Source organism: Thalassospira sp. MCCC 1A02491, assembly GCF_001613785.1.
In the GTDB taxonomy this organism is placed as follows: Bacteria; Pseudomonadota; Alphaproteobacteria; order Rhodospirillales; family Thalassospiraceae; genus Thalassospira; species Thalassospira povalilytica.
Genome location: NZ_LPVX01000003.1, coordinates 1 through 57671, shown reverse-complemented (window position 1 = coordinate 57671; position 57671 = coordinate 1). Strand labels below are relative to the sequence as shown.

The 57671-nt window shown below is 55.2% G+C and carries 51 protein-coding genes and 1 pseudogene; 22 read left to right on the top strand and 30 right to left on the bottom strand.

Annotation, left to right across the window (positions count from 1 at the left end; all coding sequences use genetic code 11):
- Positions 1–41: 41 nt before the first annotated feature.
- The 6 genes from AUQ42_RS01730 to AUQ42_RS01705 all read right to left on the bottom strand — a co-directional run bounded on the left by AUQ42_RS01730 (position 42) and on the right by AUQ42_RS01705 (position 9429).
- Positions 42–1061 (bottom strand): low specificity L-threonine aldolase, encoded by a 1020-nt coding sequence (locus AUQ42_RS01730; protein WP_068517304.1) that lies wholly within the window; start codon positions 1059–1061, stop codon positions 42–44.
- Positions 1062–1193: 132 nt separating this feature from the next.
- On the bottom strand, positions 1194–3476 hold the full coding sequence (locus AUQ42_RS01725; protein WP_068517232.1) for a CHASE2 domain-containing protein: 2283 nt from the start codon (positions 3474–3476) through the stop codon (positions 1194–1196).
- 27 nt (positions 3477–3503) lie between these two features.
- Complete coding sequence (locus tag AUQ42_RS01720) at positions 3504–4988, bottom strand: FecR domain-containing protein (protein WP_068517231.1); 1485 nt, start codon at positions 4986–4988, stop codon at positions 3504–3506.
- Between the two features lie 2 nt (positions 4989–4990).
- Positions 4991–6460 carry a tetratricopeptide repeat protein gene (locus AUQ42_RS01715; RefSeq protein ID WP_068517303.1) on the bottom strand — a complete coding sequence of 490 codons (1470 nt, stop codon included), beginning with the start codon at positions 6458–6460 and terminating at the stop codon, positions 4991–4993.
- A 251-nt stretch (positions 6461–6711) separates the two neighbouring features.
- Positions 6712–8145, bottom strand: a complete 1434-nt coding sequence (tldD, locus tag AUQ42_RS01710) for a metalloprotease TldD (RefSeq protein ID WP_068517230.1) — start codon at positions 8143–8145, stop codon at positions 6712–6714.
- Between the two features lie 228 nt (positions 8146–8373).
- On the bottom strand, positions 8374–9429 hold the full coding sequence (locus AUQ42_RS01705; RefSeq protein ID WP_068517229.1) for a COX15/CtaA family protein: 1056 nt from the start codon (positions 9427–9429) through the stop codon (positions 8374–8376).
- 255 nt (positions 9430–9684) lie between these two features.
- Here AUQ42_RS01705 and AUQ42_RS01700 point away from each other — a divergent pair, with 255 nt between their 5' ends.
- Both AUQ42_RS01700 and AUQ42_RS01695 read left to right on the top strand, forming a co-directional pair.
- Positions 9685–10245: a bifunctional precorrin-2 dehydrogenase/sirohydrochlorin ferrochelatase gene (locus AUQ42_RS01700; protein WP_068517228.1), complete on the top strand. Its 561-nt coding sequence runs from the start codon at positions 9685–9687 to the stop codon at positions 10243–10245.
- Entirely contained in the window at positions 10242–10985 is a 744-nt protein-coding gene (locus AUQ42_RS01695) for a phosphoadenylyl-sulfate reductase (protein ID WP_082817676.1), read from the top strand. Before AUQ42_RS01700 ends, AUQ42_RS01695 begins: the two co-directional genes overlap by 4 nt.
- 52 nt (positions 10986–11037) lie before the next feature.
- Here the strand turns inward: AUQ42_RS01695 and AUQ42_RS01690 are convergent, their stop codons facing one another.
- Together AUQ42_RS01690 and AUQ42_RS01685 are read right to left on the bottom strand one after the other, a co-directional pair.
- Positions 11038–12492, bottom strand: coding sequence for a deoxyguanosinetriphosphate triphosphohydrolase (locus tag AUQ42_RS01690; RefSeq protein WP_231856650.1), 1455 nt, complete (start codon positions 12490–12492; stop codon positions 11038–11040).
- Between the two features lie 133 nt (positions 12493–12625).
- Positions 12626–13045, bottom strand: coding sequence for a hypothetical protein (locus tag AUQ42_RS01685; protein ID WP_068517226.1), 420 nt, complete (start codon positions 13043–13045; stop codon positions 12626–12628).
- A gap of 226 nt (positions 13046–13271) precedes the next feature.
- Here AUQ42_RS01685 and gor point away from each other — a divergent pair, with 226 nt between their 5' ends.
- Positions 13272–14633, top strand: coding sequence for a glutathione-disulfide reductase (gor, locus tag AUQ42_RS01680; protein ID WP_068517225.1), 1362 nt, complete (start codon positions 13272–13274; stop codon positions 14631–14633).
- A 64-nt stretch (positions 14634–14697) separates the two neighbouring features.
- Here the strand turns inward: gor and AUQ42_RS01675 are convergent, their stop codons facing one another.
- From AUQ42_RS01675 to AUQ42_RS01655, 5 genes are all read right to left on the bottom strand, one after another.
- On the bottom strand, positions 14698–15900 hold the full coding sequence (locus AUQ42_RS01675) for a mandelate racemase/muconate lactonizing enzyme family protein (protein WP_068517224.1): 1203 nt from the start codon (positions 15898–15900) through the stop codon (positions 14698–14700).
- A gap of 75 nt (positions 15901–15975) precedes the next feature.
- Positions 15976–17283, bottom strand: a complete 1308-nt coding sequence (locus AUQ42_RS01670) for a TRAP transporter large permease subunit (RefSeq protein ID WP_068517223.1) — start codon at positions 17281–17283, stop codon at positions 15976–15978.
- A gap of 85 nt (positions 17284–17368) precedes the next feature.
- Positions 17369–17962, bottom strand: a complete 594-nt coding sequence (locus AUQ42_RS01665; RefSeq protein WP_082817669.1) for a TRAP transporter small permease subunit — start codon at positions 17960–17962, stop codon at positions 17369–17371.
- A gap of 194 nt (positions 17963–18156) precedes the next feature.
- Positions 18157–19185 carry a TRAP transporter substrate-binding protein gene (locus AUQ42_RS01660; RefSeq protein WP_068517222.1) on the bottom strand — a complete coding sequence of 343 codons (1029 nt, stop codon included), beginning with the start codon at positions 19183–19185 and terminating at the stop codon, positions 18157–18159.
- Between the two features lie 45 nt (positions 19186–19230).
- Positions 19231–19794, bottom strand: a complete 564-nt coding sequence (locus AUQ42_RS01655; protein ID WP_068517221.1) for a gluconokinase — start codon at positions 19792–19794, stop codon at positions 19231–19233.
- A 171-nt stretch (positions 19795–19965) separates the two neighbouring features.
- Here AUQ42_RS01655 and AUQ42_RS01650 point away from each other — a divergent pair, with 171 nt between their 5' ends.
- Complete coding sequence (locus AUQ42_RS01650; protein WP_068517220.1) at positions 19966–20991, top strand: LacI family DNA-binding transcriptional regulator; 1026 nt, start codon at positions 19966–19968, stop codon at positions 20989–20991.
- 23 nt (positions 20992–21014) lie between these two features.
- On the opposite strand, the gene AUQ42_RS01645 is transcribed toward AUQ42_RS01650, so the two are convergent.
- From AUQ42_RS01645 to AUQ42_RS01635, 3 genes are all read right to left on the bottom strand, one after another.
- Entirely contained in the window at positions 21015–21587 is a 573-nt protein-coding gene (locus AUQ42_RS01645) for a YigZ family protein (protein ID WP_068517219.1), read from the bottom strand.
- Between the two features lie 52 nt (positions 21588–21639).
- Positions 21640–22284: a hypothetical protein gene (locus AUQ42_RS01640; RefSeq protein WP_068517218.1), complete on the bottom strand. Its 645-nt coding sequence runs from the start codon at positions 22282–22284 to the stop codon at positions 21640–21642.
- A 126-nt stretch (positions 22285–22410) separates the two neighbouring features.
- Positions 22411–23154: a sulfite exporter TauE/SafE family protein gene (locus AUQ42_RS01635; protein ID WP_068517217.1), complete on the bottom strand. Its 744-nt coding sequence runs from the start codon at positions 23152–23154 to the stop codon at positions 22411–22413.
- A gap of 421 nt (positions 23155–23575) precedes the next feature.
- On the opposite strand from AUQ42_RS01635, the gene AUQ42_RS01630 reads away from it, so the two are divergent.
- Both AUQ42_RS01630 and AUQ42_RS01620 read left to right on the top strand, forming a co-directional pair.
- The gene (locus AUQ42_RS01630; RefSeq protein ID WP_068517216.1) at positions 23576–24961 is read left to right on the top strand and encodes a class II 3-deoxy-7-phosphoheptulonate synthase; all 1386 of its coding nucleotides are present in this window, start codon (positions 23576–23578) and stop codon (positions 24959–24961) included.
- Between the two features lie 392 nt (positions 24962–25353).
- Entirely contained in the window at positions 25354–25839 is a 486-nt protein-coding gene (locus tag AUQ42_RS01620; RefSeq protein WP_068517214.1) for a hypothetical protein, read from the top strand.
- Between the two features lie 129 nt (positions 25840–25968).
- Here AUQ42_RS01620 and AUQ42_RS01615 read toward each other — a convergent pair whose 3' ends face one another.
- From AUQ42_RS01615 to AUQ42_RS01605, 3 genes are read right to left on the bottom strand one after another with little or no spacing between them, the layout of a single operon-like run.
- Positions 25969–26544, bottom strand: coding sequence for a hypothetical protein (locus AUQ42_RS01615; RefSeq protein ID WP_068517213.1), 576 nt, complete (start codon positions 26542–26544; stop codon positions 25969–25971).
- A 31-nt stretch (positions 26545–26575) separates the two neighbouring features.
- Positions 26576–27907 (bottom strand): M48 family metallopeptidase, encoded by a 1332-nt coding sequence (locus tag AUQ42_RS01610; protein ID WP_068517212.1) that lies wholly within the window; start codon positions 27905–27907, stop codon positions 26576–26578.
- Between the two features lie 18 nt (positions 27908–27925).
- On the bottom strand, positions 27926–28270 hold the full coding sequence (locus tag AUQ42_RS01605) for a YbjQ family protein (protein ID WP_082817668.1): 345 nt from the start codon (positions 28268–28270) through the stop codon (positions 27926–27928).
- A 260-nt stretch (positions 28271–28530) separates the two neighbouring features.
- Between AUQ42_RS01605 and AUQ42_RS01600 the strand changes: the two genes are divergently transcribed.
- The 5 genes from AUQ42_RS01600 (at position 28531) to AUQ42_RS01580 (ending at position 34898) form a co-directional block, all read left to right on the top strand.
- The gene (locus tag AUQ42_RS01600; protein WP_068517211.1) at positions 28531–30207 is read left to right on the top strand and encodes an NAD+ synthase; all 1677 of its coding nucleotides are present in this window, start codon (positions 28531–28533) and stop codon (positions 30205–30207) included.
- A 24-nt stretch (positions 30208–30231) separates the two neighbouring features.
- Positions 30232–31584, top strand: coding sequence for a glutamate--tRNA ligase (gltX, locus tag AUQ42_RS01595; protein ID WP_068517210.1), 1353 nt, complete (start codon positions 30232–30234; stop codon positions 31582–31584).
- A 67-nt stretch (positions 31585–31651) separates the two neighbouring features.
- Complete coding sequence (gene cysS, locus AUQ42_RS01590; RefSeq protein WP_068517299.1) at positions 31652–33028, top strand: cysteine--tRNA ligase; 1377 nt, start codon at positions 31652–31654, stop codon at positions 33026–33028.
- A 178-nt stretch (positions 33029–33206) separates the two neighbouring features.
- Positions 33207–34148, top strand: a complete 942-nt coding sequence (locus AUQ42_RS01585; protein ID WP_068517209.1) for an aldo/keto reductase — start codon at positions 33207–33209, stop codon at positions 34146–34148.
- Between the two features lie 24 nt (positions 34149–34172).
- A complete protein-coding gene (locus AUQ42_RS01580; protein ID WP_068517208.1) occupies positions 34173–34898 on the top strand; it encodes a DUF6064 family protein in 726 nt (241 codons plus the stop codon).
- Here the strand turns inward: AUQ42_RS01580 and AUQ42_RS01575 are convergent.
- The 3 genes from AUQ42_RS01575 to AUQ42_RS01565 all read right to left on the bottom strand — a co-directional run bounded on the left by AUQ42_RS01575 (position 34888) and on the right by AUQ42_RS01565 (position 36855).
- Complete coding sequence (locus AUQ42_RS01575; RefSeq protein WP_068517207.1) at positions 34888–35559, bottom strand: LysE family translocator; 672 nt, start codon at positions 35557–35559, stop codon at positions 34888–34890. The two genes, AUQ42_RS01580 and AUQ42_RS01575, sit on opposite strands and share 11 nt — an antisense overlap.
- A gap of 130 nt (positions 35560–35689) precedes the next feature.
- The gene (locus AUQ42_RS01570) at positions 35690–36385 is read right to left on the bottom strand and encodes a DsbA family oxidoreductase (RefSeq protein WP_068517206.1); all 696 of its coding nucleotides are present in this window, start codon (positions 36383–36385) and stop codon (positions 35690–35692) included.
- A 209-nt stretch (positions 36386–36594) separates the two neighbouring features.
- On the bottom strand, positions 36595–36855 hold the full coding sequence (locus tag AUQ42_RS01565; RefSeq protein ID WP_068517205.1) for a hypothetical protein: 261 nt from the start codon (positions 36853–36855) through the stop codon (positions 36595–36597).
- Positions 36856–37162: 307 nt separating this feature from the next.
- Between AUQ42_RS01565 and cimA the strand changes: the two genes are divergently transcribed.
- The 3 genes from cimA to rpsD all read left to right on the top strand — a co-directional run bounded on the left by cimA (position 37163) and on the right by rpsD (position 40734).
- The gene (gene cimA / locus AUQ42_RS01560; RefSeq protein WP_068517204.1) at positions 37163–38776 is read left to right on the top strand and encodes a citramalate synthase; all 1614 of its coding nucleotides are present in this window, start codon (positions 37163–37165) and stop codon (positions 38774–38776) included.
- Positions 38777–39039: 263 nt separating this feature from the next.
- Positions 39040–39822, top strand: coding sequence for an RNA methyltransferase (locus tag AUQ42_RS01555; RefSeq protein WP_068517203.1), 783 nt, complete (start codon positions 39040–39042; stop codon positions 39820–39822).
- A gap of 294 nt (positions 39823–40116) precedes the next feature.
- A complete protein-coding gene (gene rpsD / locus AUQ42_RS01550) occupies positions 40117–40734 on the top strand; it encodes a 30S ribosomal protein S4 (RefSeq protein WP_068517202.1) in 618 nt (205 codons plus the stop codon).
- Between the two features lie 196 nt (positions 40735–40930).
- Here the strand turns inward: rpsD and AUQ42_RS01545 are convergent, their stop codons facing one another.
- From AUQ42_RS01545 to AUQ42_RS01530, 4 genes are all read right to left on the bottom strand, one after another.
- On the bottom strand, positions 40931–43054 hold the full coding sequence (locus AUQ42_RS01545; RefSeq protein ID WP_231856649.1) for a mechanosensitive ion channel family protein: 2124 nt from the start codon (positions 43052–43054) through the stop codon (positions 40931–40933).
- 303 nt (positions 43055–43357) lie between these two features.
- Positions 43358–43693, bottom strand: a complete 336-nt coding sequence (gene grxD / locus AUQ42_RS01540; protein WP_068517200.1) for a Grx4 family monothiol glutaredoxin — start codon at positions 43691–43693, stop codon at positions 43358–43360.
- A gap of 93 nt (positions 43694–43786) precedes the next feature.
- Positions 43787–44695 carry an EamA family transporter RarD gene (gene rarD / locus AUQ42_RS01535; RefSeq protein ID WP_068517199.1) on the bottom strand — a complete coding sequence of 303 codons (909 nt, stop codon included), beginning with the start codon at positions 44693–44695 and terminating at the stop codon, positions 43787–43789.
- 169 nt (positions 44696–44864) lie between these two features.
- Positions 44865–45098 carry a BolA family protein gene (locus AUQ42_RS01530; protein WP_068517198.1) on the bottom strand — a complete coding sequence of 78 codons (234 nt, stop codon included), beginning with the start codon at positions 45096–45098 and terminating at the stop codon, positions 44865–44867.
- 308 nt (positions 45099–45406) lie between these two features.
- Between AUQ42_RS01530 and AUQ42_RS01525 the strand changes: the two genes are divergently transcribed.
- Together AUQ42_RS01525 and AUQ42_RS01520 are read left to right on the top strand one after the other, a co-directional pair.
- Positions 45407–45901, top strand: a complete 495-nt coding sequence (locus AUQ42_RS01525; protein ID WP_068517197.1) for a glyoxalase superfamily protein — start codon at positions 45407–45409, stop codon at positions 45899–45901.
- Complete coding sequence (locus tag AUQ42_RS01520; protein WP_231856648.1) at positions 45898–46320, top strand: DUF123 domain-containing protein; 423 nt, start codon at positions 45898–45900, stop codon at positions 46318–46320. Before AUQ42_RS01525 ends, AUQ42_RS01520 begins: the two co-directional genes overlap by 4 nt.
- On the opposite strand, the gene AUQ42_RS01515 is transcribed toward AUQ42_RS01520, so the two are convergent.
- The 4 genes from AUQ42_RS01515 to AUQ42_RS01500 form a co-directional block, all read right to left on the bottom strand.
- Positions 46297–47406 (bottom strand): toll/interleukin-1 receptor domain-containing protein, encoded by a 1110-nt coding sequence (locus tag AUQ42_RS01515; protein ID WP_068517196.1) that lies wholly within the window; start codon positions 47404–47406, stop codon positions 46297–46299. The two genes, AUQ42_RS01520 and AUQ42_RS01515, sit on opposite strands and share 24 nt — an antisense overlap.
- Positions 47407–47498: 92 nt before the next feature.
- A complete protein-coding gene (moaA, locus tag AUQ42_RS01510) occupies positions 47499–48497 on the bottom strand; it encodes a GTP 3',8-cyclase MoaA (protein WP_068517195.1) in 999 nt (332 codons plus the stop codon).
- A 233-nt stretch (positions 48498–48730) separates the two neighbouring features.
- Positions 48731–49546 (bottom strand): hypothetical protein, encoded by an 816-nt coding sequence (locus AUQ42_RS01505; protein WP_068517194.1) that lies wholly within the window; start codon positions 49544–49546, stop codon positions 48731–48733.
- 202 nt (positions 49547–49748) lie between these two features.
- Positions 49749–49934 (bottom strand): DUF3553 domain-containing protein, encoded by a 186-nt coding sequence (locus tag AUQ42_RS01500; RefSeq protein WP_068517193.1) that lies wholly within the window; start codon positions 49932–49934, stop codon positions 49749–49751.
- A gap of 557 nt (positions 49935–50491) precedes the next feature.
- Here AUQ42_RS01500 and AUQ42_RS01490 point away from each other — a divergent pair.
- The 6 genes and pseudogenes from AUQ42_RS01490 to AUQ42_RS01465 form a co-directional block, all read left to right on the top strand.
- On the top strand, positions 50492–51097 hold the full coding sequence (locus tag AUQ42_RS01490) for a histidine phosphotransferase family protein (RefSeq protein ID WP_068517191.1): 606 nt from the start codon (positions 50492–50494) through the stop codon (positions 51095–51097).
- Positions 51098–51240: 143 nt separating this feature from the next.
- Positions 51241–53925, top strand: a complete 2685-nt coding sequence (locus tag AUQ42_RS01485; protein ID WP_068517190.1) for a chemotaxis protein CheW — start codon at positions 51241–51243, stop codon at positions 53923–53925.
- Between the two features lie 15 nt (positions 53926–53940).
- Positions 53941–54447 carry a chemotaxis protein CheW gene (locus AUQ42_RS01480; RefSeq protein WP_068517189.1) on the top strand — a complete coding sequence of 169 codons (507 nt, stop codon included), beginning with the start codon at positions 53941–53943 and terminating at the stop codon, positions 54445–54447.
- 86 nt (positions 54448–54533) lie between these two features.
- The gene (locus tag AUQ42_RS01475) at positions 54534–54899 is read left to right on the top strand and encodes a PleD family two-component system response regulator (protein ID WP_068517188.1); all 366 of its coding nucleotides are present in this window, start codon (positions 54534–54536) and stop codon (positions 54897–54899) included.
- Between the two features lie 74 nt (positions 54900–54973).
- On the top strand, positions 54974–56701 hold the full coding sequence (locus AUQ42_RS16080; RefSeq protein WP_068517187.1) for a chemotaxis protein CheB: 1728 nt from the start codon (positions 54974–54976) through the stop codon (positions 56699–56701).
- A 9-nt stretch (positions 56702–56710) separates the two neighbouring features.
- Positions 56711–57520, top strand: a pseudogene (locus AUQ42_RS01465) (protein-glutamate O-methyltransferase CheR); the annotation flags it as partial.
- Positions 57521–57671: the final 151 nt, after the last annotated feature.

Below are 57671 nucleotides of genomic sequence, written 5' to 3'. Positions count from 1 at the left end.
GCTTATCACATGGCGGGCGTTATTTTGGCAAACAGCGCGGATCAGGCAAGTGTGTGTGGCAGATCGCGAATGGCCTCAATCGGGCTGTTCCAGGCGCAGACAAACCGATAGGCATCCGGGCCAATGGATCCCCACGGGCGAAATACCAGGCCATTGTCGCCCAGGCGTTTGGCAAGATCGTCATTCATATGCATGAACAGCTCGTTGCCTTGCGGTGGAAAGGCCGCAGTCGCACCAAGCTGTTCAAGGCTTTTTTGCAGTTCTTTGGCCGCGTCATTGGCGTGGCGGGCGTTGCGCAGCCAAAGATCATCTTCCAGATATGCCAGCAATTGTGCGGCAAGATAGCGGTGCTTTGAAAACAGGTGTCCGCCACGTTTGCGGTTTTTTTCGGTGTGGCGGCGCAAGGCCGGGTCAAACAGCACAATCGCATCAACCGCCAATGCGCCATTCTTTGTCGCCCCGAAGCTCAGAACATCAACACCAGCCTTCCAGGTGATGTCGGCCGGATGACAATCAAGGGCTGCGACCGCGTTGGCAAAACGTGCCCCGTCCATGAAAAGACGGGTCTGGTGTTTCTGGCAGACCTTGCCGATCGCCTGAATTTCCGAAACGTCATAAACGGTTCCGAATTCCGTACTTTGGGTGATGGCAACACATTCCGGATCAACCGAATGCATGCCATTGGAAATATGGGTGCTCAGATACCGGTCAAGGGTTTCGGCCTCGATCTTGGCGGACGGACCGTCAATGCCCAGAAGTTTGGCGCCATTGCCATAAAAGGCCACACCGGTTGATTCCGTCATATTGATATGGGCGTGATGGTGGCAAACAATCCCGCCAAACGGGGAAACAAGCCCGGATAATCCGATAAGATTGGCCGCCGTCCCGGTCGCCACCGGCACCACCGATACATCTGTGCCAAACAATCTGGAAAAGGCAGCATCAAGTTGCCTGCTTTTATCATCTGCGCCGTATGGAAGGGCGGCACTTTCGCTTTCGGCGGCGATCGCGTTCAATATTTCCGGGCAGATTGGCGACACATTATCAGACGAGAAATTCATCAGGGCCTCGTTACGTTGGTGGGGCGCAAGGCAGGTGGCAATCAATCCGCTAGTGGCCTGTATTTTCCTGCCACCATCAAGACTGCCTGTTTTCTTTCACAGTGTTGCGAAACCGGCCTTTTGGCAAGCCAGCTATTTGCTGGTTGCCACAAACACCCCGTTCCAGTCGGCGGGCGGCGGGCTTGTGCGGAATGTGGCAATGCGGTCGGCATACATGTCATACAGACCTGCAAGCGCGCCAATACCGCGTGATGCCTGGCGACATTGCGCAATCAGGTTTTCGGCCTCTTGCCACTGTTGCTGGCGATAGGCCGCAAGCATGGATTTATGAAGTGCCGCACAGTTTCGGAATGCATCAGTCTGGCACAGCTTGCCATCGCCAAGCAGTGCAAAGATGTGGACAGCTTCGCTTTTGCCTTTGACCGCAATCAGATCAAGTTCAAGGGTGGCGAAATCGTTTTCCACCCGTTTGGCGACTTCTTCGCCCAGAACGATATCAACACCGTAATTCTTTGACTGACCTTCAAGGCGCGACGCCAGATTGACCGCATCGCCCAGCACAGAATAATCAAACCGCTGATCGGACCCCATATTGCCGACCAGGCAATCCCCGCAATTGATCCCGATCCCGATATTCAGCGGCAGGAAAGGTGCATTGTCGCGTTTGGCTTCGGCAAGGCGTTCGGTATTGAGAACATCAAGTGCTTGTCGCATGGCAAGGGCGCTGTCACACGCATGATGGGCGTGGTTTTCCACATCAAGCGGCGCATTCCAGAATGCCATGATGCAGTCGCCCATATATTTGTCGATGGTGCCTTCGCGATCGAGAATGCATTTGGTCAAAGGTGTCAATAGCCGGTTGATCAGACGTGTCAGTCCTTGCGGATTTGATTTGAAACCTTCGGAAATGGATGTAAATCCGCGGACATCACAAAACATCAATGTCATGTCGCGGGTTTCACCGCCCAGTTTCAGGCGTTCGGGGTGGCGCGACAATTCATTGACCAGTGCCGGGGACAAATAGTTGCCAAATGCCGTGCGTACCTGGCGACGTTCGCCTTCGGTCCGCATGAAGCCGATTGAACTGGTGGCAAGATATACTGCCAACAAACTGACCAGCGGATAGACCGGATCAATCAGCAGCAGTTTGGCATCATATGCCCACCAGGAAATGCCGGCCGCACCAAATGCAAGGGTGCCGCCAATCACGGCTGGCCAGACCGCACCAAGTCGCGGAACCGCAAACACAAAAAACAGACCGATCAAAAGCAGGACAAGGCTTTCGCTTTCCGCGGCCCAATAGGGGCGGGTCAAAAAATGCCCAAGCAGCATCTGTTCAAGCATTTCGGCATGGACCTCGACACCAGGAAGAACCCGGTCAAGCGGGGTCGAGCGCAAATCAAGCAGCCCGGCTGCGCTGGTGCCGATCAGTACATATGTGTTGCGCAGGCTGTCGGCTGGCAGCTTGTCGGTCATGACATCAACGGCTGAAATATAACGTTCGGGCTTATGACCGGTAAAATGCACCCACATATAACCGGCATAGTCGGTCGGGATGGTGACCGCGCCAACGCGGATGGCTTCGACCCCTTCGGACTGGGTCCAGCGGGCGCTGCCGCTTGCACCCGAAAGACGGACATTCATGGTTCGCGGGGCATCTTGCAGAACGCGCAGCATCTCCATCGACAGGGTCGGATAGATCGGCATGCCAATCGCAGGCAGGTCATAGTCAAGTGCGGCCAGCAACGGAACCCGTCGGACCACCCCATCCTGACCGGGTGAAACATTGACCAGGGCGTTGCCGCTTGCGGCGTCTTCTATGACATCAAGGTTCTTCGCAGCCCCGGGCAATACGGCGATGAAATCGGATAATTGACGTCCGGCTTCGCCGGAAACACTGAAATTGCCAATCTGGCGCGGCGGGGTTTCAAGCTTTTTGGTGCTAAGCTGAATGGCTGTGACAACTTGTCCCGTACCGCGAATGAATTTGGCAAGCAGGCTGTCATGATCAGGAAGGCTTTCGGCCTGTGCCGTGATTTCGCCGATCTCACGACCTTTGGGCCAGTCCTTGACCACGCGCGCAGGCGACGTCCGATCGGGTTCGGCAAACACCACATCAAACCCGACAACCCGTGCACCTGCCGAACGCAACCGATACACCAGCCCGGCAAGCCGGGTGCGCGGCCAGGGCCATTGGCCCAGTTCCTCAAGACTTTTTTCGTCGATATCGATGATACGCACCCCGACATCTTCAAAAGGACGTGGTGCAATACGCTGATAGGTGTCAAAAACACTCATCCGCATCTGATCGACGAATGGAACATCCTGCCACCGCAAAAAGATGCAAGTCAGCAGGATGCCCAATGGAATCAGATAATGAAGAACGCGAAGCAGGCTGTTTTTGCTCAGGCGCATTTCTTTGGCTGCTTCGTCTTTGTTGGATCAAGGTAGAGGGGCTGTTCCAGCAGCACCGCCAGATTCTGCATTGGTTTTCAGTTGGAAATCGATATTTGATGCATCTGTGAAAGTAACGCTGGCGCTACATCCTGCCGCACTTGAATTGGATAGACATCCGCTTTGGTAGTCAAAGTCTCCGCTAGTGAAAGCAGCCGCACCGTTTTCACCGGAATAGTCAAAATTGCTAATTTGTGCGCTTCCAGGTAGTGCCTGCAGTTCGCTGCTACTATCGATAATGGATGAAAATTGAATGTTAATTTTTCGGTTATTGTAGTCCACGGACGTGAAGAACGAATAGGAGAGAGAGCCGCTGCTCGCGGTAACTGTTCCGGTATTAACAAGACCACCAGTAACTTGCCGTAGGCCATCGAACGTAAAGGTGCTATCGCTGCTGCCGCTGCCGCTGCCGCTGCCGCTGTCGCTGCTGCCGCTACTGCTGCTTGTGGAAACAACATTCCCGATGATCGACGTGATCTCGCCCTGACTTGAAGATGCTGATGTTGACCCTACCTGCGCAAGAGCGACATCAAGGCTTACTGCCATGTTCGAGCCGGTTTGTGCATTTGCCTGTTGGGCCTGGCCGGCGGTCAGGCCGGTTTGTTGCGGGGACGCTGCGGCATTTTGGGCGGTTGATGTTGATGTGCCACTGCTGGTGCCGTCACTGTCATCATCGCTGCGCGATGCCGTGCGAACAAGGTTGGTCGAGAAGTCAAAACTCGCAGCACCAAGCGGGAAGCGTGATGGTTCTGTCACCACGTTGCTGCCAACGAACACCCCGAAATTTTCCCCGGTGATGTTTTCACTATTGCCATTCTGATCGGTCACGGCGAAGGCGCCCGGGCGCGATGTTGTGTCGTTGCGTGCAAGGCCAGGGCCTTGATTGACCGCCATAAAGATCTGCTGATTGGCGGTGTCGGGATCGGATGTATCAAAAGAACCCGGCAGAATTGCATTGGCCTGTTCGACGGAAACCGACCGGATCAGGCCGATGGTTCCCCGGATGCCGATTGAGCCGACCGGAAGGTTGATATCCATGCTCGACGGGTTATTTAGCGGAATTTTTCCGGTAACAAACCGCATGACCCCGCGTGCCATATCGGCAACAATCCGTCCATCGCCCGTGGCCGGGTCATAGACAAACTCGTCAATGGCAACGTCGCTGTCCGGACCGATGGTGAAAACGGTTTCGTCAAGCAGCAGGATCTGCATTCCCGAATTGGGGGATGTGATGATCCGGTCGCCCAGATAGACCGGCATGCCGCTTTCGACAAGGATACCGATTTCGCCTGTTACCTTGTTAAGTGTTACATCACCGGTAACAGCGGCGGATACGCCTGCCATTTCAACGGTGACTTCGGCCCGGGCCGGTACTGTTTGCATCAGGGGCAGGGCACAAACGGCACCAAGCGCAGCACCGCGCACAAGGCGTTTGAACCGGTGGTGAAGGGTGGTGGTCGCATTGTTCAGCATCACTAGAACTCCCATCGCCGGGTCAGATAAATCTGCGCCCTGGCATTGTGGTATTCATAGTTGGGAATGTTCGATTTAGTGTTCAGATATTCACCTGTGATCGACCAGTTGATTGGCGCCAGCAGGTCATAAATCTGATTTGCCGTATTACTATCCCCAAACAAATCCGATGGCAGTATTTGTGAAAGAGGTGCGCCATAGGTCAATCTTGTCCGTGCGCTGCGATCCATACGGTGGCGGGGTGAATTGCCCGTCACCAGATAATCCGGATCGCGATACCGGTCGATCCCATAGCGGAAACTTCCACTTATGTAACTTCCCCCACCAAACAGATAAGCATGGATCAACTCGCCACTCAAGCTGTCATAGCTGTAATAGTTGCGCGCAGCCTCCTTTTTACCTGCAGAAAGGTTAAACGAGGTGCGGTTGTTGGGGGTCCAGCTGTAATTCGTGCCCAGCCTGCTGCCATAGCGTTGACCGGAATGAAGGCGCAAGGCACTGGATTCACTCGTGTTCTGAAAACGCTCATCAGCGTAGCTGACTTCGCCATTGAGGTTGAAAAACGGGCGCGGGTTCCAGTCAAGACGCAGCCGTCCTGAACGGGATGTCAGGTATTTTTCCTTGCTCAGCGATTGGACGGTCTGGTTCACACTTGGTGTCAGCATCCAGTAACCGCCGCGCAGACGGGTTCCGACATCAACAGAAAACGAACCAAGATCAAGGGAATCAAGTCTGACCTGGTCACTGCCATAACCGGTTACGCTGGCAAAGACTTCGTGCCCTTCCTGATAGCCAAGATCATAGCTGATGTCGTAACGCAGCGCCCCGATATAGGCGATGTCATTTTGCGGTTTGTCCGATGTCGACGTGATGTTGATCAGGCTGCCAGTGGCCAGCTGCTGTTTGTCATTCGGGGCCGAGTTCCTGTTGCTATCGACTTGCGAACCCAGTGTGACAGTCAGTGCCTGACGAAGCCGTTGGCGCCGTCTTTCGATGGCATCAACATAGCTGTCGATACTGGCGGCGACCTCGGGCGAGATGTCCATTTGGCGCAGGCGGTCAAACTGTGCGCGTGCCTCATCAAGACTATCAAGACGATAAAGCACGATGGCGTAGTAAAGCCGCACCGGCGCCAGATCCGGGTCAAGAACCAGAATACGTTCAAGGGTTGCCGAAGCACCACGGACTTCACCGCGCGCCAATTGCGCCTTGGCCCAGCGGAAATTCAGAACAATGTCGTCAGGATTGGCAAGAATATCGGCATAGGTAATGTCGCCGCCATCGTCAGTGCGCAAAAGCAGGTTGGCACGTTCCGTGGCGTCTCGCAGGCGGTCAAAATCGTCCGAAAGCTGACGTGCTTCATCTGTGCGTACATCAACGCTTTGCTGGGCATTGGCACCGGAAACCCCCATTACCAGTGTGCCAAGTACGGTTGCAATTGCAGAACCGTGCCGCCATCGGCTTGTCTTCAAGCTTTCCCCCAAAAGTTCTCGGATCGTGACGGCCGCCTCGACTTGATCATGACAATCAAGCCGGGTGGCAAACTTCAACCCTGACGCGTCAAAACCTTATTGATCTTCTTTAGACAGATTATGAACTATGACGGGCCGATGGAAGCCATTCAGGTGACCGGTGAGATTGGATTTGTCTGTATAGTTTTCTTATACTTGCGGATGCAGGAATTGGCGAAAACCCCTGCATCCGGATGAGTCTGGCCGGATTATCAGACAGCGGTCCCGCCCACAGTCAGGCCATCAATGCGCAAGGTCGGCTGACCAACGCCAACCGGCACACCCTGTCCATCCTTGCCACAGGTGCCGATCCCGTTATCAAGTTCCATGTCATTGCCGATCATGGAAACCTTGGTCAGGCTGTCGGGGCCATTACCGATCAGGGTCGCACCCTTGACCGGTGCGCCAAGCTTGCCGTCTTCGATCAGGTAGGCTTCCGATGCGGAAAATACGAATTTGCCCGACGTGATGTCGACCTGACCACCGCCAAAATTCACGGCATAGATGCCTTTTTTGACGGACGCCAATACTTCTTCGGGTTCCTTGTCACCACCCAGCATATAGGTGTTGGTCATGCGCGGCATCGGCGCATGGGCATAGGATTGGCGACGGCCGTTACCTGTTGATTTCACCCCGGTCAGACGCGCATTGAGGCGATCCTGCATAAAGCCTTTGAGAATGCCGTCCTCGATCAAAACGGTGCGCTGGGTCGGGGTGCCTTCATCATCAATGGAAAGCGACCCGCGGCGATCATTTATGGTGCCGTCATCAACCACCGTGACACCCGGCGATGCAATGCGCTGACCAAGCAGCCCGGCAAAGGCCGATGTGCCCTTGCGGTTAAAATCACCCTCAAGCCCGTGACCGATGGCTTCGTGCAGCAGAATTCCCGGCCAGCCCGGACCAAGCACCACGGTCATTTCACCCGCAGGGGCGGCAACGGAATCAAGGTTCACAACAGCCTGACGAAGCGATTCATCAACCGCCTTTTTCCAGGTTTTCTCATCAAAGAAACCGTCATAGCCGATCCGGCCGCCTTCGCCATGCGATCCGGTTTCCATGCGGTCGCCCTGTTTGACAACGACCGAGACATTGAAACGTACCAGCGGGCGGATATCGCCAATGCGCTGGCCGCCCGAACGCCAGATCTGCACGGCCTGCCAGTTGCCGGAAATCGATGCGGAAACCTGAACAACGCGCGGATCACGCGACCGGGCATAGGCATCAATCTGGGCCAGAAGGTCAACCTTGGCCTCGAACGTTGCTTCGCCAAGCGGGTTCACATCGGAATAAAGCGACACATTGGTGCCGATTGATCCCAAATCGACCTTGCCCGAACGACCCGATCCGACCGCCTTGACGGTTTCGGCGGCACGCGCAACCGCATCATTGGACAATTCGTTGGAATGGGAAAAAGCCGTGGCTTCGTCGGCAACCGCACGCAGGCCAAAACCCTGTGCCGTATCGAAATTCGCACTGCGCAGGCGTCCGTCATCCCATACAAGGCTTTCGGACTGGCGGTATTCCAGGAACAGTTCCCCGTCTTCGGCGGTACCCAGCGCGTCATTGACCTGTGATTCAAGCCGGTCACGATCAAGATCGCCCTTGGCGAAAAACAGATTATCAGTGGTGCGAAGATCGGTCATGGAACCTCCTTGGGGGCTGAAAATTTCAGCCTGGGCAATTTGACTTTCCCTTTGTGGCAATTGGCCGTGACGCCAGATGCCCCCGAAAGATGTCCGGGTATCCATCCGTGCCGGCCGGTGCCGTTAAAGGTACTTTTCGGTCAATGGCAAAGAACCATTGCCGTAGCGTTTTATATAGACCGCAAAGCACGATTATGAAAGCCCGCGGCACTGTTTGTTCAATATTGATCAGTTCTCGGAACGTAACCGGTATGCGGCATAGGTTGCCGTGCCGACAAGAACCACCGCCCCGGCCTGATGTGCAACGCCAAGCGGAAGCCAGATAACACTGAGCAGGGTCGAAATGCCAAGCGCAACCTGAAGGCAGGCCGCGGCCAGAACCAGATGCGTGGCAAAGCGCTGATCAGATGTCAGGTTCCATTTGCCCGCACGCCACCAAAAGACCAGAACCATGACAAAGGTCAGTTTCGCCAACCAGCGATGATCCCATTGCACGGTCATATGGTCCTCGAACGGGGCCAGCCAGACCGGATCAAACACATAAAGCCCGTCGGGGATCAGTTGCCCATCCATCAGCGGGAAGGTGTTAAAGGCATATCCGGCATCAAGCCCGGCAACAAAGCCACCGGAAAGGGCGGTAAAGACAATAAGCCCCAAAAGCTGCCAACTGCGCCTTGATGCATTTGTTGCAAACGAACGCGGTGCAAACTGTTGCAGCCCGACCCACAGAAGGGCTATGAAAATCACAAGTGCCAGCCCGAAATGTGCGGTCAGGCGGTACTGGCTGACATCAGGGCGATCCACCAGCCCGCTCATCACCATGTACCAGCCCATCAGTCCCTGAAGACCACCAAGAATGAAAAGCCCCCACAGTTTCCACTTGGTGGTGCCATCAATCGACTTTTTGGCCAGGAACCAGACGAACGGAATAAAGAACACAACCCCGATCAATCGACCCCAAAGGCGATGGATGAATTCCAGCCAGAAGATCGATTTGAAATCTTCGACCGACATCCAGGCATTGATTTTCTGGAATTCGGGATACTGGCTGTATTGCTGATAAAGGGCGGTCCAGTCTGCTTCGTTCAGCGGCGGGATAATGCCGGTGAACGGACGCCATTCAACGATTGAAAGTCCCGATTCTGTCAGGCGGGTCAGGCCACCGATCACCACCATGATAAAGACCATCGCAGCGCACCCGAAAAGCCAGATGGCAACATTCTTGTGGGCAACAGGGGCGGTGGTCGGGTGATCGGACAGGGCAGGGGCGGCACTGCTTGGCATCGGGACGCTCTCTTGGTCGTTATTCTCAAGGGCACAGATGTGCCTGAATTTGGCCCAATATAGGGGCTTTTTCGAAAAATTGCAGGAAAAGCTTTACGGGCGCAGGTGGCCTTTCGGATCAAAAATCACCGTGCTTAATAAACACAAAATAAAATGTTATATAAACATAAAACACATGAAAAATGTATTGAATATTTTGATTTCCACACCCATAGTTATGGACAACAAACAGAAACTACGTTTAGAGGATCGACGATGTTTCCCATCAATCTGGACCTTACGCGACTTTCGGTCGCTTTGGTTGGGAACGGTCAGGCAACCCTGAACCGTTTGCGCCAGTTTGACGGTGATGGGGCAAAATACGTCACCGTTTATTCAGAAAACCCGATACCCGAACTGGTCGATCAGGCCGGTGATCGCCTGCATCGCTATTTGCCGAATTCGGCGGATGTGAATGCGGCATCGATCATGTTCATTGTCGACCTTGGCGAAGAAAAGGCAGCCGAACTTGCCGCCATTGCCAAGGCCGTCGGCACCATTGCCAATGTCGAAGACGTCAAAGAATACTGTGATTTTTTTTCGCCAGCGCGGGTACAGCGCGGTGACCTGATGATTACGGTATCGACGAACGGTCACAGCCCGCGACTTGCTGGCCGTATCCGTCGTGCGATTGAAACCTGGCTGGTGCCAACATGGGACAAGCGCCTGCGCGAATTGTCCGACCAGAGAGAGAAATGGAAAGCCAGCGGTGCCGATATGCAGACACTGCTGCAAAAGACCGACGAATATATCGATCGGCGGAGATGGTTGCCATGAATGTCATACGTGAAGAAGATATTGTTTCTGGCGGCTCCATGTCCGTCGAAGAAGCAACCGATCGTGCCGCGCGCCTGCTTGACAAATATGGTCATTTGCAGGGCGTTTCGCTGATCGAACCGATGGTGCATGAAGAATTCCAAGGGCGCGTGACCATGACCTCGTCCTTCGGGACCGAGGCCGCGGCTTTGCTGGCGCTGGTTGCCGAGGTGGATCGCGATCTGCCGGTGATTTTCCTCGATACCCGCAAGCTGTTTGGTGAAACCCACAAATATCGGGAACAGCTGGTCGATCAGCTGGGCCTGACCAATATCCGGATCATGCGCCCGGACGAGGAAAAGCTTAAGGCCGCAGACCCCAACGGGATGCTGTTTGCCTCGGACACGGCGAAATGCTGCTACCTGCGCAAGGTTGAACCGCTGCAACGTGCACTGGAAGGCTATGATGCCTGGCTGACCGGTCGCAAACGGTTCCATGGCGGGGAACGTGATGCCCTTCCGGTGATCGAACCGGCCGGCACGCGGATCAAGATCAACCCGCTGGCGGGCTACAAGCGCGAAGATATCGAGGATATCTTTGAACATCGTGCGCTGCCGCGTCATCCGCTTCAGGCCGAAGGTTTCCTGTCGATTGGCTGCATGCCTTGCACGGACCGCGTTGATCCCAATTCAACCGATGTACGTGCCGGTCGCTGGGCCGGTCAGGACAAAACCGAATGCGGTATTCACTACATCATCTAGGCACATTGTTGCTTGAAACGAAAAACCCGGCCATCTGGCCGGGTTTTTTCATTCAGATCGTAATGCCCTGAAGCTTGCGAAACAGGGTGACGGCATAGCGATCCGTCATGCCAGATATGTAATCCATCACCCGCATCAGGCGGCTGTAAAGATCGGGTGCCTCGGACAGTTTGCCCGACAGAAGCTTGTCGATCCGGTCTGCCTGGGGCGGCAAGCGCTTGCCATGATTTTTATGTTCGTCAATGTCGATGGCAGCACGGACAAAACTGTCGAGCAGACCGTTTATGACCTCGAACCCGGCCATCTCGATCGGCAGGACATGGGGCGCATTGTAAATCTTTTCGACCGCAAGCTTCTTGCACGCCTTGGCATGTGGACCAAGCGGGGTGTTGGCCAACAGATCGCCTTCAAGTGTGCCGGCCAGAAGCGCGTCTTCATGTTCGATAAAGGCATCAACCGCGGCCTTGACCAGATTGCCGATGGCCTTGCCACGCAGGAACCCGATCCGGTCACTTTCCGACTTCTCGGCATACCAGCCCTCGGCGCGAAGGTCTTTCCAGCGTTGTTCGGCATCACCCTGATATTTTTCCGGATGGCGCGCAATCGGGGCAAGCGCACGTTCGACTTCCTCGAAACTGACACAGCCCAATTCCCAGCCATCTTCAAGATCAACCACCGAATAGCAAATATCGTCCGCCGCCTCGACAAGGTAAACCAGCGGATGGCGCCGCCATGCCCCGTCAAACCCGTCAAGCGGGCTCAGCCCGCAAACGCGTGCAATGGCAAAGGCGATATCGCGTTCCGCCTGATAATAGCCGGGCTTTTTAAGGCCGGTATATTCCTTGCGGCGGCTATCGGGGACCGACGTGCTGCGCGGATATTTGATGAAACTGCCAAGCGTTCCGTATGTCAGGTTAAGCCCGCCGTCAAAGCGCTTCATTTCAAGCTGACTGATGATGCGCAAGCCTTGCGCATTGCCTTCAAAATGACGAAGGTCTTCAAGCTCCGGCCCGGAAAGGCGCGATGTCAGCTCGTCCTTGGCAAGGCGCGATGTGGTGAACCATTCATTGATGGCATCTTCACCGGAATGGCCAAAGGGCGGGTTGCCGATATCATGGGCAAGACAGGCCGCCTGAACCATATAGCCGATATCGGCGACCGTGGTTTCCGATCCTTCGGGCAGGTTTTTGACGATATGCGCCCCGGCCATCAGGCCAAGTGACTGCCCGACCGATCCGACTTCAATCGTATGGGTCAGACGGGTATGGACATGGTCGTTATCGGAAAGTGGATGAACCTGTGTCTTGTTCTGAAGACGACGGAACGAGGAGGAAAAAATCACCCGATCCACATCGATCTGAAACGGGCTTCTGCCATCTGGCGTCGGATAGGGCGCACCTTCGGGCAGGCGGATTTTGCCATCCCGAAATTCAAGCCGATGAGATGAAAGAAGGTTTTCCCAGCGCATTTTATCGCCAGACCCTTGCGCAGACGACGCCAATGTCATGGCGGTGCTACCCCTGTCCGTGTCGTGTATCTTGTGTTCCGACTGACTTTAACGGGCGAGGGAGTCCGGTGCAATCGGGCAAAGTGATTTCGCGCCGATTGCACCGTATTTAAAGCATCTTTGGAGTGCCGGCTTAGCCGAAGAGCCAGCTTTGCGGGTTGTCGATCGGACGCCCGTTAAGGGCACGCAAAAGCCCAATCACATTGCGCCCGATGAACCAGGCAGTGGTATAAAGGCCCATCAAGCCGACAATCGCCCAGCCCAGAAGCGGAACCCAGCCAATCACAAAGGTAAAGAAGCCCAGAATGATGGCATAAAGGATGCTGATCCAGAATGTGCGGATCACGAATGTGTAATGGCTGTTGGTCCAGTGATTGTCATCTTCGCGCGCGATATAGGACACGATCAGCGCAATCAGCCCGGTGGCAAAGGCCGTAAACAGGGTTGCGATCATAAGCCCGTAACAGACAAGGGCGGTATTGCCGCCACGCTCGTCCGCATAATGCGGTGCATTGTCAAAAGACGCGTCCTGACCGTGAATATGGTCGTTCATCGAGTTTTTCCTTTATTCATCGCAATCCCCATCGCGTCTTGCCCATCATATAGCGCGAAAGTTTAAAAATGCTATCTCGGGTTGGTTAAACTGATCATCCTTTTTGATCTTCACGGCCCTTCACACGAAATTTACGGCCACTTTGCTTGGTTTTGCCTCGACTTTGGGAATTATCGCCCTACATTTGGCGCCATGTTGTCAATTGACCAAAAATAGGGATTTCCGCATGTCGGACTATGATTTTGATCTGTTTGTAATCGGTGCCGGATCGGGTGGCGTGCGCGCAGCCCGCGTGGCATCGGGATATGGCGCAAAGGTCGCCATCGCCGAGGAAAGCCAGGTCGGCGGCACCTGTGTTATCCGGGGTTGTGTGCCCAAAAAGCTTCTGGTGTATGGCGCACATTTCGCCGAGGATTTCGAAGACGCATCTGCCTATGGCTGGACCCTGCCGGGGGAGCCGACCTTCAGCTGGAAAACGCTGATCGCCAACAAGGATGCCGAGATTGACCGTCTGAACGGCATCTATAAAAAGCTTCTGGCTGGCTCGAATGTCGAACTGTTTGAACATCGCGCCACCTTCAAGGATGCCCACACCGTCATCGTTGGCGACCGCGAAGTCACGGCCGAGCGCATTCTGATTGCTGTTGGTGGCCATCCGACCAAGCCAGACATTCCGGGGGCGGACCATGCCATCACCTCGAACGAGGCATTCTATCTTGATGAGCTGCCCAAGCGCGTTGTCGTGGTTGGTGGTGGCTACATCGCAGTTGAATTTGCCGGGATATTTGCCGGTCTTGGATCCCGCGTGACCCAGCTTTATCGCAGCGAACAGATCCTGCGCGGCTTTGATAACGACATCCGCAACCATCTGGCCGGGGAAATCGTTAAAAAGGGCATCGATCTGCGCGTGAATACCAACGTCACCGCGATTGAAAAACAGGCTGATGGCAGCCTGTCACTGACCCTCACCGACGGGTCGACCATGATTGCCGATCAGGTGATGTTTGCCACCGGGCGCGCCCCCAATACGTCGGGCCTTGGTTTGGAAAATGCCGGTGTTGAAACCGATGCGCGCGGTGCTGTCAAAATCAATCAGGGCCTTCAGACCACGACCGAAAACATCTATGCGGTTGGCGATGTGACCGACCGGGTGCAACTGACCCCGGTTGCGATCAAGGAAGGCATGGCCTTTGCCGATACTGTTTATGGCGGCAAGCCTTGGCACATGACCTATCAGGGGATCCCGACCGCCGTATTCAGTCAGCCGCCGGTCGGCACCGTCGGCCTGTCCGAGGAAGAAGCACGTGCCAAGGGTGGCGAGGTCGTGATTTACAAATCGACCTTCAAACCGATGCGCCACACGCTTTCGGGCCGCGATGAAAAAACGCTGATGAAGCTGATTGTCGATAAAACGACCGATGTCGTTCTTGGTGCCCACATGGTCGGTCCCGATGCAGCCGAGATCATTCAGGGCATCGGCATTGCGGTCCGCATGGGGGCGACCAAGGCCCAGTTCGATCAAACCGTCGCAGTTCATCCGTCTGCGGCCGAGGAATTCGTCACCATGCGGTTCCCGGTTTCCGAATAAACCCGATTGATCTGGCTGAAATCAAAACAGGCGGTGCTGTATGGCACCGCCTGTTTGCATTTGGTTATTCAGCAACCGATTTCCGTCGCGAAACCTTAAATGCCTTTTCAAGGTCCGGGTTCAGTTCTGTACCCAGTCCCGGTCCGTCGGGGATGGTGATCATGCCGTTTGTGACTTTGGGCAGGTTGGTTACCAGGTCGCGATACCAGGTGTTGTAGAACGCACGCACACTTTCCTGCACCAACGCATTGGGCGCATTAAGCGACAGATGGGTGGACGCGGTCAGAACAATCGGCCCGGTGCAATCATGCGGCGCGACCGGCAGGTGCCAGGCTTCGGCCATGGCGGCAATCTTGCGGGCCTCGGACAGGCCGCCGCACCAGCTTAGATCAAGCATCACAACCCCCGCAGCATCGGTTTCAAGCAAATCGCGAAATGCCCAGCGCGATCCGAGTGTTTCCGATGCGCAAATCGGGGCCGGTGAAACCTCGGCATAGCGTTTCAGACTTGAAAGGCTGTCCATGCGGATCGGGTCTTCGTGCCAAAACGTCTGATAGGGGGTGAGTGCCTTGGCGATTTGCTGGGCAGGGAGGAGCTGCCACATCGAATGGAATTCAACCATGATGTCGATCTTGTCGCCCACGGCCTTGCGGATTTTCTCGAACGGTTCGAGACAGGATTTCAAATCCGGCAGCGAGATATATTGCCCGCGGGTTTTTTCAGCCGCGATATCAAACGGCCAAATTTTCATCGCTGTAATGCCGTCTTCCAAAAGCGATTCTGCAAGTTCATCAGCCCGATACAGGAACCCGTTCAGATCGTCATAATCCTTGGCCGATTTGGCATTCAGATCATAGTTGGCCGTGGTCTGGCCCGTGGCCTTTTTAATGTATTCGGTGCCGGCGCACGTATTGTAAGTGCGGATTTCACGGCGTGAAAAGCCGCCCAGAAGCTGTGTGATTGGAAGGCTGGTGGCCTTGCCGAAAATATCCCAAAGCGCGATGTCAAAGGCCGAATTACCGCGTACTTCCGCACCGGATGATCGGAACCCGACATAGCCGACAAGATCCGCCGATAAAAGATCGATTTGCAACGGATCGCGTCCGATCACGCGCGGGGCGACATATTCATGCAAATAGGCCTCGACCGTTTCAGACATGAAGAATGTCTCGCCAAGGCCGGTAATGCCTTCGTCGGTATGGACCTGTACCCATAACAGATTGGGGCGTTCAGCAATGCGGACGGTTTCGATGGCGGTGATTTTCATCGGTGGTGACCTTTGATACGCAAATCATACGCAAAAGGCGGAGCCGCGCGGCTCCGCCCAAAGGGATCAGTCAGATTATCGCCCGGTAATGCCCGGGAAGATAATCAGAAGCGCAACCGCCAAAATCTGAAGACAGATAAAGGGCAGAAGGGCCTTGAAAATATCGCCCAGTGATATGTCGGGCGGGGCAACGGATTTAAGATAGAAGGCGGCCGGGCCAAAGGGCGGCGACAGGAAACTGACCTGCATGTTCATGGCAAACAGAACGCCAAACCAGACCGGATCAAAGCCAAGCTGTTTTACGATCGGCACAAAGATCGGCATGGTCAGAAGGGCGATGCCCACCCAATCGAGGAACATGCCCAGCACAAACAGGATCAGCATCATGAACAGGATGATCATGGTCGGATCATCGGAAATGCCGGTAATCAGGCCCGATACGAACTTGATCCCGCCCATCAGGTTGAACACCCCGACAAGGGCCGATGCACCGATCCCGATCCAGACAATCATGCCACAGGTCGAAAGCGTTTGAATGGCCGCGGCCTTAAGCATCGTAAGCGAGAATTCACGACGCAGGATCGTCGATACAATCACCCCGGCAACACCAACTGCCGATGCCTCGGTGACCGATGCGATCCCGCCATAGATTGATCCAAGAACACAGAAAACCACCAGAATGGGCAGGAAAAGCCCCTTAAGCAGGCGCATTTTTTCCGCATGGGGGATTTTTTCGGTTTGGGGCGGCGGCGCAACATTATCCCCGGTATAGGACCGGAACAGGACATAGGCGACGTAAAAGCCCGCCAGCATGAAGCCCGGCACAAAGGCCGATGTAAACAGATCGCCGATCGAAACATTGGCCGTCAGGCCGTAAATGATCAGAACGATCGAAGGCGGGACCATGGTGCCAAGCGACCCGCCCGCACATACCACACCGATCGCAAGGTTCTTGTCATAGCCCTGACGCAGCATCTGGGGCAGGGCAATCAGGCCCAGCAGCACAATTTCGCCGCCGATGATGCCGCTCATGGCGGCCAGAATGACCGCAACAAAGATCGTCTGAACCGCAACGCCACCGCGCAAACGCCCGCCAAAAAGCCGCATGGCATCAAACAGATCACGCGCAATCCCCGATCGGTCAAGGATCGCTGCCATCAGCACGAACATCGGGACCGAGACAAAGACAAAGGACGAAACGAATGAATAAACCCGGCTGGTGATCAGCGGAACGGCCATCGGGCCGAACCATCCCAGGGTAAAGATCAGGGCAATCAAAAGCGTAACAAAGGCCAGCGGCATGCCGGTGATAAGAAAACCAAGCAGCATGACGAACATGGCAAGTGTGCCGTATTCAATGCCAAGGGACTGTAAATCAAACATCAAGCCGGTTCCTGATTGCGCATTGTGGCGCGTCGAATGTCATATGAAAGCGATGGGGGATGTTGGCATTTGGCATGCGGTGGGCCTAACTTTTGGCATCCTTGCCGCCAAGGCCGCGCATGTAATTGATGGCCAGAATGACAAACTGAATGGTCAAAGCCACCATCACGATCAGCAGAAAGATTTTAAGAAGCGACGGAAAGGGCGGGTTCCAGGCCGATCCGCTGGTTTCAAGACGGATCGATCCGTCCGGGGCAAAGGCCGCACGTCCGACCATCAACCATGCCGCCCAGGCAAAGAAGCCCGATGCCACCGCGCAAATCACCGAAATGGCGATATCAAGTGCCCGGCGCATTTTCGGTCCGGCAATGTCATAAAGAATGACCACCCGGATGTGCTTGTTGCGTGACGCACAGAACAGGCCGCCAAACACAAATCCGATCCCGCACAGGAATGTCGTTGTTTCATGGGCCCAAAGTGTCGGACTGTCAAAAACATGGCGCATGATGATTTCAATGATCAGCACGCTCATCGAGGCCAGAAATCCGATGGCAAAGACGGTGCCGACCTTGTCGACCATCTTGCCATAAAGCCCGGATTCCGCCGGGACCGTCACGGTGTCCTCGTCGGCGATGGCCGCCGGGGTGGTCGGCGCGTTCTGTTCCGCGGGATGGGTCATTATCAGGTAATCCTTCGGGACGATATAGAAACAGCCTGCAATCTGACACGCGGGGGAGGCCGCACCGGTTCCGCCGTCTCGAACGGTACCGGTTGTCAGATTGCACCGGGCAGACCGGGTGGTCTGACACCGCAGGCTGTTGCAACCGGGGCAACAAGCATGGTGCTTGCCACCCCGATCAGGTTCGACAGGTCTTAGATCATGCCCTGCGAGGTCAGATATTCCATCAGGGTATCATAGACCTTTTTGGCATTTTCGGAACGTTCGGCAACTTTCGCCCACTGTTTGGTGGCAATGGCGCGGAACTTGTTGCGTTCTTCCTGCGACCAGTTGTGAATGGTGATGTCACCCTTGGCGCGGGCTTCTGCAACTGCCTTCATGTCCTTGGCGACCAGCTGGGAAACTTCATCCTGTGCAAGGTCGCGGACCGAAACGGTCAGGATTTCCTGAAGATCGGCCGGAAGACCATCCCATTTCGCCTTGTTCATCGAAACTTCGACCAGCGGCATGGAATGGAAGCCCGGATAGACCGGATGTTTGGCAATGTCGTGCAGACCCTGTGCCTGGTTGGTCGAGAACACGGTGTAATCGGCAGCCTCGATCACTTTTTTATCAAGGGAGGTAAAGACTTCCGAACCCGGAATATTGACCGGGGTGGCACCGGCAGCAGCAAAGACTTCGTTTACCATGCCTTCGGGCGCGCGCATTTTAAGGCCTTTAAGGTCGTCAACGCCATCAAGCGGAACGGCGGACACGAATGCTTCAAGACCCGGGGTGGTCGCACCGATGAAATGCAGGCCATAAGGTTCGACCAGTGAATTCATCAGTTCCTTGCCGCCGCCATATTCCATGAAGCGGAACATTTCCTGCGGGTCGGACCATGCGCCAACCGGGTTGGCAATCAGGCCGAATGCCGGATCCTTGCCCGAGAAATAGCTGGTATCGGTGATGTGACCGTCAAGAATGCCGGCCGCAATCGCGTCCTGGGTTTCGTTATGTTCAACAACCGATCCAACCGGCAGCATTTCGATGGAAATGCGACCACCGGTCAGGGTGCCAACGCGTTCTGCCCATTCCTGCTGAATGATGAAGTTCGGGTTGCCGGCCGGGTCACTGGACTGGAATTTGAAGCTGTAATCCTGGGCGTTTGCGGCAAACGGGGCGCTTACGCTCATGGTGATGGCAACGGCTGCGCCGGCCAATGTTTTCAAGGACATGTTCATTTGTTTTCTCCCTGGGTTGATTTTTATACGCGGTTCCGGTCGCCGTCAGGCTTCCGGGGTGGCGTAACGCTGCTTCAAACCCGAAACAGCGGTTTGGACGATTGCATCAAGCGGGCCTTCGATAGAAACAGCCAGCGGGTCTTCATCGGGGCCCGGCGGTTCAAGATCGTGAAGCTGACTGTCAAGAAGTTGTGACGGCATGAAGTGATCAGCGCGGCTGTTCATGCGGTCGAAAATCAATTGGCGCGGACCATTGAGAAACACAAAACTGACATGGCCCAAACGGCTGCGAATGAAATCGCGATACCGGCGCTTAAGGGCCGAACAGGCAATGAAAACCGTGCCGGGAAACGGGGTGCCGAGCGGGGTGGTCGGATCGGTGGTTTCTCCAACAGTCTGTGCCGCAGCACAGACCGCATCCAGCCATGGCCAGCGCATTTCATCATTCAGCGGCAGGCCGCGACTCATATGCGCGACATTTTCTTTGGGATGATGATCGTCGGCATCAAGCCACGCATTTTCCGTGATGCTGGCCAGGCGTCGCGCGACTTCGGTTTTGCCCGATCCGCACACGCCCATGACGACGACATATTTGGTCTGCCGGTTCATGAAATTGATGGTCTCACTGGTTTTCAGGGCGGGTTTTACACTTGGACAGCCCTGTCGTGTTATGATGTTAGCGCTAACATAATGTTAGCGCTAACATTGAGTCAACTGCCGAATTTCGTGCCAATCACAAGGCGCTTGTCGGCAGCCAAAAGACGTAATAAATGTAAGGGTATGAGGAAACGCAAAGGGGCCGGGCGGCCGACAATTGCTGATGTTGCCGAGAAGGCCGGTGTCAGCACAATCACAGTCTCACGCGCATTGCGTGATCCCTCAAAGGTGTCTGATCACCTGCGCAGGAAGATCAATAATGCGGTGAGAAAGCTCAATTACGTGCCGCATTCCCATGCCAGCGCATTGGCCTCGACTCGTTCCAATATTGTCGGGGTGATCGTGCCGTCGCTCACCAACAACGTCTTCGCCGATACCTTGCGTGCGATTTATGACGAACTGGATCAGGGGCCGTTTCAGGTCCAGCTGGGCAATTCGCGTTACGTCGCCAAGGACGAGGAACGCCTTGTGCGGACCTTCCTGGGGCAGGGGCCGTCGGCAATGATCATTGCCGGCACCGATCAGACCGATGCCACCCGCGAACTTTTGCAAAATGCCGAATGTCCGGTGGTTCAGATCATGGAAGTCGGCGATGACCCGATTGATATGATGGTCGGGTTCTCGCATTTCGAAGGTGGCAAGGCTGCCGGTACCCATCTTATGCAAAAGGGATACAAGCGCATCGGTTTCCTTGGTGCGCGAATGGATCCCCGGTCGCATCGCCGTCTTGAAGGCTTCAAGGATGCCCTGCGGATTGGCGGGCGCTATGACCCGGATCTGATCATGACCACCACGGTTTCATCAAGTGTGTCGCTTGGTGCGGAACTGATCGGGCAATTGCGGGCACGCCGGTCCGATCTTGATGCGGTATTTTGCAACAATGATGATCTGGCACTCGGGGCATTGTTTGGCTGTCAGAAGGCCGGCATTTCCGTGCCTGATGACATGGGCATCATCGGGTTTAACGACCTTGAAATGATGGCGGCAAGTCACCCGTCCCTGACCTCGATCCGAACCGACCGCTATGCCATTGGCAAACGTGCGGTCGAAATGATCAAGGCCGAACTTGACGGCGAAGTACCCGAACAAAAGATCGTCGATCTCGGGTTTGAGCTTCAGCAACGCGAAAGCACGTCACGCCAGAAATAACGCTGGCCTGATTTGTCACGGGCCTATTCGGCTTCGGGTAACGGGAAACGTTTGGCAAGGTCGCCAAGCATCTCGCGCGGTCCGGCAATTTTGATGCGCGTGCCTTGGGTGTCAAACTGCCGATCAAGGATGGTGATGCCATCCTGTGCGCAGGCCTGTTCAAGCGTGCCGGCATCGGAAAATCCGGCAAACAGATCCGCCTCGCCCTGCGGGACATAGTCAATGATTTCCGCAACGTCACACACCGCGTTGGCCGCCCCGCTATAGGCGCGAACCAGCCCGCCGGTGCCCAATTTTGTGCCGCCGAAATAGCGAGTAACGATCACCGCCACATTGATCAGATCACGCCCCTGAAGAACCTTGAGGCAAGGGATGCCCGATGTCCCCGACGGTTCGCCATCATCCTTGCCATGCTCGATCAGCTGATCTTCCTCATTAAGATAGCGATAGGCATTTACGTGATGGTTGGCCTTGGGATGAAGGGCGCGCAACGCGTCAATCCGCCCGGCCAGATCGTCGTGAAAAACGAGTTCGGCCAGAAAGCGTGATTTCTTTTCTTCGGTTTCGGCAAAAGCGGGGCGGGCGATGGTTTTCATTGAAGCGTTGATATCAAAATCCCTCAGCGATCGCCAGTCAGGATCGGTGTTGCTATTGGGTAGCGGAGATAAAGCTGACAGTCTGACCGAATTCTTCGAGCAGGACTGCGTTCCAGACGTCATCGATTGCCACGGAATGCTGTTTGCTTGCCGCCGAGAAATCCGGCTTTTCGGGGATCGGGCTGTTCCAGTTCATGGTTTGCGGATCGATGAATTCAAAGACGTGCTGCATTTCGCCATCGACATAGCGATAAAGTGTCGCGCGGGGTTGATAGAATACGCGCGCGTTCGGTTGGCCGATATGTTGTTTGATCTTGCGATGGCCAATGACGGTATAGAACAGCTTTCCTTCGATATTAAAGCCCTTCAACATTGCCAGAAAATCCGATGTGCCGCCCTCAATCCGTTCGCCTTCGTGGTAAAACGTCCAGCCGGTATTGGCAATGCTGCGCCCTTTCAGCGCGCGCATGCACAGCAGCTCGAAGATGTCATTTTCTTTGGTTGCCTTGGAAAGGTCGCTGGCTGACATGATGTTGCGGTTGCTGTCGCAGAACTGCAAGGCCTGTACATGCATGTGCTTCAAGTCGCGCAAAAACGCATCCATCGCCGTGATACTTTGGGCCTGTGCGGTTTGGTGGGCTGCGGTGGCAAGCCAAAGGGTCGCAGCCGCAATGGCGATCGTCAAAATGCGTGTCATCAAATCAGTTTCCGGGCTTTGCGCTGTGCGGGTGTGCTTCGGGATTACTGATCCACTATAAATTCCATGCGATTGATTGCACGCGCTTTTCTGCCACATCCCCCGTGCGGGGGATGTGTGATTGCCTTAGTTGGTCACGAATTTCGCAACAAGGATCACGCCAAAAATGATCAGCATGATCAGAACGACCTTGCGGAATGTTTCGGCATCCATGCGGTTGCGCACAGCACTGCCAAGTTTCGTTCCGATATAAACCGGAACCAGTCCGGCAAGCGATATCCAGATGGTTTCAAGCGTCATCAAGCCCATCCGGCTCAGGCCAAAGGCCATTACGATGCTTGAAAGACTGAACGAGATATTGATGGCCTGGATAAAGCGTTTGGGATCCAGGCGCATGGAAAGCAGAAAGGGCAGAACCGGCATCACCTGTGACCCGGTAATGCCATTGACCAGCCCGGTGGAAAAACCGGAAATCGGTGCCAGGCGGCGTGCAACCTTGTCCGAAATCGGCTTGCCATGGCGAAACAGCGTGATCGCCCCGTAATTCATCAGAACCAGCCCTAGAACCGCACCCGCCACAATGCTGTCGATCATCTCAAGGACGGCAAGCCCGATCAGAAGTCCCGGGATGGTCGCCAGAAACATCGGCCAGAACCGATTGACGGTTTCGCGAAAATGTCCGGCCTGAACCATAATGATTGAATTGCTGACAAGCGACGGGATGATGACAAGCGGCATGCCGGCCTTAAGACCCAGTCCAAGGGCCAGGATCGGCAGGGCCGATGTCGAAAACCCGAGACCCGTTGCGCCTTTTACAAAGGCGGCAACAAAATAGGCACAGGCAATAATGGCAATGGTTTCAATGGGCATGGAGGGTCCGGACAATGGTGTGACGCGTGCGCAGTGTGCCCGCATTTGCCAGACTGTGCAATTGATCAGCGTCGGTGGTCAGCGGAATCGGGTGGCGTAACTGGTTGGGATAACTCGTCCGGCGATTGCGCATGGGCGGATTCGCACCTAGTTGATTGCTATGACTGTTTGGTCAAGCCCGCCGCCATCCGGATAATCTGGCGGGAATGAGTGGAATTTTGCGTGTTTTTTGGGTGTGTTGGCAAAAAATTGCGGGTTTTTATCGTCCTTAAGTCTAGAAGGGGTGGAAATACGTGATCAAAACCCGTATCAAGTTTGGCCCGGTTCAATGACCGGACCACAGGGCGGAAATCCGCCGAAAAACCGGATTTGTGTTATAATGGCGGCATGATCAAGAACATGCCGGATTGAGAGGAAGCAAATGAGCAAGAGCTGGAGCATTGATAGCTGGCGCAACCTGCCGATCAAGCAGGTGCCGACTTATCCAGATGCACAGGCCCTCGAGGCCGTAGAGCAAGAGCTCGGCAGCTATCCTCCTTTGGTATTTGCTGGCGAAGCGCGCGCACTTAAAGAAAAGCTTGGTGAAGTCGCAGAAGGCAATGCCTTCCTGCTGCAGGGCGGCGACTGCGCCGAAAGCTTTAAGGAATTCCATCCGAACAACATTCGCGACACCTTCAAGGTCATGTTGCAGATGGCGGTTGTTCTGACCTTTGGTGCGTCCTGCCCGGTGGTCAAGGTCGGCCGGATGGCGGGCCAGTTTGCCAAGCCGCGTTCGGCCGATACCGAAACCATCAATGGCGTCGAACTGCCAAGCTATCGCGGTGACGTGGTCAACGGGATCGAGTTCACCGAAGAAGCCCGTATTCCCGACCCGCAGCGTCAAATTCGCGCCTATAACCAGTCGGCGGCGACGCTTAACCTGCTGCGTGCCTTTGCCCAGGGCGGTTTTGCCGATCTGACCAAAATCCATCGCTGGAACCTGTCATTCGTTGATGGCAGCCCGGCGGCCGAACGTTACAGCAAGCTGACCACCCAGATTGACGAGGCGGTCGCCTTCATGCAGGCCTGCGGCATTACCGCCGACAGTGCCCCGCAGTTGCGCGAGACCGATTTCTATACCTCGCACGAAGCATTGCTTCTGGGTTATGAGCAGGCCCTGACCCGTCAGGACAGCCTGACCGGCGAATATTATGACTGCTCGGCGCATATGCTGTGGATTGGCGATCGTACCCGTAACCTTGACGGGGCCCATGTTGAATTCATGCGCGGGGTTAAAAACCCGATTGGCATGAAATGCGGCCCGACCATGGATGAAGATGATCTGATCCGACTGATCGATCGTCTGAACCCGCAAAACGAAGCCGGTCGTCTGACCCTGATTGCCCGTATGGGGGCCGACAAGGTTGGTGATCATCTGCCGCGTCTGGTCAAACGTGTTAAGGCCGAAGGCCGCAAGGTTGTCTGGTCGTGCGATCCGATGCATGGCAACACGATCAAGGCCGCGAACGGTTACAAAACCCGTCCGTTTGATTCGATCCTGTCGGAAGTCAAAAACTTCTTTGATGTTCACAAGGCCGAAGGCACCCATGCCGGTGGTGTTCATTTCGAAATGACCGGAACGGACGTGACCGAATGCATCGGTGGCGCACGTGAAGTGACCGAAGACGCGCTTTCGGATCGTTACCACACCCATTGCGATCCGCGCCTTAATGGTGGCCAGGCGCTTGAGCTTGCCTTCCTGATGGCCGAAATGATCAAAAAAGAACGTGACAGCATCCGCGCAGAGCAGCTTGCGGCTTCTGCCTGATCTGATTTCGAATATTTCGACATGCGTGTCGATCAGCAAGGCGTCCGGGAAACCGGGCGCCTTGTTTTATAAGGGGCCCCGATGGCCAATAAGGACCGTGATCGACAAGAAACGAACATCGCAGCCGCATTGCTGCGGACGAATTTCTTGCGATTTTGGTGTGTTCGGGGTGATGATGGTTGGTGATGCAGGCAATTTCACAAAATTGAATCCCGTTTGGGCGCTGAATATCAGTATTTTGTGGGTTAAATTGCGTTACAGGAACGTTTCGTCGTGCAATCAAGGGGCCTGGCTGTAAAAAAACCTCTACCAAACGCCATGAAATATCCTTAAGTATAAAGAAATTCAGGGCAATCCTGCACAAGAACAAAATTCAAGAGGTCGCAACGCGGATGGTGGATGAAGCGGATTTCACCGAATGGCAACAGAAAGTAGAGGGAACAAATATTTCCTCGACCACGCTTTTGGCGACCGATTATCTCAATCATTTCAATGAGATCGTGATGCTTCTCGAAATGGTGCCGGACATGCCTGACATGATCGAGGATTGCAAGGAATGGGCACCGAAAAGCTATCAGGACCATTTCCGCGATAGCACCTTTTCCGACAAGGAACTGGCGATCGAGGCCTATGAACACGTGCCGCCGCGATTCCGTCAACCGTTTGAAGAAACGATCAATCACCTCAATACCATTGTTGCCCACGCGATAACCCAGCTTGAAGCCATCATTGCGGACGGGAACGAGGCATTGTTGCGCGAAACCGCGCATGCCATCACCGTATCACTGCAAAAATTCATGGATGTCGCCAGTGGCATTATTCACGGTTCGGCCAAAACCATGAGCCAGGATGAAATCGACGCCGCACTTGCGCTTTGAGCGGTCACTTTAGCGTGCCGTTTGGCGGGGCGTCAGGCGTCGTTAAGCCCGCTTTCCCGGATCCATCGAAAGAAAAAGCCGAGACAGTTTTGCCCCGGCTTTGTGTTGTTCGGATATGGCAGATGACGGTCAGTCCGTCATGTCTGCCAGTTCCCCGTCCAGACGTTCGATTTCCGATCTGAGCAACGGCAGGACGCCGTTGCGTGCCGTGGCAACGATTTCCCCCATATTCTTAAGGGCATTGCGGGCCATGCCATTGGCATTTTGCTGCATGAACATGATGGTCATCTGGGCGTCAATGTCGGAATAGAACCGGCGCACACCGGTAATGATTTGCGGATCGACCTCGAAAGTGCGGGGGGAATAGCGCATGGTTTCCCAGACCATATCATCAAGTTTGTGGCGTTCGCGCGGCGCAAGTTGCGGGGCGTGCCAGGTCATGGGGCCTTCCGGATATTCGGCAATCCAGGTTTCGACTTTTTCGATATTGTCGACAAATTCCGCTTCGAGCGATCGTTCAAGGTTATAGACATCCGATGTGCTTTGATAGCGGTCGAAATCGACGGCAATCTCAAAGCCGGCAAAGCTTGCCAGATACACACCCAGAACGGTTGATGCCAGAATGATGCACTGGGTCAGCCAGAATTCGGTATTGGGCTGGCCGCTGACGCTCAGAAAGCGGAACGGGGCGAAAAGTCCACGCATTGTTCAATATCCTGTGTCGGAAAGTTGTTGTTTATTGGAATTCCAAAGACTGGGCCGGGATTTCGTCAAACTTTTTAAGAAAGTTATCAAACCCGGTTTGCAGGTCGATCGTCTCGCCAATCGGAAGTCCCCGTTCACGGGCCATGTCATCAAGCCGGTTTACGCGGTCCATCGGGTGGGGATGTGTCGACAGATAGTCCATGACGCTGTGATCCCCCTGCATGGCGGCCAGTTTTTCAAAGGTCCGCGATACGCCGCCAACATGACCGTATTTTGCCATCAGGATCTTGATGCTCCAGTCATCGGCATCGAGTTCCTGACTGCGCGAATGATCCCGATCAGCCAGCAATTTCGGCCACCCGGCGACCCATGTTGTCAAAATCGCATCGGTCTGGAACATCATGGCGGACAAGGCGACACCGACAATTTCGCGTCCCAGTCCTTCAAGATGATCGCGGCCGTTATAGTGACCGATTTCATGACCAAGGATCGACAGAAGCTCGTTCTCGCTTTCGACCAGATCAAGCATCCCGCTATTGACCAGGATCAGGCCGCCGGGCAGGGCCGCGGCATTTGGCGACGAATCAGGAATGATCATGACATCAAAGTCATAATCGCGTGCCGGTCCAAGGGCCTCTTTGGGGACAGAATTGATCAGATCAACCAGATAGTTTTCAAACACATTGCGTTGGGAACCGACGCGATGGCCGTCAATGATTTCCGGTTCAAGTTCAGACCAGATCGCGACTTCGTCCTTTACCGAGATGCTGCTTGCTGCCCATTCGATGGCAAAGCCGCTTGCGGTATAAATCCCCCAGCAGATCAAAAGAAATGCCATGCTGGCCGATGCCAGTTCGGTCAACAGATTGCGGTGACTGATATTCACCCCGTCATCGGGCAGGGAGGCCGGTTTGCCACCCGTTGGACGATGATCGGTATAAAGGGCGGTGCCCGATGCGATCATTTCGATCATGCCGCGACTGATTTCGGCCGACTGGAACCGAAGCCCGATGATGTGGCTTGCCCCCTGGGCATTGATGCGCAGGCGCAGGACGGCTTCGCGTTTGGCACGGATAACGGCGGCCTCGTGGGCGGCAAGACGTCCGCCAACAAAAACGCGCAAGCGCGCCAGCAGATTGCGAAAACGGTCTTCGGCAATGACGACCTTGCCGGTCACCATGCGGGATTGCTGTATTGAAACTGTGTCGGGAACTGCATCCCCGGAATCAAGATATTGATGGGGCAACAATGCTTCGTCGCGCACAAGCGCGCGTTCATGTGCCCTGTCGGCCAGACGGCCGGTCAAATAGGCGATTCCGATCAGGATGGTCAGTGCAATTCCCGGAAGAAACAGGTCTTCCATGATAAATGCACCTGTTCCTTATTTCAGTCTTACGGCCGTGCCGTATGCAAAAATCTCGGCGGCTTTGTAGGCAACCTGGGATGTGGCGAAATGGACGTCAACGACAGCATCGGCATCCATTTTTTGTGCCTGGGCGACCAGACGGCTGGTGGCTTCGTGCTGGGCGTCTTCAAGAAGTCGGGTATAGGATCGGACTTCGCCGCCGAAAAGGTTTTTGAAAGTCGCGAAAATATCAAACAGGAAGCTGCGGCTGCGTACCGAACTGCCAAAAACGATACCAAGATTTTCGCTGATCTCCCGACCCGGGATATGGGAAATGGTTACCACCGCCATTTCGGCGGCAGAGGTGGGGCTGTTGGCCATTTTGTTTGCTCGTATCAATTGTTATGTTTTTTGCCGTGTGTTCACGGTCGGGTGAAATAGACCGGGCTGCTTGCGGAATTGCAAGTCATTATCAACATGAAAAAATCATGACAGATGCAGAAACAGACTGCGATCCCAGTCAATTAGCGGGATTTGAGGTACTGCAATTCTGCCATGCAGGAATGGCAATCTTGTTTGAAACATGGGATATTGCGTATTCCGCAATTGACACCGCGTAAGGCGGCTCCTATTCCAACATCATGACAAATATGCTTGCCATTGCGATTGCCCAGCTTAACCCGATTGTCGGCGATGTTGCCGGTAACCGGGACAAGGTTGTGGTTGCCTGGAAATCTGCGGCCGATCGGGGCGCTGATATTGTTTTGTATTCCGAATTGGTGCTGTCGGGTTATCCGCCGGAAGACCTGGTGATGAAGCCTGCTTTCATGCGTCACCTGCATGAAGCCGTCGCCAGCATTTGCGAACAGACAGCCAAACGCGAAAATGGTCCGGCATTGCTGTTGACCACGCCATGGGAAATTGACGGCATTCGTCATAACGCGGTTCTCCTGATTGATCAGGGCAAGATCGTTGATGTCCGCGCCAAGCAGGATCTGCCGAATTATGGCGTGTTTGACGAGAAACGCGTTTTCGCAGCCGGTCCGATGCCCGAACCGGTTTCGTTCAGGGGTGTGAAGCTTGGCGTTCCGATTTGCGAAGATGTCTGGACCCCCAATGTGGTCGGTCATCTTGCCAAAGCCGGGGCCGAGATTTTCCTGGTGCCCAACGGATCACCGTTCGAGGCAGACAAGGGCGATTTGCGCCGCAAACTGATCGAGGACCGCGTTTCGGAAACCGGCGCACCGATGATCTATTGCAACGAAGTTGGCGGTCAGGACGAGCTGGTCTTTGATGGCGGATCGTTCGGGCTTAATGGCGACGGGTCGCTTGCGGTTGCCCTGCCGGCCTTTGCCGAGGACGTTGTCGTGACCACATGGTCCAGGGATGATAACGGCAAATGGCGTTGTGGCGATGATGCGCCCAAGGCCGATTACCCGGTTGGCCTTGATGCGATCTATCAGACCCTTGTTCTGGGCTTGCGCGATTATGTGAATAAAAACCGGTTCCCCGGTGTCGTGATCGGTATGTCGGGCGGCATTGACAGTGCGCTTTCGGCCGCGGTTGCAGTTGATGCGCTGGGGTCGGATCGGGTACGGCTGGTGATGATGCCGTCGCCCTACACGTCGCGCGAAAGCCTGGAAGACGCGGAAATTTGTGCGGGGATGCTGAAAACCGGGATTGAAAGCATCAATATCGGTCCGGCCATGGCCGCGTTCGAACAGATGCTGGCCCCGGCCTTTGACGGGCGTGACGCCGACATCACCGAAGAAAACATTCAGGCCCGTTCGCGCGGAATCATCCTGATGGGGATTTCAAACAAGTTTGGCCACATGGTGCTGACCACCGGCAACAAGTCGGAAATGTCGGTTGGCTATGCCACGCTTTATGGCGACATGTGTGGTGGCTATTCGGTTCTGAAAGACCTTTATAAAACCACGGTGTTTGCCCTGTGCCACTGGCGCAACGAACATAAACCGGCCGGGGCACTTGGCCCGGATGGCATGGTGATCCCCGAACGGATCATTACCAAACCGCCATCCGCCGAATTGCGCCCGGATCAGAAAGACGAAGATAGTCTGCCGCCTTATGATGTTCTTGATGATATTCTTCATCAGATGATTGAAGGCGAGCGGTCAGTACGCGATATCGTGGATAGTGGTCACGACGAGGCCACAGTACGCCGGGTCTGGCGGTTGCTGGATCGGGCGGAATATAAGCGCCGTCAGGCACCGCCGGGGGTCAAGATCACCCCGCGCGCCTTTGGCCGTGACCGTCGCTATCCGATCACCAATGGCTTCACGAACCTTGTTACGTGATTCAAGTGAACTGAAAAGTTAGATATGACAAAACCTGTCCTTCGATTTGCCCCCAGCCCGACCGGGCTTCTCCATGTTGGTAATGCCCGCGTTGCCATGATGAACTGGCTTTATGCCCGTAAATCGGGTGGCCAATTCATTCTGCGCTTTGACGATACCGATCCGGAGCGTTCCAAGGATGAATATGTTGATGCCATCCGTGAAGATCTGGAATGGCTTGGTATTGACTGGGACCGCGAAGAACGCCAGTCGCTTCGTCAGGACAAATATGATGCGGCAATTGCCGACCTGAAAAAGCGTGAATTGCTTTATCCGTGCTATGAAACCGAAGGTGAACTGAACTGGAAACGCAAGGCCGCCCGCCAGCGTCACCAGCCTTTCATCTATGACCGCAAGGCGCTGACCCTGTCGCCTGACGAGATCAAGGCACTCGAAGCCGAAGGCCGCAAGCCGCATTGGCGTTTCCTTCTGACCGACGGCATGGTCGAATGGGATGATCTGACGCGCGGGCTTTGCTCGTTTGACACCGAACATGTGTCGGATCCGGTCTTGATCCGCGAAGACGGATCGCTGCTTTATATGCTGGGCTCGGTGGTGGATGACCTTGAAATGGGGGTTACCCACATCATTCGCGGCGAAGATCATGTGACCAACACCGTGTCGCAGATCTTGCTGTATCTTGCCCTTGGCGGTAAGCCGGGTGCGCTTGAATTTGCCCATATGCCGCTTTTGGCGGGACCGGGTGGTTCGCAGCTTTCCAAACGTCTGGGCAGTCTGTCGCTGCGTGAATTGCGCAATGACGGGTTCGAGGTCGAAGCCCTTGTCGGTCTTCTGACCGGCCTTGGGGCGTCCGATAAAATCGAACCGGCCAGCCTGACCCAGGTTCTTGATAAATTCGATCTGGATCATTACGGCCGTTCGACGCCGAAATTCGATCCGGCCGAACTGGCCAGCCTGAACGAAAAAGTCATTCATGACATGTCGTTTGAAACCGCGCAGCCGAAACTGGTTGCTGCGGGCATGAATGATGCCAATGAGATGTTCTGGAATGCGGTGCGCGGCAATTGCTGGCGCGTGGCCGAGGCCCTGGAATGGTGGGACGTTATTCATCAGACCGTGATCCCGGAAATCGATGCCGAGGATACCGAGTTCGTCAAACAGGCGGCCGATATGCTGCCCGAAGGTGAGCTTGACGCAACCAGCTGGAAAACCTGGACCGGTGCGCTCAAGGAGGCGACGGGCCGCAAGGGCAAACAGCTTTTCATGCCGCTTCGCAAGGCGCTGACAGCACGCGAACATGGCCCGGAAATGTCGGCGATGCTGGTTCTGATCGGTTCTGAAAAGGCGCGTGCGCGGTTGTGTGGGAAGGCGGTCTGAGCATCTGCTTTGATCGCCGGAAATGCCCGCATTCAATCGCCAATACAGCCAAACGGACAATTTTGACATGACCAAGACCCTTCGTATCTATGACACGCTGACCCGCGAAAAGCAGGTGTTCGAGCCAATCGATCCCGATCACGTGCGCCTTTATGTCTGCGGCCCGACCGTTTACGACTATGCCCATGTCGGCAATGCGCGCCCGGTGGTGGTGTTTGATACGCTGGTGCGCGTTCTGCGCCATATCTATCCCAAGGTAACCTATGTCCGGAACGTCACCGACGTTGACGACAAGATCAATGCCCGTGCCAAGGAAAGCGGCGAGCCGATTTCCGAAATCACCAAACGCACGCATCAGGCTTATCTTGATGATATGGGCGCGCTTAATGCCGCCAAGCCCGATATCGAACCGCGTGCGACCGAACATATCGCCGAAATGATCGCCATGTGCGAAAGCCTGATCGAGCAGGGCTTTGCCTATGCCGCCGAAGGCCACGTTCTGTTTTCTGTCAGCAAGTTTGACGACTATGGCAAATTGTCACGTCGCGATCGCAAGGAAATGATTGCCGGTGCCCGCGTTGAAGTCGCCCCCTATAAACAGGACCCGGCGGACTTTGTTCTGTGGAAACCGTCCGAAGATGACATTCCGGGCTGGGACAGCCCGTGGGGCCGTGGTCGTCCGGGCTGGCATATTGAATGCTCGGCCATGTCGACCCGTTATCTGGGCGAGAATTTCGACATTCATGGCGGCGGTTCGGATCTGGTGTTTCCGCACCATGAAAACGAACTGGCGCAAAGCTGCTGCGCGAACAAGGGTTCGAGCTATGCCAAATACTGGATGCATAACGGCCATCTGATGGTCGAAGGTGAAAAGATGTCCAAGTCGCTTGGCAACTTTGTCACCGTGCATGAACTTTTGGAAAACTGGCCGGGCGAAGCCATCCGTCTGGCGATGATGGGCACCCATTATCATCAGCCGATCAACTGGACGGAAGAAAACCTGCGTCAGGCCAAAGAGGCACTTGATCGTTTCTATACCGCCCTTCGTCAAAGTGCGGACGTGACACCGGAAAATGTGCCGGTGCCGCGTGCGGTTCTTGATGCGCTGTGTGATGATCTTAATACGCCGCTTGCGATTGCCGAGTTCCATAACCTTGTGACCCGTTTCAACAAGGCGGAAACCAAGTATGAACGCGCCGAGGCCAAGGGCGAAATCCTGGCCGCGGCCAAGTTGCTTGGTATTCTGGAAGGCGATCCGGAAGCCTGGTTTACCGGTTCTGCTGATGCCGCCGAGGCCGCCGAGATCGAAGGCCTGATTGCCCAGCGTGCAGACGCCAAGAAGAACAAGGATTTCGCAACTGCTGACAAGATCCGTGATGATCTTCTGGCGCGCGGTATCATCCTTGAAGACTTCAAGGAAGGTACAAGCTGGAAGCGCGTATAAGGCATATCCGAGCTTTAAATCACCAAAGGCCGCAAGCAATGTGCTTGCGGCCTTTTTGTTTGGGCGGGCAACAGTCGGGCAATAAATACCAAAGGTTGCGCATGGGCAGATTTCTGCCCAATTCATGTTGGATCATCGTACGGAACGGATTGGACCCAACAGGAAGGCAACGTCTTTCATGTCTGAAATTGACCGTCGCAGATTTATGCAAGGGGCCGGTGCGCTTGGCCTGTCGGCCTCTTTGGGGGCCTTGATGCCCGGTGTGGCGCAAGGCGCCCTGCGCAAGGATGTTCCCGACATTATCCGCAAACAGGTGCCGTCCTCCGGCGAAGCAATTCCGGCGGTCGGACTTGGCAGCTGGATCACGTTCAATGTTGGCAATGACATGGCCCTGCGTGATCAGTGCGCGGATGTGGTATCGGCATTTTTCAATGCCGGCGGGCGGATGATCGACAGTTCGCCTATGTATGGATCGGCCCAGGAGGTTATCGGTTATTGTCTTGATAAACTGGGTGCCCATGACCGGGTGTTCTCAACCGACAAGGTCTGGACGTCCGGGGACGGGCTTGATCAGATTTCCGAAACACGCAAACGCTGGAACACCCGAAAATTTGACCTTTTGCAGGTCCATAATCTTTTGGGGATCAATGACAATCTGCCGCTTCTTTTCCGTCTGAAGAATGAAGGGCAGTTGCGCTATGTCGGGGTGACGACATCCCACGGGCGGCGGACCGAAGACCTGATTGCGGTGATGAAAAATGAACGGCTTGATTTCGTTCAGGTGACGTACAACCCGGTCGACCGCAAGGTCGAGGAATATTTGCTGCCGCTGGCCTATGACCGGGGCATTGCCGTCATCGTCAATCGCCCGTTTCGCGGTGGCAGTCTTCTTGATCAGCTGGAACGTGAACCTTTGCCGGAATTCGCCGCCGAGCTTGAAGTGGAAAGCTGGGCACAGCTGATTTTGAAATATCTGATTGCCCATCCGTCCGTGACCTGTCCGATCCCGGCCACGACCAACCCGGCCCATGCGGCGGAAAACATGCGCGCAGCAACCGGACGTCTGCCCGATGACAAGATGCGCGAACAGATCGCAGCGGTTGTCGGCGTTCTGATCTAGGAAACAGGATATGGGAAAGCTGGCATGACCGAATGGTGGGATTACGGACTGGCGGATTTTCTGCTGTTTTCGCCGCGTGTTTATTACCGGCTGTTTGAAACCATGAACAGCGTGTGGTGGATGGCGGTACTTGCGGCCCTTGTTGCCGGTCTGGTCGCGGCTGGCATGGCGATGCGCCATGGCCATCGCGGCAACCGGGTGATCCTTGTTTTGCTGTCGCTGATCTGGGCTTGGGCCAGCTATGGCTTTGTCTGGCAATATTATCAGCCGATCAACTGGGCGGTGGCCTATATCCTGCCGGGCTTTGTGATCGAGGTCCTGTTGCTTTTGGTTTTTGCCGCCCGTCCCTTGCCGTTGCGGTTTGGCTGGCGCGGGGATCTGACATCTTATGTCGGGGCTGCGATCATGGTCGTGGCAATCGTGATCTATCCGTTTGTCGGGCTGCTTGAAGGGCGTGATCTGATACAGGCAGAACTGTTTGGCAGTGCAGCCGATCCGACCGCACTGGGCACATTGGGGTTTGTTCTGATGGCGCGCGGCACGTGGCGCTGGTTACTTCTGCCGGTGCCGCTGATCTGGTGTGCCTTTGCCGCGGCAACACTTTGGGTGATGGATCAGCAGATTGCCTATGTCATGCTGATTGCTGTTTGGCTGACGATCTTTTCGGGTTGGCTTGATCTTAAAAACGGAGTGACGACCCGGCGGCTGACCAAGGCCGAACTGGCCGATCCCCCGCCAATCAGCGATTGACCAGCAGCCGCAATCCAACCACGGCGAAAAATACGCCAAGCACCCCGTTGATCCAGTTGGCTGCCCGGCGATAGATCGATATGGCCGGGGCCGTCGAAAAGGCGGTGGCATAAAGCAAATGGATGCTGGTCGAAATCATGCCGCATCCGATCACGATGGCTGCGCCAACCCATAAGGGTGCGCCCTGGTGAAAGCCGATCGAAATGATCGCAATCCAGGTCAGGATGGCTTTGGGGTTGGTCAGATGAAGCGCAAGCCCGCGGAAATAATATCCGCGTCCGGAAATCTGGCGTGGTGACGTGCCATCGGTCGCGTTGGCTGTCCCTTGTGGATCGGCGGGTGCGGCCTTGCGAAAGGCGGTGCGAAACGCCCGATAGGACATCCACAGCAAATACAGGCCGCCAAAAATGCGAATGGCGGTCATGGCATCGGCATAGGCGGCAAGAACCGCCGACAACCCGGTCAGGGTCAAAAGTCCGATGGAAAACGACCCGGTTCCAATTCCCAGCGCAAAACGCTGTCCGGCGAAGCGTCCCTGTTCAAGCGATACCCCCATCAGGCCCAAAAGAGCAGGGCCGGGGCTGATCAATCCGACCAGAAGGGCGGCATAGGATAGCAATATTCCGGGCAAATACAGCCCGATCTCGGCAAGTGACGGCATGGGGCAGGTTCCTTTGCTGGTGGCAAAAGAACCTTAAGCCAAGACTGTTATACTGTCGATCGAAACGAAAAGCCCCGACGCAGATGGGCGGGGCTTTGGTTCGTCGATCACTTATACAGAAAAAGGTCCGTCAGGCTTCGCTTTCGGCTTCTGCGAGGATTTCATCCCCCTGACGGGCGATTTCGGAAAGTGCCTGTTCAAAGACTTCGGGCGGGTGACCACCGGAAATGGCGAATTTGCCATTGACGACATAGGTCGGGACCGAGCTGATGCCTGCTTCGCCAAACTCGTCTTCTTCGGCGCGGACTTCCTTGGCGAATTCGTCGCTGGCAAGGATTTCTGCGGCACGGTCCGGCGAAAGCCCGACTTCCTCGACCGCGCGTTTGAGAACACCGTGATCAGCCATATTGTCGCCACCCTGGAAATAGGCGGCAAACAGGTTGAGTTTAAGAGCGGTCTGTTGTCCGTACTCGCCTTCCTTGCCCGCCCAATAGAGCAGGCGGTGGGCGTCAAAGGTGTTATAGATGCGGCTGTCCGAGCTGAAATGGATCGGGAAGCCGACATTTTCACCCATCATGGTGATGCGGGCACGGTTATCCGCACTCTGATCGGCGGTCAGGCCGTATTTTTCCTTGATATGCTCGGCGAGGTCCTGGCCTTCTGGCGGCATGTCGCGGTTCAGTTCGAACGGATGCCAGCGCAGTTTGACGTCGATCTCGCCATCAAGACGGCTGATGGCATCTTCAAGGTTTTTATACCCGATAATGCACCAGGGGCAGACAACGTCAGAAACGATGTCGATCTGCATGGGAATGGCGTTCGTCATTGGTAAGCCTTGCGTTTATTCGTGTGATCCTGCCCATCACATAATGCAACCGCCTTCAAACGCAAGAACTGATCGCAATCGATTGCCAGAAAACGGGCCGGCACAGCATGCCAAATGCCCCGGATCACGCGGGCGCAAACATCACCGGATTGGCGCCCAAAAAATCCGCCTGACAGACGCAGGATAAACAGGGTGAAGTAGGAAAAAAGTCAGTCCAGATCGTCCGTCGGGCTGCGCCGGGCGTGATCGACCATATATTCGGCAAAGGTTTCAAGGATCGGGCAGGACCAGTTCGCGCGGATGCGTTCGCCATCGCGTTCCCATTCCCCGTACCAACGTTCGTCGATATCGCGGAAAATGGTGTAATGGGCGAACCTGTCAGAAGCTGTCCAGCAATTCTTACCCGTACGTTCCCAGGTAAGTCCGGCAAGCATCATTAAATCAACGCTGGTGGTGGCTTCATGTGCCATCGTCGATGTCCCTAGACCGCAACCGGGCGACTTCAATTTATGGAGCAGTCCCCGGCCACTTTGCAATGTATAGTAGAGTTAAGCATTGATAGGTGGGGGTTACAATCATTCAAGGGGACAGGTCCGCTATCCTAAAGATGGGTTAGGGAGGGGATAGGGTGTGAAATTGCCCGAAAACCCCATTTTGCGTAATGCTGTTGCGCTGTGGGGTGTTTTGCGGCAATTTGCCAGACCCGTTTGCGGATCAGGGCTGCCGTAACGTAAAGCCCGGATCCCGAAGAGAGATGATCGATCAGTTGGAATGAATATGTCAGACAAGCGCGTCTATCTTTATGACAGTACCTTGCGCGATGGGCAGCAGACCCAGGGCGTGGATTTTTCGGCCGCGGACAAAACCGCGATTGCCAAGGCACTGGACGAATTGTCGATTGACTATATCGAAGGCGGCTGGCCCGGGGCAAACCCGACCGATGACGCATTTTTTGCCAATCCGCCCAAGCTTAAAAATTCCAAACTGACCGCCTTTGGCATGACCCGTCGTGCCGGTCGTTCGGCATCCAATGATCCGGGGCTTGCCAGCCTGGCGCAGAATGCACCGATTGTGTGCATGGTCGGCAAAAGCTGGGATTTTCAGGTGACCGAGGCACTCGGGATCGAGCTTGAAGAAAATCTGGCGATGATTTCGGATTCCATTGCCCATCTGAAATCAAAGGTTTCCGAAGTCATGTTCGATGCCGAGCATTTCTTTGACGGCTATAAGGCCAACCGTGATTACGCGATTTCGGCGATCAAATCGGCCTATGATGCCGGTGCGCGCTGGGTGGTGCTGTGTGACACCAATGGCGGCACCTTGCCCGACGAGATTTTTGACATTGTCACCGATGTCTGCACGGTCATTCCGGGCGGCAATGTCGGCATTCATTGCCATAACGATACCGAGAATGCGGTTGCGAACTCCTTGGCCGCGGTCCGCGCCGGTGCGCGACAGGTGCAAGGGACGCTTAATGGCCTTGGCGAACGGTGCGGCAATGCCAACCTGATTTCGATCATCCCGACCCTGATGCTCAAGATGGGGTATGATGTTGGTGTTTCGCGCGAACAACTGACCCATCTTCGCCGGATTTCCCATATTCTGGACGAACGCCTGAACCGTGAACCGCTGTGTCAGGCGGCCTATGTCGGTGACAGTGCCTTTGCCCATAAGGGCGGTTTGCATGTCTCGGCGGTGGAAAAGAACCCGGCCTGCTATGAACATGTCGAACCGGAACTGGTCGGCAACCAGCGTCATATCCTGGTATCGGATCAGGCGGGCCGTTCAAACATTCTGGCCCGTTTCCGCGAGATCGGTGTTGAAGTCGATCCGAAATCCGAAGCAGTCGGCAAACTGGTTGAAACGGTCAAACAGCGTGAATTTGACGGCTATGCCTATGACGGGGCCGAGGCCAGCTTTGAATTGCTGGCGCGCAAGGCCATGGGCGAACTTGATCGCTATTTCCGCGTGACATCATTCCGCGTGATTGACGAACGGCGCTGGGTCGATGAGCAGGACGAGCAGGTCATTACCATGAGTGAGGCCACCGTCAAGGTCGTGGTCGGTGACGAACAATATATGTCGGTCGCCGAAGGGAACGGCCCGGTCAACGCCCTTGATGCCGCGCTTCGCAAGGTTCTGGTGACGGTGCCGGAATATCGCGAAGCGGTCGAGCAGATCGAACTGATCGACTATAAGGTCCGCATCATAACGCGTGGCGACGGTACGCGTGCGGTGACCCGTGTCATGATTGAAAGCCGCGATGCCGATGGCAATAACTGGGCGACAGTCGGCGTTTCGACCAACATTATCGAGGCGTCCTATAACGCGCTTCGGGATTCCATTACCTATAAGCTGTTCAAATCCGGTGTCCGCAGCCAGCATGGCTGAGCGGTTTGGGATGGCATGATGCATATGACGGCCGGGGTAAATGCCCCGGCCGTTTTGATTTGGCCGGGCTGGGAAGTTCAGCCTCCGCGTCGCAAGGGGCGTGATGCTTGCGGACTGGCGTCAGGCGACGGGTGCAGGGCGACTGGCTTTATAAGACCGGCTTAAGGAGACTGGCGCAAGCGGTTGGCTTTTGCTAAGTAAGCGCCAATATGGACGGGAATATCCGTCACCAACCCGCATATCACGACCGGAGATCTGACCCGATGAGCGACGCCGTAGGGAGTGCCAAACCCGAAACCGGTGGCATTGCCAACCCGCCCGTAATCATTCTGATTGAACCGCAGCTTGGCGATAATATCGGCAAGGCAGCGCGTGCGATGCTGAATTGTGGTCTGGTTGATCTGCGTCTGGTCCGTCCGCGTGATGGCTGGCCCAATGAACGGGCAACAGCCAATGCATCGGGTGCCGATATCGTGATTGATAACACCAGGGTGTTCGAGCGCGAAGAAGATGCGCTTGCCGATCTGAACCGTGTCTATGTGACAACCGCGCGCACGCGCGATGCGATCAAACCGGTCTTTACCCCCAAGGGGCTGGCACCGGAAATGCGCAATGTGATTTCGCGCGGTGAAAAGGTCGGTGTGATGTTCGGCCCGGAACGGACCGGCGTTCGTAACGAACATATCGCCATGGGCGATGCGGTGGTGACCGTGCCGCTTAATCCCGGTTTCACGTCGCTTAATCTGGCGCAGGCGGTGTTGCTGATCGGCTATGAATGGTGGCAGGCGGGTGTCGATGTGCCCGATTATCAGATGATGATGAATGACACCTTCCCGGCGACCAAGGATGATATGGAGCGCCTGTTTGTGCATCTGGAGGCCGAGCTTGATGCATCGGGATTCTTCCGGGTCGAGGAAAAGCGTCCGAACATGCAGCGCAATATCCGCAACATTTTCAACCGTGCCAACCTGACCCATCAGGAAGTGCAAACCCTGCGCGGGATGATTGTTGCCATGCGCGGTGGCAAATACAAATCCAAGGATTGATCAAGCCAAAGCCGATATCTTCCAGACGGTTAACCGCGATATGGCCCGGTTGGAGCGGACAGTGTGATCGACCCGATCTGCCAGATCGCCCAAGATCGCAGAAATGCAGGGCTTCCATGCAGGTCCGGTGCGGCGATTAATGTTTGACTCTTGATCAATCATCTCTATATTGCGCCTCACTTCCGAGAAAGTGGGTCGAAACAGGTGTTTTCGTCCCCGTTCCGCATGCCTGTTGTTCGGGCGGTTGGAAACTATCGGGACAATAAGTGATCTTTAAAAAAAGAGAGTTACAAAATGTCGAAACGTATTGCTGCAAAGCATAAGATTGACCGCCGCCTTGGCGTGAACCTTTGGGGTCGTGCAAAATCGCCGCTGAATAAGCGCGAATACGCACCGGGCATGCATGGCGCAACCCGTCGTAAGAAGCCGACCGACTATGGTACCCAGCTGTTTGCTAAACAGCAGCTCAAAGGCTACTACGGTTCGATCTCCGAAAAACAGTTCCTGCGTTACTTCAAAGAAGCATCGCGTCGTCCGGGCGATACCTCCGAGCATCTGGTTGGTATTCTCGAACAGCGTCTTGACGCAGTTATCTACCGCATGAAATTCGTTCCGACCGTGTTCGCCGCACGTCAGTTCGTTAACCACGGCCACATTCTTGTCAACGGCAAGAAAGTAACCATTCCGTCCTACCTTGTTAAAGAAGGTGACGTTGTCGAAGTGAAATCCGCTTCGCGTGAAATCCCGATGGTTCTCGAAGCTGCCAACCTTGCAGAGCGTGACATTCCGGAATATCTCGACGTTGATGCGAAAGCCTTCAAAGGCACCTTCGTTCGCGTTCCGAAATTCGCAGAAATTCCGTACCCGGTTCAGATGCAGCCGAACCTGGTCATCGAATTCTACTCGCGTTAATCCTTACGGATTTCGCGACGAAACGATACGAAGACGCCCGCTGGAAACAGCGGGCGTTTTTGTTTGTCCGGATCGTTGGTAAAATTGCCGCTGACCGACCATAAAACGCCCGATGCGGATCATGCATCGGGGGTTTTGGTATTTGGGGCCGCTTTTCGGGGCCGGCCGGTCTATTGTTTGTGGCTTTTCTTGTGGCCTATGGCTTGTTGAGCTGCTCGGACGCCTGTTGGGCGGCCGCGGCAACGGCTTCGTGTTTCTGTTCGGGGGTGGCATCGGCGGGGACGTCGACCTTGACGTTACGCGATGCCATCTGGATGCCGTTTTCCTTGAACATCGCAAGCACGCTTTGATAGACGGTCTTGCGGATGGTGAATTGTTCGCCGGGTTTGGCGGTGTATTTCAGTCCGATCACCATGTTGAATTCTTCCATCCGGCGCACGCCCTGGGATTTCAGCGGTTCAATGAAGCTGTCACCGATCAGCGGATCATTCAAAAGTTCCGCCGCCAGTTTTTTGACCAGTTTCTTGATCTTGTTGACGTCGGTATCAAACGGCACCCGGAATTCCAGTTTGACGATCACCCAGTCGCGGCTGTGATTGACGATGGATTTGATTTCGCCAAACGGGATGGTCTGAAGCGGGCCGCGATGATGGCGCAATTGCATGGACCGGATTGAAATGTTTTCAACGCGCCCGCGCAGGTTATCGACTTCGATATATTCGCCAAGCCGGAAGGCATCATCAAGCAGGAAGAAAACCCCGGCCACCACATCGCGCACCAGCGCCTGACTGCCAAAACCAAGGGCAAGGCCGACCACACCGGCACCGGCAATCAGCGGCCCGATATCAACGCCAAGCGATGACAAGGTTACCATCGCCACCATGATGACAATCACGGTCAGGGCAAAGTTTTTTAGCAACGGCAACAGGGTCTCAACCCGCGAAAGCCCCGATCCGCCGCCTTCATCCCCGCCATGGCCGGCGTTTGACGCGCTCATGCGTTCATCAAGGAATGCCTTGATCAATGACCAGATCAGATCGGCAATCAGCAGGATCATGATGATTTCGGTCGACGCATCAATGACGCGGGCAACGATGCCGGCATCCTCGGCCATGGCCAGCCGGTCAAGTCCCCAGATCCGCCACATGCTGGCCAGAACAAACACAAGCGCAAGCAACCTTACCCCGCGTTTGAGAACCTTGGTAAAGACCGGAAGTTTGGGGGCGACCGGTTCGAATTCGGCATCGTTTTCAAGGGCTGCGGCCTGTGCGATGGCGTTTTGGGCGTCTGCTTCCTGTTGGGCTGTTTTGACCTTGATGCGGTGCTGGCCTTCGATGATGTTGCGAAATACCACATCAAACACACAGGCAAGCCCGATCGCGATCAGCGCCTTGAGAATGCGTTCCGCACCAATGATCGCAGCCCCGCCCATCAGAATGATCCAGGCCGAAACAATCACCGGCCAAAGCCGCGCAATCGAGGTCGGAAGGGCAATCTTTTCGATCCCGTCGCCGGACTGATGGCGGGCAAAGAACCGGCCCAGCCACCAGGTGGCAACACAAAACGAAACCACCGAAATCACCACGGCATGGTCAAACAGGATGATATCGCCCTGAACCATGGTGGGGGCGGCACTGAAAACCCCGGCAATGCCAAATGAAAACAGCGAAATCCCCGCTGCCCAGGCCAGGCTTCCGGTCAGGGCGCTTGCGGTTTGCGGATCGACATTGATCATGCGCAGACCGTCGGCCTTGGGCGCGAACAGGAATTGCAGGACAATCATGATGATGCGCAGCAGGAAGAATGCTGTCAGCAACGACATGATCGCGGCCTTCATGATCGGTGGCCAATCAAATATCAGGAATGTGCCCACCGACCCGATGGCAAACACACCAAGTGACAGCAGCGATAAAACACAAAGGGCCGCCATCTGTTTGAGGCGGTCGGAAAACTTTTGCGGGGATTGACGTTCAAGATAGGCACATATCGATGCCGAAAAACGGCGATATATCACTTCGGCAACAATGCCCACACCAACAAATATCGCGGTAAACAGGGCAATCCACATCAACCCGGTCTTGCCGACATCCGATGATATCAGATCAAGGGTGGCGGCAACTTCATGCGGAAAGGCTTCCAGCCCGCGCAGGGTCGCGTCGATATGGGCCTGGGTGCGGTTAATGCCTTCGTCAAGGAAGGCATAATAGCTAAACGTTTCGGCAGCAACGGTGTCGGGTCCGCCATTGGTTGTAGCATCTGGGGCCGTGGTATCCGGGGCTTGGGCATCGTTCGGCCCGCTGATGGCGGCAATTGCAGCCATTTGTGCCTGTGCGGGGGCCGGTGGATTGGCAAGCCATGCCAAGCCGAAAATTAGCAAAAGACATGCTATTGATTTGATTGCTGCTTTCATCCCCGGTCACTTCCCCTGTTGCGCGAAGAATAGCATCCCTCAAGGATGGGGGAGAGCGCGCCAAGCATCAAGAAATAGTTTTACGAGGGTGCCGGTAATGAACGCAAAAGATGTGCCCGGGATGTGCCCGGGATGGGTCTGGATGGATCGCAGGCACAAAAAAACGCGCTGGCGGTCATCGCACAGCGCGTTTGATGTCGGGCTGGTCGCGCCTTAGGCAGCGACGGCAACGCCCTTGTCTTTAAGATGCTGGGCCAGTTCGCCCGATGCAAACATCTCACGGACGATGTCACAGCCACCAAGGAACTCGCCCTTGACGTAAAGCTGCGGAATGGTCGGCCAGTTGGAGAAGTCCTTGATGCCCTGACGGATTGCCGGGTCGACCAGAACGTTCACATCTTTGAACTGAACACCGAGTTCAGCCATGACCTGAACCACAGCAGCAGAGAAACCGCACTGCGGGAACATTGCAGTACCCTTCATGAACAGAACGATATCGTTATCGTCAATGTCCTTCTGGATGCGATCGAAAACCGGATTGTCGGTCATAATGATTGTCCTTGGCTTGGGCGGCGATCTCTCGGCCGCGAAAAACGGGTTAAACTTTTATGGCCGAAGATATGGCTGGAACCTGTGGTTCTGTCAACTGTTGCGGCGGTTTTTGCGCACAGTGCGCAGGTTATCCCACGTGAAAATGCCAAGTCCGAACCACACCAGCCCATAGGTCACCATATGCGCGCTGGTAAAGGTTTCGCCAAATACCAGAACCGCGACAATGAATTGCAGGGTCGGGTTAAGATACTGCATCAGACCAAGGACGGAAAACTTCATATTGCGCGCGGCATAGGCAAACAGAACCAGCGGAATGGTGGTGCAGACCCCAAGTCCGATAAACAACAGATCATTGGTCATGCCGGTATGGCCAAATGCCATTTGACCCTGCGCGCCAAGCCAGAACATGTAACCAAGGGCAATCGGTGTGATCAGTGCGCATTCAACGAAAAGCCCGGCAATCGGATCGGCGGGAACAAATTTGCGGATCACGCCATAAAAACCGAACAGCGACGACAGGCTAAGCGCGATCCAGGGCAGATGCCCATAGGAAACCAGAAGGTTCAAAACCCCGAGTGCGCAAATACCCACAGACAGGATTTGAACGCGGTTAAGCTTTTCGGCAAAGAAAATGCGCGCCAGGATCAGCATGATCAGCGGCATGATGTAATAGCCAAGGCTTGCTTCAAGCGCATTGCCGGTATTGACCGCCCAGATGTAAATCACCCAGTTGCCCGCCACCAGAAGGCTGCTCAGAAACAGAAGGCCAATCGTCTTGGCCGATGAAATAAGCACCCAGAGTTGCTTGCGCCGACCAAGGGCAAAGATCATCGCAAATGTCAAAACCGCCGACCAGATGATCCGGTGCGACAGGATTTCAAGCGGCACCGCAAAGGATACCATTTTGAAATACAGCCCGAAAATGCCCCAGATGGTAAAGGCACCAAGTCCGGCGAGCGGTCCGGCACCGATCAGGGCCGGCTTATCTTGTGATGACATTTGATGAGCCGTGGTCAGTTAATGGGGCTGGTCATGCCGGATGTCGTCGGGTGGCGGCAAATCCGGTCTTGACGGGATCGGGCGCCGATGGTTGGTCGGCGCCCGAAAAAATCATCATCGCGCATCAAAGGGTGGCTTGCGCGTCTGGTAATCAGGGCAATCGGGGGACTTATTCCGGTGCAGAGGTCTGAAGGGCGAGGGCATGAAGATCACCGCCCATTTTGCCCTTCAGCGCGGAATAGACCATCTGGTGCTGAACCACGCGGGTTTTGCCGCGGAACTGTTCGGACACCACAATTGCAGCATAGTGATCGCCATCACCGCGCAGATCTTCGATCCGGACTTCAGCATCAGGAAGAGCTTCCTTGATCATGCTTTCGATTTCATAGGCTTCCATGGCCATGGCGTTTATTCCTTATAATGGACCGGTGCCCGGACGGGCCCGGTAAAACCTGTTTTCTCTGGTATATGTTGTTGTCCCGGGGGCTGTCAATTTCTGCGCAACAGCACTGCCCAAACATCTCGGAAAGTTGCGCGCAGGCTTGTCTTGCGCCCGATATTGGGGTAATTAGCCTGCCCTGGGTTGCCCACACCTGCCGTCCGCAAGGTTGATCCTTTGGTAAAGTGGTGCTTTGAAATCTTTCGGACCCGTTTCCCGATCAGGGTACGGCCCGGCAATGCGGACACCCGGCCTCCTGTGTGGAGACGAAAATGACTTCAAACAGTCTGAATATCGGTCGTGCGGACATCGAAACCGACCCGACCGAAAGCTTCAAGGCACAGGCAAAACGCCTGCGCAAGGCCCTGGCTGCGCGTGATGTTGCGATATCACATGCCGGGTCGCTTGAACTTCTCGCCCAAAGCCACGGCTTTCGCGACTGGAACACCGCCGTTGCCATGGCACGTCGCAATATCCCGACCAATGTTTCCGATCTTGGGATCGGCAAACGGTTTGCCGGATCATACCTTGGTCATGCGGTGACCGGCCTGATCCGTTCTGTGACCGCGACCCCGACACCGGGCGTGTTCCGGGTCGAGGTGCATCTTGATGAACCGGTTGATGTGGTGGAATCCAAACGCTTTACCGGCTTTCGCCAACGCATAGCAGCCCGGATCAACGAACATTGCGAACCGGTTCTGACCAACGGTATGGCCGGACCGGGGCTTTCGATTGATTTGCTTTTGCGTGATCAAGACGGCCAGTGACCCGGTTTATCGAAACGATAAATGACAAAACGCTCCGGCAGCTTCCAAAAGTTGCCGGGGCGTATGTTCTGGTGATCGAGCTTGCCGCGGACCTGACCCTTCAAAACAAACGCTTTGCCGGAACCATTTTGCCCAAAGGGACTTATCTTTATTGCGGTTCTGCCAAGGGGCCGGGCGGCATTGCGGCCCGCGTCAAACGCCACTGCAAGGGGACCAAGAAACCCCACTGGCATGTCGATGAACTGACATCAAACGGGGCCGGGCGGGTTGTTTCGGTGCTGGTGGTGCCGGGTGGGAATGAGTGCGAGCTTCGCGCACATTTGCAAGGTCCTGATGGCTGTATTCCTGCCCCCGGATTTGGCAGCAGTGATTGTCAGAACTGCGATAGCCATTTACTAGAATGGAATTTCATCATCTAGGCTAGGTGCATCCGACGCTGCATCTTCGGCCTCGATTTTCAGGAGTTTTTGAAGTTGTTTGAATTCTTTAGAAGATTTTGTGAGCTTTTTGCTCTTTCCGATCTTTGTTAGTTCGGTAATTGCTTTTGTGCTCCAAGAAACCTTTGGTGACTTAACCAATTGCTTAAGTAAGTTATTCTGGATCGATTTCTCTTCGGTGGATTTAAGGGCTTCCAGCAAACTGTTTATCGCTGTTGTTGATGTTCTCTGGTCTGAAAGTAGTCGAGATATAAAGTCCTCAAGGGTGTCAGGAGTAACTTTAAATGCTTGAATTTTGCCAATAAACCCATACGGGTTTGCAGTGTCAGACAGCTTTACTGGAAATATCGGGATTTGCCGTCCAATTGCAATTCCCACCTCTTGGTCCGTCCAGTCACTCGCTGAGAATTCATCACATATCAAGGCTATTAGTGCATCAGAAGAAAACAGTGCCTTCTCGATAGCAACTTGCCATTCTTCTGCCGGTTTGATGTCATCATGAGCTACAAAGCTTGATATCCCGTAACGCGACAAGCCCTCTTTGAGTTTATGAGCGCGCTTCTTTTTGTCTGCTTTATGGCTAATGAAAACGTGTAAGGAACTCGCAGTTCCCCATATGTTTTCAACCATTTCAGGGCTTACTGTCTGCAATGCTTCACGGAAATGGTACTGAGGATTGCTTCTCCACTGGTGGGAGTCATTTGCGTTTAAAAAACTCTTAGGGAATAGGCTTATGTCCAGCGGAATGCTAAGTCGACGAGGTATCACTGATTCAAGAAGAACCTCGACACTACGTTCGGTGTTCTGAACATTGTGCGAATTTTCCAGATAGGCGTTGTCGTCAATATAGACGTCAATGGATAGTCTTGGGTTGTCTTGGCCAAAATCAAAATAATAGTGAGGTATCAGTTCGAAGCTTGCATCCTCAATCAGGGCAACTGCGTTCGACTGAGACCACGCATTCTTTATGATGGCCAGCTGAATTGTCTTCTCAAAGACGCCAATCAGCTCAAAATCTTTTTTATTCTCTTCGTAAAAATCTCGGTCCCGAATTGAGACGTTTATCATCAGAAATGCCTATACTGTGGCGTGAAATGCAGCTTAAGCGTGAATAAGTATACGCAAATATTCTGCACTGGCCAGCAAGTCTGTGGATAAACTTAGCCCCCGGTCATACTCATATGACGACCGACAGCCGGTTTCTGGCCTTTGCGGTCGATGACGAAGTCATGGCCTTTGGGTTTGAGGTCCATGGCGGCATCAAGCATTTGATCAAGCGAACGCGGATCGCCGGTGCGCAGGGCTGCGCGCAGGTCAACATGATCTTCCTGGCCCAGGCACATGTAAAGCGTGCCGGTGCAGGTCACGCGCACGCGGTTGCAACCTTCGCAGAAATTATGGGTAAGCGGCGTGATGAAGCCCAGACGTCCGCCGGTTTCGGCCACCGTGGTATAGCGGGCCGGACCGGGGGTGACGTGGTCGGACGGGATCAGGGTGAATTCCTGTTCCAGACGTTCGCGCACCACGGTCAGTGGCAAATACTGGTCGGTGCGATCACCGTCGATATCACCCAGCGGCATGGTTTCGATCAGGCAAAGATCAAAGCCTTCTTTCCCGCACCATGACACCAGACGCGACATTTCATCTTCGTTGAAGTTGCGCAGCGCGACCGTATTGATCTTGATGCTGATGCCGGCGGCCTTGGCGGCCTCCAGCCCGGCCAGAACCTGTTCAAGGCGGCCGCGACGGGTGATTTCGGTGAATTTCCGGGAATCGAGACTGTCGAGCGAGATATTGAGGCGCTTGACGCCAAGCCGCGCCAGATCATCGGCATAGGTGGCGAGCTGACTTCCATTGGTGGTCATGGTCAGTTCATCAAGCGCGCCGGTTTTAAGGTGCCGCGACAGATCGGAAATCAGATCCATGATGCCACGGCGCACCAGCGGCTCCCCCCCGGTCAGGCGCAATTTGCGCACACCGCGATTGATGAAGGCCGTGCAGAGCTGATCAAGTTCTTCAAGGCTGAGAACTTCGGCCTTTGGCAGGAAGGTCATGTTTTCCGCCATGCAATAGGTGCAGCGGAAATCGCAGCGATCGGTTACCGAAACGCGCAGATAGGAGACATGCCGGCCATATTTGTCGATCAGTGGTTTGGTCATGGCGTTGATTTGAAACAGTGTCGTGGTTGTCGCGGGGCGTTGTTTCTTGCAAGGTGACTGTGGCACAGCAGACCGGGTTTTGACCAGCCTGTTTAGATCAGGGCACATCACCTTTCCGTCAGATGAAAACAAAAAGCCGCAGGCGATACCCGAAGATATCGACCATGCGGCTTTGACTATTGCTGTTTACCGGGTAACCGTCGGGTAAATGCTTGGCGGTTGGTGTGCGCCGGTCAGCTGTTGGCGTGGGCTGCGACGTCGGCGTCGATTGACTTCATGACTTCGCGCAGGGTTGCGACATCTTCACTGCCCATTTTGGCGACCAGTTCGGCCGAATGTTGCGGAACGGTCAGGATTTCGCGCACGTCACTGAACAGGGCATCGAGCAGGCGCACACAATGGGCCTCGGTAAAGGACCAGTGCACTTCACCCGATGGCAGATTGTCATTGACCAGTTGCAGCAGCCATTTCTTGCGGCGTTCATATTCACGGAAATGCAGCGCCATGCGCGCAAATACCAGATTGATGCGCAGCTTGACCGCCGGTTCCTTGGCCAGATGGTCCCAATATTCGGCGGGGTTGCGCAGCTCGTCCTCATCTTCGGCATGGGCTTCGATGATTTCGTGAATTTCGCGGTCGATTTCCTGAAGCATGTCCATGCCGACCATCATGCGGATGACCTTGAAGAACGGTTGCAGGATTTCACGCGACAGTGCGCCGTCTTCGATGCTGCCTGCGGCATTGCCTTCCAGAAGGTGGTCAAAGCGCGATACCAGCAAACGCCCGAACGGATCGTGGCGAACGGCGGCATGTTCGCGGGCCTTGATGGCTTCGAGGTCGCTTTCAAGCACGGCCCAGGCCGCGTCAAACAGGTCTTCCTTTTCGCGGATGCCGTCGATGGCCTTGATGATCTGTTCTTCGGAAATCGAACCACCGTGGTTGCGCGCGTAATGGATCAGCCCCTGGGTAAATTGTTCCAGTACCGTAAAGGCGGCGACATGGTGGCGCTGCTTGAAGGTGTCTTGGGGTGGTTTGTTGGCTGCAATCATGAAGTGTCCAGACCTTGATTATGACGGTTGTGCATGATCAGGCAGATCCATCGGCGGGGATGGAATCCATGCGGCCCTGATTCTGCATACGCCGAATTTATTAATAAATTGATGTCAGCAAATCGTGTGCCAAGGACAGCCAGACGTGGGTCAAACCGGTTTGTGATCCCCCTGATCGGGCGCGAGCGGGGGAAACGGCCCCTTATTCGTAACCGACCGCGGCCTCGACAATCTCAAGCACGACATGGCGGGGCCGGATGATCTGGCGACCGGCTTCCTCGAAATTGACGGCGATTCTGTCACCATCGACAGCTTGAATGCGGCCCAGACCCCAATCGGGCTGGTTGGGGTGGCGAACGATGGTGCCCGGTGTCAGCAAGAAATCCATGGGGTGCTCTGTGTTCAGTGTATCTTGTTTACATATAGGTCAAACGCCGCCGATCCACAATTTCACAGATTGCAAAACCCGATCCGGTCGGTGTTCCGGCCGTTGGTCGGCAAAAATTGCCGGGTCGGATGGCGGTCTGTCACCAGACATCCGGGCGGGCCGATGCGGGTGCTTTTTTTTGGTCGGGATCAATCGCCAGAATGCGACCGGCATTTTTCAAATACCACCGTCATCAAGGCGTCGGTTCGATCAGAAGTCAAACCGGTTTTACCGGATGGGGGATTGGTTGCGATCGGTGCGGGCTTCTTTGCCATGTCGATGGCCGGAATGGCAAAATCGCGATGGGTCGGGTCTAAATTTCGTTCTGGCTAAATAAGCTCTTAACATATCACGGTCAATCTTGGGCATCAGAGACCCGCTTTGAGGGCGCGATATTTCGTCGTCCCGTCACGGAACGCCACCGGTGATGAAATCGGGCGGGGGACAGAGACCGGGCATCATGTTTGGGGATGTGATGCTTTGAAGAATAAATAGAAATACCTTGGAGAACCCGCGTAATGGTTCAGGACATCGCCCTTGAAATGACGCTGATCGAGTTGATCAGTTCGCGCATTTGTCATGATCTTGTCGGTCCGGTCGGGGCCGTCAATGCCGGGGCGGAACTGATGGGCGAAGACGGTGTTGCCGATGACGAGGCGCTTGCGCTGATGCGTAAAAGCGGCCTTGAGGCGGCCCGCCGTCTGCAACTGTTCCGGCTGGCCTTTGGCCGGGCGGGCAACAGCGTGGACACCAAGTCCATGCGCGATGCTGCGCGCCAGACCTATGAAGCCGAAGGCAAGGTCAGCCTGGACTGGGCGGATCTTCCGATTGATCCAGCTCATGGACGAGTCGTATTGAATATGGTGATGCTTGCCCGCGAGGCTCTGCCATTTGGGGGGACGATCACTGTTTCGCACGAATCCGGTCGGACGACCGTTCTGGCAGAAGGCAAACGTGCCGCATTCCGTCCGGAAGTCATGGAGGTGTTGGAAAAAGACGTGTCGGCAGATGCACTTGATCCACGCACAGTGCACGGATTCTTCGTGAGAAATCTGGCCAATCGGACGGGCGGGGCGCTTTCGGTCTTGCAACAGGATGCAAATATTGCATTGATCTATGGATAAAAAATTGACCTGTGGGTCTGGTAATAACGTGTGGTAGCTTCTACGTAAGTAACCGATGTAACATACGTTTCTCGCCATGCGCGTGTTAAATGGGAGTTCCGGTTCCGGTAAATCTAGCTTTGCCGGAGATTTGGAGGGGGTATATGGACGATCTATTAAGTGAATTTCTGACCGAGACTTCGGAAAGTCTCTCGACGCTTGACGTTGAGCTGGTGAAGCTCGAGCAGAACCCGAATGATCCGGACATTCTGTCTAACATCTTCCGTTTGGTGCATACCATCAAAGGGACGTGTGGATTCCTTGGCCTGCCCCGCCTCGAAGCGGTCGCGCATGCCGGCGAAAACGTTCTGGGCAAGATCCGCGACGGTGAACTGGTGGTGACACCGGAAGCCGTGACGCTGGTTCTTGAATCCATCGACACCATCAAATACCTGCTGGGCGAGCTTGAGCAGAACGAGGCAGAGCCGGATGGCAATGACGCCGAGTTGATTGCACGTCTCAATCATTTTGCCGATACCGGCACGATGATGGGCGGCGCTGCACCCGCAGCCGCACCGGTCGAAGAACCGCCGATCGAAGAAGTTTCCGAAGGCGGCGCTGTTGATAGCGACGCGCTTCAGGCGGCATTCGATGCCGCAGAAGTTGATCCCGAATTTGCCACTTCCTCCGAACCGGAAACCCCGGCTCCGGCCGCAGCACCGCCTGCTGCTGCAAAATCCAAGGAAGTTGCACCGGCCAAGAAACCGGCCGAGCAAAAGGCAGAAGCCCCGCGCGGCGAAGCCAAGGAAAGCTCGGTTGCAGCCCAGACCATTCGCGTGAATGTCGAGCTGCTTGAAAACCTGATGACGCTGGTTTCCGAGCTGGTCCTGACCCGTAACCAGCTGTTGCAGATGGTTCGCGGCAAGGATGACAGTGAATTTACCGTTCCGTTGCAGCGCCTGTCGCACATTACGACCGACCTTCAGGAAGGCGTGATGAAGACCCGTATGCAGCCGATCGGCAACGCTTGGGCAAAACTGCCGCGTATTGTTCGCGACCTTGCCCTTGAAATGAACAAGAAGATCGATCTTCAGATGATCGGTGCCGACACCGAACTGGATCGCCAGGTTCTTGAACTGATCAAGGATCCGCTGACCCACATGGTGCGTAACTCTGCCGACCATGGTCTGGAAGATATCCCGGGCCGTCGTGACGCCGGCAAGCCTGAAACCGGTACGGTTACCCTTAATGCGTATCACGAAGGCGGTCACATCATCATCGAGATTTCCGATGACGGTCGCGGTCTGAACCTTGAACGCATCAAGGCCAAGGCAATTGCCAACGGCCTGACCACCGAAAGCGAACTGGAAGGGATGGCGGATCAGCAGATCCAGCAGTTCATTTTCAAGGCCGGTTTCTCGACAGCGGAAAAAGTCACCTCGGTCTCCGGTCGTGGTGTGGGTATGGACGTTGTGCGTACCAACATCGAAAAGATCGGCGGTACGGTTGAACTGAAATCGGTCGAAGGCCGTGGTTCGACCTTTATCATCAAGATCCCGTTGACCCTGGCCATCGTGTCGGCCCTGATTGTCGAAAGTGGCGGCGAACGCTTTGCCATTCCGCAGATCAGTGTTCTGGAACTTGTTCGTGCATCGAACAATTCCGAACATTCGATCGAACGCATTCACGACACCCCGGTCCTGCGGTTGCGTAACCGTCTGTTGCCGCTGGTGACGCTGAAGAAAATCCTCGGTCTCGATACCAAGGAGGCCACCGACGAGGGTGTCGATGAAGAAGCATTCATCGTTGTGGCCCAGGTCGGGACCTATTCGTTCGGTATCATCGTTGACCGCGTCTTCGATACCGAGGAAATCGTGGTCAAACCGGTTGCACCGATCCTGCGTGATCTGTCGCTGTTCTCGGGGAACACGATCCTGGGTGACGGTAGCGTGATCATGATCCTTGATCCGAACGGCATCGCGACCCGTACAGGTGAAATCACCGTTGGTGGTTCGCAAGGTGTTGAAGGCAAGGCCAAAACCGACGCGTCCGATCGCGAAACCACCTCGATGCTGGTGTTCCGTGCCGGTGGCAGCGAAGTCCGTGCGGTTCCGCTGGCTCTTGTTGCCCGTCTTGAAGAAATCGATGTCGAGAATATCGAACATTCCAACGGACGTCCGCTGGTTCAGTATCGTGGCAAACTGATGCCGCTGGTCTTTATTGACGGCAGCTATCAGATGAAGGCCGAAGGCCGCCAGCCGACCCTGGTCTTCCAGGATCGCGAACGGACCATGGGGCTTGTGGTTGACGAGATCGTCGACATTGTCGATGACGTGCTTAATGTTGAATTGACCGCAGATCAGGACGGGCTGGTTGGCTCGGCCGTGATCGACGGCAAGGCGACCGACCTGATTGATGCCGGTTACTATCTTGAACTGGCCTTCAGTGACTGGTTCGGGACCGAAGACAATGGCGGCGAGAAGAAGCGTGTTCTTCTGATCGATGACAGCCCGTTCTTCCGCAACCTGCTGACACCGATGCTGTCGGTTGCAGGTTTCCGGGTAACGGCAGTCGAGACCGCCGAACAGGCGATGGAACTCAAGAACCGTGGCCAGTTGTTTGATGCGATCATCAGCGATATCGAAATGCCGGGCATGAACGGCTTTGAATTCGCCGAGGCGCTTCAGAATGACGAGCTGTGGGGCGAAGTTCCGATCATTGCCCTGTCTTCGCACACCAGCGAAGAAGACTTCGAACGCGGCCGTCAGGTAGGTTTCAGCGACTATGTCGCGAAGTTTGATCGTGATGCCCTTGTCTCGACCTTGGTCCAGACCTTGAGCAACGTTTAATCGGGAGAAAGTCCAATGAGCGATAGTAACGCACTCGTCCCGAGCCACGATAGAGGCGGCGCACTGGATCTTGGCGGTGATAGCCAGGATTTCGTCACCGCGAATATCGGCAAACAGCTTTTCGGTATTCCGGTTCTGACGGTTCAGGACGTTCTTGGTCCGCAGCGTATCACCCGTATTCCGCTGTCTCCGCCCGAAGTCGCAGGGTCGCTTAACCTGCGCGGGCGTATTGTGACGGCGATTGATGTTCGCAAACGTCTTGGTTTGCGTGACAAGGATGACGATGATCCGGGTATGAGCATCGTCGTCGATCAGGGTGGTGAACTTTACAGCCTGATGGTTGATCAGGTGGGCGAGGTTCTTAGCGTTCCCAAGAAGGCGTTCGAGCAGAATCCGGCAACGCTTGATCCGCGTTGGCGTGAATTTTCCGACGGTATTTTCCGTCTGGATAAAAAACTTCTGGTTATTCTGGACGTTACGCGTCTGCTTGATTTTACCTCATCGATCAAGCAGGCTGGGTAACCGATATCTTGATATGTCGGGCGCGCAATGCGCCCGGTATTCTGCCGTTAGTGGCTTAACGACCTAAAGAAACGAGAAGGAAGTCGATGAAGAGTTGTCTCGTCGTCGATGATTCGAAAGTCATCCGAATGGTGGCGCGCCGTATCCTCGAAGAAATCGGGTTTGCGGTCGTAGAGGCGGTGGATGGACAGGAGGCATTGGACAAATGTCTCGAATCCATGCCTGATGCAGTTCTGCTTGATTGGAACATGCCGGTCAAAAGCGGGATCGATTTCCTGCGTGACCTGCGCGCAACTCCGGGAGGAGATGAGCCAGTCGTCGTCTTCTGTACAACGGAAAACGACCTGGAACATATCCAGGAAGCAATCACAGCTGGTGCGAACGAATACATTATGAAACCGTTCGACAGCGAGATCATTCAGGCGAAGTTCGAACAGGTCGGCCTGATCTAGTCCGGGTGGCACAGATTCTGTGCCATGCCGGGACTTTGAAATTGATCTCGTGACTCAAGCGGGGACGCTGCTACGTGGAAGACACGCCTATCCATTCGCCATACAAAGTTCTGATCGTGGATGATTCCGCCATCGTGCGCGGACTTGTGACACGCATGATGACCGAAGACAGCGATATTGACGTCGTCGGATCGGTCAATAATGGCGAAGAAGCATTATCGGTAATGGAACAGGGTGGCGTCGAAGTCATTGTTCTGGATATCGAAATGCCGGTCATGGATGGCCTGACCGCCTTGCCCAAACTGTTGGAAATCGATCCGACCGTTCGGGTGATCATGGCCTCTACCCTGACCAAGCGAAACGCCGATATCAGCTTCCAGGCCATGACCCTTGGGGCGGTGGATTACATTCCCAAACCAAGTTCGTCCAAGGACCTCAATGTCGGGGCAGGCTTCCGGGCCGAGCTTCTGGACAAGGTCAAGGCATGGGCCGAACAGCGTCGCAAGATGCTGGAAGTCGAGCAGGCGGCAGCTGCCGCTGCTGCTGCCGAGGCCCAGCTTGAGGACGAGGAAGAGCTTGCGCAGGAAGCAGCTGCACAGACAGCGGTTGAGACAGCGGCTGAAGCCGCACCGGAGCCTGAACACGATGGTGACGGCGATGGCGGCGATCAGGACGCAAAGTCAACGACCTTCCGTGCTGAAATGTCGATCGAACATCAGCAGCTCCATAAGCCTGGCCGGATCCAGCGTAAAAGATTTACCGCCGAATTGCGCCCGCGTCCGATGCAACAGCATCCGCGTCCGCAACAGGTCCAGATGCGCCCGGCCCAGCCACAGCCAAGCCCGGCCGCGCAAAGCCAGTCTGCACCGCCGTCCCAGGCCGCAGCAGACAGCAACGCGACCGAGGCCCCGCGCACCGCACGCAGTGCGGCGGCAGCCAATCCGATGCCGACCCGCCCGCAGACACCGGCCCGTGATCCGGGGCGTTTGATCCGCGATGCGGCGATTGCAGCTGGGGGCGGTCACAAATCAGCGGCACAAACGTCAACACGCAGTTCGCCGACTGCGGCAGCGGCAAGAACCGTTGCCGCCCCCAAACGGGCGGCGGGCAATGCCCCGGAAGGCGCGAAAGCAGCCCGTGCAAAAACCGCACGGGGTGGTTCCGCACCGGCGCCGGTCCGTCGACAGGCGTCGCGCGGGGCGATTTCGCTGTTGCCGGAAAAGCGGGTCAATGTCGAAGCCATCGCGATCGGCAGTTCGACCGGTGGCCCCCAGGCATTGTTTGAAGTTTTGCGCGGCCTGAATGGCGTGCGTCAGCCGATTTTTATTACCCAGCATATGCCTGCAACTTTCACCACAATTCTTGCCGAACATATCACCCGCCTTACCGGGTTGAAGTGTCAGGAAGGCAAGAACAACATGCCGATTGTGGGGGGACAGGTTTATCTTGCGCCCGGCGATTACCACATGACAGTAGAAGGACGTGGCGGTTCACGGCATCTTATGCTTAATCAGAACCCGCCAGAGAACTTTTGTCGCCCGTCTGTCGATCCGATGTTGCGCAGTCTGGTGGCAAGTTATGGTGGAAATATTCTAACCGCGATACTGACCGGAATGGGACAGGATGGTATGCTGGGAGGCCGTGACGTTGTGAATGCCGGGGGCATGGTCGTTGCGCAGGACGAACAAAGCAGTGTTGTATGGGGGATGCCTGGTGCTGCTGCGCATGCGGGCATTTGTTCTGCTGTTCTGCCGGTTGGCGGAATTGCGGCCTATATCAAAAAATTTGCGGGGGGTCGTTAACCCACAATGATGAAGCCGGAAGACTTCGATTTCGTAAGCAGACTGATAAAGTCCAAGTCCGGGCTCGTTCTGAGCGAGGACAAGACTTATCTGCTCGAAAGCCGGCTGATGCCGATTGCGCGCAAGCGTGGCCTTAAGGATCTGGGCGAACTGATTGGCGCATTGCGTGGCGGTGACCGCAATCTGGTCGAAGAAGTCGTCGATGCGATGACGACCAATGAAAGTTTCTTCTTCCGCGATACCAAGCCGTTTGACCAGTTCCGTCATGTCGTTTTGCCGCACATGATCAAGGAACGCGCGTCCAAGCGCCACCTGCGTATCTGGTGTGCGGCGGCGTCATCGGGTCAGGAACCCTATTCGCTGGCAATGATCCTTGATGAATTCAAAACCCAACTGTCTGGCTGGCGGGTTGAAATCATCGGCACCGATATTTCGCGTGAAATTCTGGCAAAGGCCCGGGCCGGGCTTTATTCCCAGTTCGAAGTCCAAAGGGGCCTTCCGATCGGGCTTCTGGTCAAGTATTTCCAGAAAAAGGAAGACCAGTGGCAGATTTCCTCGGAAATCCGGTCAAAGGTTCAATACAAGGAGTTCAATCTTCTTGAAGACTTCCGTCCGCTCGGCCAGTTTGACGTGGTTTATTGCCGTAACGTGCTGATCTATTTTGATCAGCCGACCAAAAGCGATGTGCTGGCGCGTGTGTCGGCATTGATGCCTGATGACGGCTTCCTGTTCCTTGGCGGGGCGGAAACGGTTCTTGGCATTTCCGATAAATTCAAGCCGCTTGCCCGTCAGCGCGGTATTTACCAGCTGAACCGTCCCGGCGCGCCGGATGTCGATCTGACCGCACTTGAAAAGGTGCAGGCAGGCGGTGCCGCGGCTGCTGCGGCCGGCGGGGCTGCGGCGGGGGGCTTTGCCTTCCCGAAACCGAAACATATGCAAACCGGCGCCGGCACCACCGGAACCGCCGGTT

Coding starts and splice junctions, on each gene's coding strand:
- AUQ42_RS01730 (WP_068517304.1), bottom strand. CDS start 1,061: ATGAATTTCTCGTCTGATAATGTGTCGCCAATCTGCCCGGAAATATTG.
- AUQ42_RS01725 (WP_068517232.1), bottom strand. CDS start 3,476: ATGCGCCTGAGCAAAAACAGCCTGCTTCGCGTTCTTCATTATCTGATT.
- AUQ42_RS01720 (WP_068517231.1), bottom strand. CDS start 4,988: ATGCTGAACAATGCGACCACCACCCTTCACCACCGGTTCAAACGCCTT.
- tldD (WP_068517230.1), bottom strand. CDS start 8,145: ATGACCGATCTTCGCACCACTGATAATCTGTTTTTCGCCAAGGGCGAT.
- AUQ42_RS01705 (WP_068517229.1), bottom strand. CDS start 9,429: ATGCCAAGCAGTGCCGCCCCTGCCCTGTCCGATCACCCGACCACCGCC.
- AUQ42_RS01700 (WP_068517228.1), top strand. CDS start 9,685: ATGTTTCCCATCAATCTGGACCTTACGCGACTTTCGGTCGCTTTGGTT.
- AUQ42_RS01695 (WP_082817676.1), top strand. CDS start 10,242: ATGAATGTCATACGTGAAGAAGATATTGTTTCTGGCGGCTCCATGTCC.
- AUQ42_RS01690 (WP_231856650.1), bottom strand. CDS start 12,492: ATGACATTGGCGTCGTCTGCGCAAGGGTCTGGCGATAAAATGCGCTGG.
- AUQ42_RS01685 (WP_068517226.1), bottom strand. CDS start 13,045: ATGAACGACCATATTCACGGTCAGGACGCGTCTTTTGACAATGCACCG.
- gor (WP_068517225.1), top strand. CDS start 13,272: ATGTCGGACTATGATTTTGATCTGTTTGTAATCGGTGCCGGATCGGGT.
- AUQ42_RS01675 (WP_068517224.1), bottom strand. CDS start 15,900: ATGAAAATCACCGCCATCGAAACCGTCCGCATTGCTGAACGCCCCAAT.
- AUQ42_RS01670 (WP_068517223.1), bottom strand. CDS start 17,283: ATGTTTGATTTACAGTCCCTTGGCATTGAATACGGCACACTTGCCATG.
- AUQ42_RS01665 (WP_082817669.1), bottom strand. CDS start 17,962: ATGACCCATCCCGCGGAACAGAACGCGCCGACCACCCCGGCGGCCATC.
- AUQ42_RS01660 (WP_068517222.1), bottom strand. CDS start 19,185: ATGAACATGTCCTTGAAAACATTGGCCGGCGCAGCCGTTGCCATCACC.
- AUQ42_RS01655 (WP_068517221.1), bottom strand. CDS start 19,794: ATGAACCGGCAGACCAAATATGTCGTCGTCATGGGCGTGTGCGGATCG.
- AUQ42_RS01650 (WP_068517220.1), top strand. CDS start 19,966: ATGAGGAAACGCAAAGGGGCCGGGCGGCCGACAATTGCTGATGTTGCC.
- AUQ42_RS01645 (WP_068517219.1), bottom strand. CDS start 21,587: ATGAAAACCATCGCCCGCCCCGCTTTTGCCGAAACCGAAGAAAAGAAA.
- AUQ42_RS01640 (WP_068517218.1), bottom strand. CDS start 22,284: ATGACACGCATTTTGACGATCGCCATTGCGGCTGCGACCCTTTGGCTT.
- AUQ42_RS01635 (WP_068517217.1), bottom strand. CDS start 23,154: ATGCCCATTGAAACCATTGCCATTATTGCCTGTGCCTATTTTGTTGCC.
- AUQ42_RS01630 (WP_068517216.1), top strand. CDS start 23,576: ATGAGCAAGAGCTGGAGCATTGATAGCTGGCGCAACCTGCCGATCAAG.
- AUQ42_RS01620 (WP_068517214.1), top strand. CDS start 25,354: ATGGTGGATGAAGCGGATTTCACCGAATGGCAACAGAAAGTAGAGGGA.
- AUQ42_RS01615 (WP_068517213.1), bottom strand. CDS start 26,544: ATGCGTGGACTTTTCGCCCCGTTCCGCTTTCTGAGCGTCAGCGGCCAG.
- AUQ42_RS01610 (WP_068517212.1), bottom strand. CDS start 27,907: ATGGAAGACCTGTTTCTTCCGGGAATTGCACTGACCATCCTGATCGGA.
- AUQ42_RS01605 (WP_082817668.1), bottom strand. CDS start 28,270: ATGGCCAACAGCCCCACCTCTGCCGCCGAAATGGCGGTGGTAACCATT.
- AUQ42_RS01600 (WP_068517211.1), top strand. CDS start 28,531: ATGACAAATATGCTTGCCATTGCGATTGCCCAGCTTAACCCGATTGTC.
- gltX (WP_068517210.1), top strand. CDS start 30,232: ATGACAAAACCTGTCCTTCGATTTGCCCCCAGCCCGACCGGGCTTCTC.
- cysS (WP_068517299.1), top strand. CDS start 31,652: ATGACCAAGACCCTTCGTATCTATGACACGCTGACCCGCGAAAAGCAG.
- AUQ42_RS01585 (WP_068517209.1), top strand. CDS start 33,207: ATGTCTGAAATTGACCGTCGCAGATTTATGCAAGGGGCCGGTGCGCTT.
- AUQ42_RS01580 (WP_068517208.1), top strand. CDS start 34,173: ATGACCGAATGGTGGGATTACGGACTGGCGGATTTTCTGCTGTTTTCG.
- AUQ42_RS01575 (WP_068517207.1), bottom strand. CDS start 35,559: ATGCCGTCACTTGCCGAGATCGGGCTGTATTTGCCCGGAATATTGCTA.
- AUQ42_RS01570 (WP_068517206.1), bottom strand. CDS start 36,385: ATGACGAACGCCATTCCCATGCAGATCGACATCGTTTCTGACGTTGTC.
- AUQ42_RS01565 (WP_068517205.1), bottom strand. CDS start 36,855: ATGGCACATGAAGCCACCACCAGCGTTGATTTAATGATGCTTGCCGGA.
- cimA (WP_068517204.1), top strand. CDS start 37,163: ATGTCAGACAAGCGCGTCTATCTTTATGACAGTACCTTGCGCGATGGG.
- AUQ42_RS01555 (WP_068517203.1), top strand. CDS start 39,040: ATGAGCGACGCCGTAGGGAGTGCCAAACCCGAAACCGGTGGCATTGCC.
- rpsD (WP_068517202.1), top strand. CDS start 40,117: ATGTCGAAACGTATTGCTGCAAAGCATAAGATTGACCGCCGCCTTGGC.
- AUQ42_RS01545 (WP_231856649.1), bottom strand. CDS start 43,054: ATGGCTGCAATTGCCGCCATCAGCGGGCCGAACGATGCCCAAGCCCCG.
- grxD (WP_068517200.1), bottom strand. CDS start 43,693: ATGACCGACAATCCGGTTTTCGATCGCATCCAGAAGGACATTGACGAT.
- rarD (WP_068517199.1), bottom strand. CDS start 44,695: ATGTCATCACAAGATAAGCCGGCCCTGATCGGTGCCGGACCGCTCGCC.
- AUQ42_RS01530 (WP_068517198.1), bottom strand. CDS start 45,098: ATGGCCATGGAAGCCTATGAAATCGAAAGCATGATCAAGGAAGCTCTT.
- AUQ42_RS01525 (WP_068517197.1), top strand. CDS start 45,407: ATGACTTCAAACAGTCTGAATATCGGTCGTGCGGACATCGAAACCGAC.
- AUQ42_RS01515 (WP_068517196.1), bottom strand. CDS start 47,406: ATGATAAACGTCTCAATTCGGGACCGAGATTTTTACGAAGAGAATAAA.
- moaA (WP_068517195.1), bottom strand. CDS start 48,497: ATGACCAAACCACTGATCGACAAATATGGCCGGCATGTCTCCTATCTG.
- AUQ42_RS01505 (WP_068517194.1), bottom strand. CDS start 49,546: ATGATTGCAGCCAACAAACCACCCCAAGACACCTTCAAGCAGCGCCAC.
- AUQ42_RS01500 (WP_068517193.1), bottom strand. CDS start 49,934: ATGGATTTCTTGCTGACACCGGGCACCATCGTTCGCCACCCCAACCAG.
- AUQ42_RS01490 (WP_068517191.1), top strand. CDS start 50,492: ATGGTTCAGGACATCGCCCTTGAAATGACGCTGATCGAGTTGATCAGT.
- AUQ42_RS01485 (WP_068517190.1), top strand. CDS start 51,241: ATGGACGATCTATTAAGTGAATTTCTGACCGAGACTTCGGAAAGTCTC.
- AUQ42_RS01480 (WP_068517189.1), top strand. CDS start 53,941: ATGAGCGATAGTAACGCACTCGTCCCGAGCCACGATAGAGGCGGCGCA.
- AUQ42_RS01475 (WP_068517188.1), top strand. CDS start 54,534: ATGAAGAGTTGTCTCGTCGTCGATGATTCGAAAGTCATCCGAATGGTG.